48 protein-coding genes and 1 pseudogene are annotated in these 50,758 nt (G+C 64.9%); 17 read left to right on the top strand and 32 right to left on the bottom strand.

The window, feature by feature from the left end:
* The 7 genes and pseudogenes from ACFOYU_RS07965 to ACFOYU_RS07935 all read right to left on the bottom strand — a co-directional run.
* Window positions 1-257: pseudogene (locus ACFOYU_RS07965) on the bottom strand (hypothetical protein); the annotation flags it as partial.
* A gap of 26 nt (window positions 258-283) precedes the next feature.
* Window positions 284-1,024 carry an SDR family oxidoreductase gene (locus ACFOYU_RS07960; RefSeq protein WP_377033135.1) on the bottom strand — a complete coding sequence of 247 codons (741 nt, stop codon included), beginning with the start codon at window positions 1,022-1,024 and terminating at the stop codon, window positions 284-286.
* Window positions 1,024-2,358, bottom strand: a complete 1,335-nt coding sequence (locus ACFOYU_RS07955) for an FAD-binding oxidoreductase (protein ID WP_377033134.1) — start codon at window positions 2,356-2,358, stop codon at window positions 1,024-1,026. The genes ACFOYU_RS07960 and ACFOYU_RS07955 overlap by 1 nt, the downstream gene beginning before the upstream one ends.
* Window positions 2,355-2,750 carry a GtrA family protein gene (locus ACFOYU_RS07950; RefSeq protein WP_377033133.1) on the bottom strand — a complete coding sequence of 132 codons (396 nt, stop codon included), beginning with the start codon at window positions 2,748-2,750 and terminating at the stop codon, window positions 2,355-2,357. The genes ACFOYU_RS07955 and ACFOYU_RS07950 overlap by 4 nt, the downstream gene beginning before the upstream one ends.
* 82 nt (window positions 2,751-2,832) lie before the next feature.
* Window positions 2,833-4,383, bottom strand: coding sequence for a UbiA family prenyltransferase (locus tag ACFOYU_RS07945; protein WP_377033132.1), 1,551 nt, complete (start codon window positions 4,381-4,383; stop codon window positions 2,833-2,835).
* Between the two features lie 641 nt (window positions 4,384-5,024).
* Complete coding sequence (locus ACFOYU_RS07940) at window positions 5,025-5,843, bottom strand: alpha/beta hydrolase (RefSeq protein WP_377033131.1); 819 nt, start codon at window positions 5,841-5,843, stop codon at window positions 5,025-5,027.
* 409 nt (window positions 5,844-6,252) lie between these two features.
* The gene (locus ACFOYU_RS07935) at window positions 6,253-6,618 is read right to left on the bottom strand and encodes a response regulator (RefSeq protein ID WP_377033130.1); all 366 of its coding nucleotides are present in this window, start codon (window positions 6,616-6,618) and stop codon (window positions 6,253-6,255) included.
* A gap of 345 nt (window positions 6,619-6,963) precedes the next feature.
* Between ACFOYU_RS07935 and ACFOYU_RS07930 the strand changes: the two genes are divergently transcribed.
* The 3 genes from ACFOYU_RS07930 to ACFOYU_RS07920 all read left to right on the top strand — a co-directional run bounded on the left by ACFOYU_RS07930 (window position 6,964) and on the right by ACFOYU_RS07920 (window position 8,425).
* Window positions 6,964-7,545, top strand: coding sequence for an NAD(P)H-dependent oxidoreductase (locus ACFOYU_RS07930; protein ID WP_377033129.1), 582 nt, complete (start codon window positions 6,964-6,966; stop codon window positions 7,543-7,545).
* A gap of 155 nt (window positions 7,546-7,700) precedes the next feature.
* Window positions 7,701-8,102 carry a hypothetical protein gene (locus ACFOYU_RS07925; RefSeq protein WP_377033137.1) on the top strand — a complete coding sequence of 134 codons (402 nt, stop codon included), beginning with the start codon at window positions 7,701-7,703 and terminating at the stop codon, window positions 8,100-8,102.
* Complete coding sequence (locus tag ACFOYU_RS07920; RefSeq protein WP_377033128.1) at window positions 8,102-8,425, top strand: c-type cytochrome; 324 nt, start codon at window positions 8,102-8,104, stop codon at window positions 8,423-8,425. The genes ACFOYU_RS07925 and ACFOYU_RS07920 overlap by 1 nt, the downstream gene beginning before the upstream one ends.
* A gap of 16 nt (window positions 8,426-8,441) precedes the next feature.
* Here the strand turns inward: ACFOYU_RS07920 and ACFOYU_RS07915 are convergent, their stop codons facing one another.
* The 14 genes from ACFOYU_RS07915 to ACFOYU_RS07850 all read right to left on the bottom strand — a co-directional run bounded on the left by ACFOYU_RS07915 (window position 8,442) and on the right by ACFOYU_RS07850 (window position 21,195).
* The gene (locus tag ACFOYU_RS07915; protein WP_377033127.1) at window positions 8,442-9,203 is read right to left on the bottom strand and encodes a TIGR00730 family Rossman fold protein; all 762 of its coding nucleotides are present in this window, start codon (window positions 9,201-9,203) and stop codon (window positions 8,442-8,444) included.
* Between the two features lie 277 nt (window positions 9,204-9,480).
* Window positions 9,481-9,762 carry a hypothetical protein gene (locus ACFOYU_RS07910; RefSeq protein WP_226740417.1) on the bottom strand — a complete coding sequence of 94 codons (282 nt, stop codon included), beginning with the start codon at window positions 9,760-9,762 and terminating at the stop codon, window positions 9,481-9,483.
* A gap of 152 nt (window positions 9,763-9,914) precedes the next feature.
* A complete protein-coding gene (locus ACFOYU_RS07905) occupies window positions 9,915-10,760 on the bottom strand; it encodes a universal stress protein (protein ID WP_377033126.1) in 846 nt (281 codons plus the stop codon).
* 38 nt (window positions 10,761-10,798) lie between these two features.
* A complete protein-coding gene (locus ACFOYU_RS07900; RefSeq protein ID WP_226740420.1) occupies window positions 10,799-11,488 on the bottom strand; it encodes a helix-turn-helix domain-containing protein in 690 nt (229 codons plus the stop codon).
* 94 nt (window positions 11,489-11,582) lie between these two features.
* Window positions 11,583-11,996, bottom strand: coding sequence for a response regulator transcription factor (locus ACFOYU_RS07895; protein WP_226740421.1), 414 nt, complete (start codon window positions 11,994-11,996; stop codon window positions 11,583-11,585).
* A gap of 118 nt (window positions 11,997-12,114) precedes the next feature.
* Window positions 12,115-12,735 carry a response regulator FixJ gene (gene fixJ / locus ACFOYU_RS07890; protein ID WP_226740423.1) on the bottom strand — a complete coding sequence of 207 codons (621 nt, stop codon included), beginning with the start codon at window positions 12,733-12,735 and terminating at the stop codon, window positions 12,115-12,117.
* Window positions 12,725-14,266: a PAS domain S-box protein gene (locus tag ACFOYU_RS07885; protein ID WP_377033125.1), complete on the bottom strand. Its 1,542-nt coding sequence runs from the start codon at window positions 14,264-14,266 to the stop codon at window positions 12,725-12,727. Before ACFOYU_RS07885 ends, fixJ begins: the two co-directional genes overlap by 11 nt.
* A 203-nt stretch (window positions 14,267-14,469) precedes the next feature.
* Window positions 14,470-15,627, bottom strand: coding sequence for an adenylate/guanylate cyclase domain-containing protein (locus ACFOYU_RS07880; RefSeq protein WP_377033124.1), 1,158 nt, complete (start codon window positions 15,625-15,627; stop codon window positions 14,470-14,472).
* Between the two features lie 78 nt (window positions 15,628-15,705).
* Complete coding sequence (locus ACFOYU_RS07875; RefSeq protein ID WP_377033136.1) at window positions 15,706-16,650, bottom strand: sugar-binding protein; 945 nt, start codon at window positions 16,648-16,650, stop codon at window positions 15,706-15,708.
* Between the two features lie 111 nt (window positions 16,651-16,761).
* Complete coding sequence (locus ACFOYU_RS07870) at window positions 16,762-17,817, bottom strand: ABC transporter permease (RefSeq protein WP_226740429.1); 1,056 nt, start codon at window positions 17,815-17,817, stop codon at window positions 16,762-16,764.
* The gene (locus tag ACFOYU_RS07865; protein ID WP_226740432.1) at window positions 17,817-18,557 is read right to left on the bottom strand and encodes an ATP-binding cassette domain-containing protein; all 741 of its coding nucleotides are present in this window, start codon (window positions 18,555-18,557) and stop codon (window positions 17,817-17,819) included. The genes ACFOYU_RS07870 and ACFOYU_RS07865 overlap by 1 nt, the downstream gene beginning before the upstream one ends.
* A gap of 333 nt (window positions 18,558-18,890) precedes the next feature.
* Entirely contained in the window at window positions 18,891-19,322 is a 432-nt protein-coding gene (locus tag ACFOYU_RS07860) for an RbsD/FucU family protein (protein ID WP_226740434.1), read from the bottom strand.
* Window positions 19,323-19,335: 13 nt separating this feature from the next.
* Window positions 19,336-20,325 carry an aldo/keto reductase gene (locus ACFOYU_RS07855; protein ID WP_377033123.1) on the bottom strand — a complete coding sequence of 330 codons (990 nt, stop codon included), beginning with the start codon at window positions 20,323-20,325 and terminating at the stop codon, window positions 19,336-19,338.
* Window positions 20,326-20,364: 39 nt separating this feature from the next.
* Window positions 20,365-21,195 carry an amidohydrolase family protein gene (locus ACFOYU_RS07850; RefSeq protein ID WP_377033122.1) on the bottom strand — a complete coding sequence of 277 codons (831 nt, stop codon included), beginning with the start codon at window positions 21,193-21,195 and terminating at the stop codon, window positions 20,365-20,367.
* 328 nt (window positions 21,196-21,523) lie between these two features.
* On the opposite strand from ACFOYU_RS07850, the gene mgrA reads away from it, so the two are divergent.
* Window positions 21,524-22,597, top strand: a complete 1,074-nt coding sequence (gene mgrA, locus ACFOYU_RS07845; protein ID WP_377033121.1) for an L-glyceraldehyde 3-phosphate reductase — start codon at window positions 21,524-21,526, stop codon at window positions 22,595-22,597.
* A 16-nt stretch (window positions 22,598-22,613) separates the two neighbouring features.
* Here the strand turns inward: mgrA and ACFOYU_RS07840 are convergent, their stop codons facing one another.
* The 9 genes from ACFOYU_RS07840 to ACFOYU_RS07800 form a co-directional block, all read right to left on the bottom strand.
* The gene (locus ACFOYU_RS07840) at window positions 22,614-22,970 is read right to left on the bottom strand and encodes a DUF4186 domain-containing protein (RefSeq protein WP_377033120.1); all 357 of its coding nucleotides are present in this window, start codon (window positions 22,968-22,970) and stop codon (window positions 22,614-22,616) included.
* A gap of 21 nt (window positions 22,971-22,991) precedes the next feature.
* Window positions 22,992-23,852 carry an SDR family NAD(P)-dependent oxidoreductase gene (locus ACFOYU_RS07835; RefSeq protein ID WP_377033119.1) on the bottom strand — a complete coding sequence of 287 codons (861 nt, stop codon included), beginning with the start codon at window positions 23,850-23,852 and terminating at the stop codon, window positions 22,992-22,994.
* Between the two features lie 233 nt (window positions 23,853-24,085).
* Window positions 24,086-25,081: a phasin family protein gene (locus ACFOYU_RS07830; protein ID WP_226740445.1), complete on the bottom strand. Its 996-nt coding sequence runs from the start codon at window positions 25,079-25,081 to the stop codon at window positions 24,086-24,088.
* A 289-nt stretch (window positions 25,082-25,370) separates the two neighbouring features.
* Window positions 25,371-26,198 carry an alpha/beta hydrolase gene (locus tag ACFOYU_RS07825; RefSeq protein WP_377033118.1) on the bottom strand — a complete coding sequence of 276 codons (828 nt, stop codon included), beginning with the start codon at window positions 26,196-26,198 and terminating at the stop codon, window positions 25,371-25,373.
* A gap of 17 nt (window positions 26,199-26,215) precedes the next feature.
* On the bottom strand, window positions 26,216-26,911 hold the full coding sequence (locus ACFOYU_RS07820; RefSeq protein WP_226740449.1) for an ABC transporter ATP-binding protein: 696 nt from the start codon (window positions 26,909-26,911) through the stop codon (window positions 26,216-26,218).
* Window positions 26,911-27,666 carry an ABC transporter ATP-binding protein gene (locus tag ACFOYU_RS07815; protein WP_226740450.1) on the bottom strand — a complete coding sequence of 252 codons (756 nt, stop codon included), beginning with the start codon at window positions 27,664-27,666 and terminating at the stop codon, window positions 26,911-26,913. Before ACFOYU_RS07815 ends, ACFOYU_RS07820 begins: the two co-directional genes overlap by 1 nt.
* Complete coding sequence (locus tag ACFOYU_RS07810) at window positions 27,659-28,690, bottom strand: branched-chain amino acid ABC transporter permease (RefSeq protein WP_377033117.1); 1,032 nt, start codon at window positions 28,688-28,690, stop codon at window positions 27,659-27,661. Before ACFOYU_RS07810 ends, ACFOYU_RS07815 begins: the two co-directional genes overlap by 8 nt.
* A gap of 9 nt (window positions 28,691-28,699) precedes the next feature.
* Window positions 28,700-29,620, bottom strand: a complete 921-nt coding sequence (locus ACFOYU_RS07805; protein WP_226740454.1) for a branched-chain amino acid ABC transporter permease — start codon at window positions 29,618-29,620, stop codon at window positions 28,700-28,702.
* A gap of 144 nt (window positions 29,621-29,764) precedes the next feature.
* Complete coding sequence (locus tag ACFOYU_RS07800) at window positions 29,765-30,940, bottom strand: ABC transporter substrate-binding protein (RefSeq protein ID WP_226740457.1); 1,176 nt, start codon at window positions 30,938-30,940, stop codon at window positions 29,765-29,767.
* Window positions 30,941-31,314: 374 nt separating this feature from the next.
* On the opposite strand from ACFOYU_RS07800, the gene ACFOYU_RS07795 reads away from it, so the two are divergent.
* From ACFOYU_RS07795 to ACFOYU_RS07760, 8 genes are all read left to right on the top strand, one after another.
* Window positions 31,315-32,961, top strand: coding sequence for a benzoate-CoA ligase family protein (locus ACFOYU_RS07795; RefSeq protein ID WP_377033116.1), 1,647 nt, complete (start codon window positions 31,315-31,317; stop codon window positions 32,959-32,961).
* 87 nt (window positions 32,962-33,048) lie between these two features.
* Window positions 33,049-35,403, top strand: coding sequence for a bifunctional salicylyl-CoA 5-hydroxylase/oxidoreductase (locus tag ACFOYU_RS07790; RefSeq protein ID WP_377033115.1), 2,355 nt, complete (start codon window positions 33,049-33,051; stop codon window positions 35,401-35,403).
* Between the two features lie 4 nt (window positions 35,404-35,407).
* Window positions 35,408-36,172 carry an SDR family NAD(P)-dependent oxidoreductase gene (locus ACFOYU_RS07785; RefSeq protein ID WP_226740489.1) on the top strand — a complete coding sequence of 255 codons (765 nt, stop codon included), beginning with the start codon at window positions 35,408-35,410 and terminating at the stop codon, window positions 36,170-36,172.
* Between the two features lie 2 nt (window positions 36,173-36,174).
* Window positions 36,175-36,684, top strand: a complete 510-nt coding sequence (locus ACFOYU_RS07780) for a MarR family winged helix-turn-helix transcriptional regulator (protein ID WP_226740463.1) — start codon at window positions 36,175-36,177, stop codon at window positions 36,682-36,684.
* Window positions 36,681-37,517 (top strand): enoyl-CoA hydratase family protein, encoded by an 837-nt coding sequence (locus ACFOYU_RS07775; protein WP_377033114.1) that lies wholly within the window; start codon window positions 36,681-36,683, stop codon window positions 37,515-37,517. The genes ACFOYU_RS07780 and ACFOYU_RS07775 overlap by 4 nt, the downstream gene beginning before the upstream one ends.
* A gap of 1 nt (window position 37,518) precedes the next feature.
* Window positions 37,519-38,730, top strand: coding sequence for an acyl-CoA dehydrogenase family protein (locus ACFOYU_RS07770; protein WP_377033113.1), 1,212 nt, complete (start codon window positions 37,519-37,521; stop codon window positions 38,728-38,730).
* A gap of 11 nt (window positions 38,731-38,741) precedes the next feature.
* The gene (locus ACFOYU_RS07765) at window positions 38,742-39,209 is read left to right on the top strand and encodes an acyl-CoA thioesterase (protein WP_377033112.1); all 468 of its coding nucleotides are present in this window, start codon (window positions 38,742-38,744) and stop codon (window positions 39,207-39,209) included.
* Between the two features lie 20 nt (window positions 39,210-39,229).
* Complete coding sequence (locus ACFOYU_RS07760) at window positions 39,230-39,649, top strand: RidA family protein (RefSeq protein ID WP_226740491.1); 420 nt, start codon at window positions 39,230-39,232, stop codon at window positions 39,647-39,649.
* Between the two features lie 37 nt (window positions 39,650-39,686).
* Here the strand turns inward: ACFOYU_RS07760 and ACFOYU_RS07755 are convergent, their stop codons facing one another.
* Window positions 39,687-40,088, bottom strand: coding sequence for a hypothetical protein (locus tag ACFOYU_RS07755; protein WP_226740471.1), 402 nt, complete (start codon window positions 40,086-40,088; stop codon window positions 39,687-39,689).
* Between the two features lie 311 nt (window positions 40,089-40,399).
* Between ACFOYU_RS07755 and ACFOYU_RS07750 the strand changes: the two genes are divergently transcribed.
* Together ACFOYU_RS07750 and ACFOYU_RS07745 are read left to right on the top strand one after the other, a co-directional pair.
* Complete coding sequence (locus ACFOYU_RS07750; RefSeq protein WP_377033111.1) at window positions 40,400-43,291, top strand: penicillin-binding protein 1A; 2,892 nt, start codon at window positions 40,400-40,402, stop codon at window positions 43,289-43,291.
* A gap of 8 nt (window positions 43,292-43,299) precedes the next feature.
* On the top strand, window positions 43,300-44,331 hold the full coding sequence (locus ACFOYU_RS07745; protein WP_377033110.1) for a hypothetical protein: 1,032 nt from the start codon (window positions 43,300-43,302) through the stop codon (window positions 44,329-44,331).
* A 180-nt stretch (window positions 44,332-44,511) separates the two neighbouring features.
* Here ACFOYU_RS07745 and hpf read toward each other — a convergent pair whose 3' ends face one another.
* Window positions 44,512-44,889, bottom strand: a complete 378-nt coding sequence (gene hpf / locus ACFOYU_RS07740) for a ribosome hibernation-promoting factor, HPF/YfiA family (protein WP_377033109.1) — start codon at window positions 44,887-44,889, stop codon at window positions 44,512-44,514.
* Window positions 44,890-45,119: 230 nt separating this feature from the next.
* Here hpf and ACFOYU_RS07735 point away from each other — a divergent pair, with 230 nt between their 5' ends.
* The 3 genes from ACFOYU_RS07735 (at window position 45,120) to ACFOYU_RS07725 (ending at window position 50,614) form a co-directional block, all read left to right on the top strand.
* Window positions 45,120-45,629, top strand: a complete 510-nt coding sequence (locus ACFOYU_RS07735) for a MucR family transcriptional regulator (RefSeq protein WP_226740479.1) — start codon at window positions 45,120-45,122, stop codon at window positions 45,627-45,629.
* A 710-nt stretch (window positions 45,630-46,339) separates the two neighbouring features.
* The gene (locus ACFOYU_RS07730; protein ID WP_377033108.1) at window positions 46,340-47,800 is read left to right on the top strand and encodes a hypothetical protein; all 1,461 of its coding nucleotides are present in this window, start codon (window positions 46,340-46,342) and stop codon (window positions 47,798-47,800) included.
* Window positions 47,801-48,046: 246 nt separating this feature from the next.
* Window positions 48,047-50,614, top strand: coding sequence for a DNA translocase FtsK (locus ACFOYU_RS07725; RefSeq protein ID WP_377033107.1), 2,568 nt, complete (start codon window positions 48,047-48,049; stop codon window positions 50,612-50,614).
* Window positions 50,615-50,758: the final 144 nt, after the last annotated feature.

Genomic DNA, 50,758 nt, shown 5'->3' with positions numbered 1-50,758 from the left:
GCGGCGCCGAGGGAGCCGGAGAGCCAGTATCCTGCGGCGGGGATGTAGTGGGTGAGGGGGCCGAGGGCGGTGTGGAAGTCGCGGTTGGGCACCTGCCCCCATACGAGCCGGTGCGCGCTGTCGAGGATGACGAAGAGATCGCTCACGTATCGCGTGGTGACCGTCTGTCCCGGAAGCGCGAGCAGAAGGGCGCAGACGGCCGCCAGCCCGAGCAGAAGCGGCCCTACCCGTGCGATGCGCCTAGTCCAGACTGACATCGTTCCCATCCTCCTGGTCCCGGACGTCAAAGGCGCAGGCGCTTGAAGACCCGCTCGGGAATGCCGGTGATCATCATCATGATCGGACGCCAGACGCGGCGGACATAGATGACGTCACCGCCCTTTTCGACTGCGGCGAAAATGGCGCGTCCCACCTCGTCCGCCTCGGCAGTGACCACCGGAGGAAGCTTGATCCCGGCAGTCATTCGGGTGCGCACGAATCCCGGCTTTACCGTCACGACCCGCAGGCCCTTCGGCGCGAGCCGGTTGCGGAGGCCGGACAGGAAGGCCGTGAAACCGGCCTTCGCTGCGCCGTAAACGTAGTTCGAACCGCGCCCTCGGTCGCCTGCCACCGAACTGACGCCGATGATCGTGCCCGAGCCGCGTTCGAGAAAGCGCTCGGCCAGCAGCCCGAGGAGCAGGGCCGGCCCCTCGAAGTTCGTCCGCATGACCATGGCGGCGTGTGCGAGATCGCTCTGCGCCCGCGACTGGTCTCCCAGCTCGCCGACCACGCACACCACCACGTCCGGCAGCCGGGGCAGAGTGCCGACGAAGTCCGAAAAGCGGTCTGTTTCCAAAATGTCGAGCCGGTGCGTCGTGATCTCGGCGCCGGTGCGGGAGGCGATGTCGTCCGCATTACGGCGCGCCTCCTCCTCGTTGCGGGCGCTCAGCATCACCTGCCAGCCGGCCAGGGCAAAATGGAGAGCCGCCGCCCGCCCGATATCGGAGGTGCCGCCGAGGAGGAGAAGGGACTTAGAGGACGTCATCAAATACCAAGCCGCATGGACAAACGAGAAGAAACACGGCCGGAGGCCCCGATTGCCCGCCGTGTCTCGCGAAAGCGGGCAAGTCCGGGATATCCAGCCTCGAAGGTCGCCGGCGATTGCCGGGCGTCCTTGGCTAGATAGAGCCGCCCGCCGGCCGCGACCACTGCCCGGTCGAGCTCGTCGAGGAGCGCGAACACGTCGTCGCTGACCGGCAGGTCCAGGGTGAGCGTGAACCCATCGAGCGGGAAGGACAGGTCGCCATGGCCGGGGCCGAGGCGCTTCAGGACCGCGAGGAACGACGCCGCTCCCCGGCGGGAGACCTGATCGAGAATCCGCTCCAGCACGGGACCGGCCTTCTCCGTCGGGACGACGCATTGATACTGAAGAAAGCCCCGCTTTCCATAGATGCGGTTCCAGTCCCCGATGCCGTCGAGGGGGAAGAAGTACGGATCCCAATGAACCAGGAAGGGATAGCCCGACTTGACCGCACCCGACCGGAAATAGAGCTCGTTGAAGGCCGAGACCGACATCCGGTTCAGGGTAACGGCCGGAAGGTCGAAGGGCACGGACAGGCGCCCGAACTTGGAGGACGGGAAGGTCGGCGCGCCCGGCCGGAGCACGTCGATGTCCCGGGGCTTGGCATGCTCGGCCGCAAAGATCAGGGAGCGGCCGAGGGCGGCGCCGCGGGCCAGGCAATCGATCCAGGCGACGGTATAGGTGACGTCGTCGACGGATTGCAGCGCCGCAAGAGCGCTCTCCAGATTGGGGGCCACGAGGGTCTTCTGCTTCATCCAGCCCGTCTCGACGGGCCTGAGCCGGAAGGTCGCCTCCAGGATGGTCCCCGTGAGACCCATGCCGCCGATGGTGGCGGAAAGGAGATCCGCGTTCTCCTCCCGCGAGCAGGTGACGACGCTGCCGTCCGGCAGGGACAGCGTGAGCGCTTCGACATGGTCGCCGAAGCCTCCGTCCCGGTGGTGGTTCTTGCCGTGGACGTCGGAGGCGATCATGCCCCCGATCGTCACGAACTTGGTGCCCGGCACCACCGGCACGAAGAAGCCGAGCGGGACGACGATGTTCAGCAGGTCCGAGAGCAGAACGCCGGCCTCCACGCGAATGAGGCCGGTCGTGCGGTCGAAGGCGCGGATGCGGTCGAAGCCGCGGGTCGAGACGGTGATGCGCTCGCCGATGGCAGCGTCACCGTAGGCGCGGCCGTTCCCTCGTGCGACGAAACCGGTTTTGTCCGCTATCGTTTTCGGTAGGGTCGTCGGGGTCGCGGGGCTGAGAACCTCCGATTCATGCCGGGGATAGCGCCCCCAGCCGGCAAGCTCCGTCATGCCCCTCTCTCCTTAAAGACATAGGTCCGATCCAGCGCGAACTTGGCCGCATACCCGATGGCGAGGCCCAGCACCGCTCCGGTATATTTGGCGAAATCCGTGCGCCAGATCATCCAGAATGTGACCTCAAAGCCCCAGAAGACCAGCGTCGTGAGTACGCTGAAGGTGCCATAGAGGGTGATCTTCTGGAATTCCTGGCGGTGGCCGTGAAAGCCGTCGTCGAAGACCCATTTCTTGTCGAGGAGGTATTTCAGGACGAAGCCGATGGCCGTGCCCATGAAGATCGACAGGGCGAGCGGCGCGACCGGCGCAACGCGGATGACCGCCTCCTGGGTCACCAGGTTGGCCAAGGTCGCAATGACGGCGAAAAGGACATAGCGCACGAACATCATCGCCCCGAACCTTTCGGGGCGAGACCGGTTGGAGGGCCGGCTTGCTCCAGCCCCTCTTCTGTTTCCCGGTGCGGCATGGGGATCAGACGGCCGCGAAGAACAGGACGGCGGCCGTGCCGATCGTGGCGAGGCTGATCCGGTCCTTGAGGGCAAAGACCACCGGGTCATCGTCCATCTGCCGCCGATTTGCCAGCATCAACGCACGGGCGATCCAGTACATGAGGAGCGGCCCCACCAGCCAGAGGATTTCAGGCCTCGTGTAGAGCGTGTTGACCGACGTACTGGAGATATAGAGCGCGAAGATCGTGACTGCGTTGAAACCGGCCGCTGCCGCAAGCGCCGCGACCATCTCGAGGTCGCCGTTCTTGTAGTCTCGGCTCGTCGGATCGGGCAGATCCGCGTCGCGCCGGGCGGCGAGCTCGACGAAGCGCTTGATGAGCGCCAGCGACATGAAGATCATCATCGAGAAGGCGAGGAGCCATTTCGAGACAGCGATGTCGAGAGCCACCGCGCCGCCGAGCACCCTGACCGAATAGAGCCCTGCGAGAGTGATGACGTCGAGCAGCATCATGCGCTTGAGCGCGAAGGTGTAGGCGGTCGTCAGCGCGAAATACCCGAGCAGGACGCCGAGGAACGGCAGAGACACCGCCGAGGCGATGGCTATGGCGCCGAGAAACAGCACCGGTATGGCCATCACGCCGTGGAGCAGGGGCACCGCGCCGCTGGCGAGCGGCCGGTTGCACTTGGTCCGGTGCGAGCGGTCGTCCTGCAGGTCGACGAGGTCGTTGAGGATATAGATGCTCGACGCGCAAAGGGAGAAGGCAATGAAAGCCATGATGGCTTCGATGACCGCCCCGGCCGTGAAGAGATGCGCGGTGAGAAGAGGAGCGAAGACGAGGGCGTTCTTGGCATATTGATGCACCCGCAGCATCTTCGCCCAGGTCCGCCAGGTGGGGCGGGAGCAGGGCAGGCACTCGACCTCCGTGGTGCCCTTGGCGAGACGGCGCATCACCCCGGCCGGAGCCCTGATGGCGATTGCCTTCGCAGCCTTCTCCCATACCGGCAGGTCGGCCGCATCGTTACCGATATAGTCGAAGCCGCGCTCGCCGAAGATCTCGACGAGCTTCTGCGCCTTCATGACGCCCGCGAGATTGGTGGTTTCGTTGGAGGCGAACCAGCCGGTGAACAATCCGATATGGTCCGCCACGGCTTCGACCAGGCGGCGGTGGCTGGCGGATGCGAGATAGACCGGACGCCCGTCCTCCTTCGCCTGCCGGATGATGGCGAGAACCTCGGGATCGTAGGGAAGAGTGCTGGGGTCGAATTCGCAGGGCTCGGCCAGCCGGTGCTTCAGGGCTGCCTTTCCCTTGGACAGTGCGGTGCACATGTCGAGCAGCGACTGCGGACGCCGCCCCAGCTCGGAAAAGGCCGTCTCGATCAGAAGGTCGGAGGCGATCAGGGTGCCATCAAGATCCACGACGAGAGGGCGAAGCTTTTCGTCCGGGCTGTCGTCCCATTCGGGCGCATTCCAGGCGACATCGTAGCCGCCATAGGGGCGCTCGATGGGTTCGTCATAGGACGTTCCAATGCCTCGACGGTGCAGAAACAGCGGTTTGGGTTCGAATGGCGCCAAGAGCGTGAGCTCCCTGTGTGTTGAAACTAAGTCACTCTTGCAATGCCGTTCCAAAGGCAGACCGTCTGGCAGAGACGCAGGCGACGCTCCCAACCACTTTCCTCGGAACTCTTGTGTTGCAGTCTCAACCTGCCGGTTTTCGCGGGCTCCGGGCGACCGGAGGATCTCCCCGGGGTGCCATCCGATAAGCACGTAAGGACGCAACAGGGTATCTATTGGCCGTCGAGCAAATACATCATTGCTCGAAAAATCCGGGGATTAATCGACTGCAGGCAAACTGCTCAGGATGCTTAAAGTTTCATGAGGCATCCGTTAGCTCCAAAATATTTGGGGTTATCTTCCGTCCCGCATTACGGACGTCGCAGACGGCCAAGCTGGAACAAGCTTGTGAGATAGTGGCCCAAACCGGAATTCAAGTTGCCGGAGCAGAAAATTTGCCTTTGTATGGCACGTTGCTAATGAACGTCCTCTGAATAACGCAGGCTTTCTGGGCGTAATTGCAGAAATCAAAGATACAGCCTCGTTAGCCAAGTAGTCGTCTCAAAATAACATATGCTGTTCTCTGCCGCAGGATGCGGCGCTCGCGTCCTGATGAGATGCCGGAGAAATGCCGTTGCCGCGTCGGCTGCATGTCGGTCCGCTCACGGCGCCGAGGCTGCTTCCATCCGTGCCAGCGCCTCGCGCATCGCTTCGACGAATTCGGGGTTGCCGTAGAGGTCGTTGTGCCCGGCTTCAGCGATGGTTCGGTCGAGAACCAGATTCGGAATGGCCTCTCGCAACGGTTCGCTGCGTCGTGCCGGCACGATGGTGTCGCGACCGGCTACGATCATCGCCGTCGGTGTGGAGACGCCCCGCAGGTCCTCGACCGGCGACATGCGGTGGCGTAGGAAGAGGTTTACGGGAGCCCAAGGGAAATGGGCCTTCGCGAGGGCCTGGAGGGAGTCGAAGGGCGTGACCAGGACGAGGCCTTCGAGCGGCCGGTGGCGCGCCAGATGGGCTGCCACTCCGGTCCCGATGCTGAAGCCGACCGCGATGACCGGCCGTTTCCGGTTCTGCTGCAGATGATCGAAAATGGCGGTGGAGTCCGCGAGCAGGGCCTGCGCGCTCGGCTGGCCGCTACTCGGCGGGTAGCCGCGATAGTGGAACGCGACGACCTCGGAGCGGGGGAACAGTCCGCTCAGATACAGGGCCATCGCCTCGGCGTTCCAGGCATTGCCTCCAAAGCCGAGAAGGAGGGGCTCGGTTCCGGATGCGGAGTCCGGCGGGCTCAGGCGCACACCGATGAGGCGCTCTCCGTCCGATGTGGCAAGTTCCAGACGCTCGGCCGCGTTCGGCAGGGCCGGGCGGTTGGCTGCCGCCATCCGAGCCGGAAACAGCAGGTTGGTCTGGTTGACGGCTAGCAGGGCGATAAGGCCGACGTAGACGATGATGACCGTGGCGACGAGGTAGAGAATCCACATCCGCGATTTCCGATTTCCGAAGGATCGATCCATCCTGCCGTCCGGCTCCCTCGTCTCCAGCTTCCGGCACGCCACTCGACCCGAAAAAAGGGCAGGGTGCCACGGTGTGACCCCTGCCAGTGCTTAACCTAGGGAGTGATATGCATGGTCTCAAGCTGAAACTAGGAAATCGCTATGCGCCCTATAGAGAACCTCCAACTGGTTTCCATGAATTAAGAACGGTGCGGAGGAGGGGTTGTTCCGGAATACTTTGGTTTTTTCGGTATAACATAAGTTAAATGAATATATGCACTATATTCCGCAATATAGAGAGAGATCATGGCTGTGCTGACGCCATGATCCGGAGGGCGGCGTCGCCGCCATGATCGTCGGATGGCAGGCCGTCATGCGCCGGCGTCTCCGGTCTTCGTCAGCTGCTCGCGTTGACGAGATTCTCCAGGGTCTGTGCGACAACCTCCCGCTTTGCAGGCTTCTCCAGCCACGGGACATCGAGGAGCTCCGGCGGATGATCTCCGGTCGCAGGCAGCGCGGAATAGACAGCGAACGGCACGGAACGCCGCTTCAGCTCCCGGGCGAGGAGCAGGCATGGGCCATCGCCCAGCATGACATCGAGGAGCGCCAGGTCTGGCGTGTCTTGCTCCAGCCAGCGCAGGGCCTTCGCGTTGGTGGGAAACAGGCCCGAGACTTTGAAGCCGGCTTCTTCCAGATAGGCTTCCAAGGCGAGGCCGATGAGGGCCTGGTCTTCGGCGATCATGCAGTGGGGCTGGTTCGACATCGTCACGGTCTTTGGTTGGGTTCCATGAGGAGGAGGGGGCTCTGCCGGCGAGGAGGAAGTCCCGGCAGAGCCCCGTCGAGACGAGCGAGGGAACGACCCGCCTCGACCCTCCTTCTAGCGCCGCCCGGCATTATCCTCATTCAACCATGTGTAACTTGGCCGTTATTCCCGGGCGACGATGGCGACCGTGAACCGCCGTGTCCATCCAGGCCGGAGGTCGCCGCTGCCGGTTGATCCACATCATGGCGCCTCCGCCAACGATGGGTCATGCCACCCGCTTCGGGCAGCACCCAAGACCGGTCGCTGCCTCGGACGGGCCTGCAACCTTTGCCACGGAACGCCGCCATGTCGCACATCGTGATCATCCAGGGACATCCGACTGCCGGAGGCGGGCACTTCTGCCATGCTCTGGCGGAGGCCTACGCCAGAGGGGCGGCAGAGGGCGGTCACGACGTCCGTCAGATCCTCGTGGCCGAGCTCGACTTTCCCCTCCTGCGATCGAAGCGCGACTGGGAGAAGTCTCCGCCGCCCGCCATTGCCGGCGTCCAGGACACGATTGCCCGGGCCGATCACCTGGTCATCATCTATCCCCTGTGGCTCGGAGACATGCCTGCGCTTCTCAAGGGCTTCCTTGAGCAGGCCCTGCGTCCGGCCTTCATGTCGGGAACATCGGATCCGGGGGGCAACTGGAAAACCGTGCTGAAAGGCAAGTCCTCCCGCATCGTGGTGACCATGGGAATGCCGGCCTTCGTGTACCGTTGGTATTTTGGAGCCCACAGCCTCAGGAGCCTGAAGCGCAGCATCCTCGCCCTGGTGGGTATCGGCCCGAACCGCCACACCTTGATCGGCGCTGTCGAGGGTATGAGCGAGGCCAAGCGGAAGGTGTGGCTCGAGAGAATGCGCCGCTTGGGAGCCGGGGCGCGCTAGGCAATTCGCCGTCATGGACATGACGGCCCTGACCTGATCTGCGCCGATCTCCGTCACGATTGATGGAGATCAAGGAGATGGAACCTGCCGCACTTAAGCTCCGAATTCGCGACGAGGCGGCGAGACAGGTCCGCCTTCGTCCGGAGGAGGAAGAATTGCTTCAGCACATCACGCTTCATCTGGCCCGCAGCAAGGAATTCCCGGAGGGCAGCCGACACCATGGCTACGAGATCGTCGCTCCTCTCGATGCCGACGGGTTGATCGACCCGGCCGAGTGGCGGGAGAAGCGGGCCCAGTGCCGCGTCAGACGCTTCTGGGCCGGCGAGGCGGACCAGCACGGTGTCCTGGTGCATCGTCCGGGCGGTGCCGACGGAGCCACATGGGTGATCGACTACGATCTTGACCGAGCGACGGATGACGAGGCAGGCTATCGCTTGGCGAAGCACCGGTTCGTGCCGGGCGAGTACGTGACCATCCGGGACGAGGATGAAAAGCTCCACACGTTCCAGGTGGTTGCGGTGAGAGGCGCTCAGCAACCTGAAAAGGAGCACGCCTGATGATCCCGTGGCGCTCCGTTCTTCTCGCCTGCTCCCTGGGCCTGAGCCTGCAATCGGCTCTTGCTCAGGAGGGCCGCGTCCAGCGGGGGCTGACCTTCGCGCAGGTCCACTGCGCCCAGTGCCATGCCATCGGCCGTTTCGGCGAGAGCCCGCTGGCGGAGGCGCCACCGTTTCGGACCCTCGGGGACCGGTATCCCGTCGAAAGCCTGGCGGAGGCCTTCGCCGAAGGCATCACGACGGGACATCCGTCCATGCCCGAGTTTCAGCTCGACGTGGCGCAGATCAACGATCTGCTCGCCTATCTCCAGTCGGTCCAGGAATAGGCGAGAGCCCGTCGCATCAGGTGTGATGGGTGATAAGGCCGTTGTCGATCAGGGTGGACCAGACATTTTCGGCGGTGTCGGCGAAGTGCACCAGCTTGCGGTCGCTCTCGCTCACCATCCCGTGTTCGAGAAGCACGTCGAACTTGATGATGGAGCGCCAGTACTTCTTGTCGAAAAGCACGATCGGAAGCGGCGGGGCCTTGCCGGTCTGACGAAGGGTGAGAAGCTCGAAGAGTTCGTCGAGCGTCCCGAAACCGCCGGGGAACACCACGAGGGCGTTCGCCCTCATGGCCAGATGCATCTTGCGCATGGCGAAGTAGTGGAACCGGAACGTCAGATCCGGCGTGGAGTAGCGGTTGGGCTCCTGCTCGTGCGGCAGGGTGATGTTGAAGCCGATGGACGGGGCGCCGACATCGTGCGCCCCCCTGTTGGCGGCTTCCATGAGGCCCGGACCTCCGCCCGTGGCAATGACGTTGTCGCGGATGCCGTTGACCGGCTTCAGGGCGCCGCCGCGCTCCGACGCGATGGCCCCGAACTTCCGGGCTTCGTTGTACCAGAAGGGGTGCTGCCCCGGGCCGTTCTCCCGCACGCGGGCGCTTCCGAAGGCCACGATGGTCGACCGGATGCCCCAGGTCCGCAGGTGCTCCTCGGGCTTGGCGTATTCCAGCTGGAACCGGACGCCGCGCATGGAATCCCCCAGCAGGAAGTCCTGATCGAGAGCGGCAAGCCGGTAGGATGGAGAATTCAGATGGGCTTCGGCGGTATCGACATCATGCATCTTCTTGAAGCTCCTTTCGCGAAACCCTTCAATGGACGGAGGACCTTGATCGTCTCCTGGGCGCGGACCCCCGAGAAGATCAAGCTCCCGGTGCCCGATCAACCGCAGCCGTCCGGCCAAAGCCATCCCTAGCGAAATTTCCGCGTGGATGGTCCGGTTCCGTCCTTCAGGAATGGGAGTCCGCAGAAGGAGCGCTACGCACCGGAAAACCGAAGGACGGAGCGCCGGCTTGGGCTCTCGCCCTTCGGGCAGGGCAGGGCAGGGCATCGATCCGGGGCTAGGCGAAGATCGCCTCGATCCTGCTCTTCAGCTCCGCAAGTTCGCGCACGTAAGGAGCGCGGCGCTCCTGGTGGCGTCTCCTGAGCACCGCGATCAGCTCGCGCTTCTGGGCTTCGTCGGCCAAGCTGTGCCGGATCGATTCGATGCTCTTCTCATGGGCGAAGTCGATATCTGCCAGGCTGGCCAGTATCGATTGCAGCCGCGGCTGGATGTCTTCGGGATAGAAAGGATCGTCGCTCAGTCTCGCTCGGTACCGGAAATGTTCAAGATGGACAGCCATGCGCTTCCTCCGCGGATTTGTTGTTCTTGAACGGCTAGGGCCTTCTCATGTGATAGGATGCTGCGACACTTTGATGATTGTTTGGCGTTCGCCGCTTGCGCGAATGCGCAAACCCCTCCTGGAGGGAGGGGTTCGGATTTGGCGGAGACAGCTCAGTAGGAGAGGAAGAGCGGGACCGGCGCTTCCTTGAGGAGCGACTGCGTCACGCCGCCGAGCACCATCTGGCGCAGGCGCGAATGGACGAAGGCGCCCATCACGATCATGTCGGCCCGGGTCAGCTTCGCATGGTTGCGCAGGGTTTCTGCGGCGTCACCGTTCTGGGCCGTGAGTTCCGTGACCGTGACCTGCACGCCGTGGCGGATCAGATGCGGAGCGATCTCCGCCCCCGGAACGGCCCTCGACAGGTCCTTCTCACCGGACACGCAGACGATCTCGACGGTTTGGGCGTGCTTGAGGAAGGGCAGGGCGTCGTTGAGGGCGCGGGCGGCCTTCGCGCTGCCGTCCCAGGCGACGATGATCCGCTCCGCCTTGAAGGTGTCCGTACCGCGCGGCACCACGATCACCGGGCGCCCGCTGGAGAACAGGGCCTGCTCGATGAGCGAACGGTCCACCGTGAGCATGTCGGCATCGGCATCGGCCACGGCGAGGTCATGCACCCTGCAGAGCGAGGAGAACGTCTCCACAAGCTCGGCGTAGCGCAGCTGAACCGCTTCGACCGAGCAGGGGATTCCCTCGATCATTGCTTTCTGACGTGCGCTTTCGGCTGCGGCTTCGGCGAGTTCGCGCACCCGCTGGTTCTCGGCGGCCACGAGCCCCGACGCCATATCGCTGACGACCGAATGGGTCAGCGCGAGCTTGACGGAGGCCGAGAGGGCCGTGACATGCGCGCCCGACTCGCGGGCCAGCGAGAGGCCGTAGCTCAGCGCTGCGGACGGGGCCTCTTCGTCCTCGGTGAATCCGATGAGAACGTTCTTCATGTTGTTCAGTGGCTTGGTCATGGGTTCCCTCCTGGTGATAGGCTGCCTGCTCGATGGGATCAGGCGTTGAGGCGGCGCAGGGCGGCCTTGTTGTTGAGGACGATGCGGCGGGTTGCCGGAAGCTTGATCACGGCCTCCCGCTCGAGCTGCGTCAGGGAGCGCGACACGGTCTCGATCGTCAGGCCGAGGTGATCGGCGATGTCGGCCCGGGACATGGGGAGATCGATGGCGCCTTCGCTATCGGAGGCGCGGTCCGCCATGTCGAGAAGGAAGGAGGCGATCTTTTCCAGGGCTGTCTTGCGGCCGAGCAGGAGCATGTGGTCCTGGGCCCGCTCGAGGGAGCGCATCATGCCCTTCACGAATTGCTGGGCGAACTGGCTGTCGCTGGCGGCCAGGGTTTCCAGGCTGCACCGGCGATAGGCCATCACCACCGCATCCCCGACGGCTTCGGCGCTGAAGCGGTATTCGTCGCCCGTCTCGATGCCGAAGATGTCGCCGGCCAGATGGAACGCGTCGATCTGGCGGCGTCCGTCGCTCAGGAGCTTGGAGGTGCGGACGACGCCGGAGACGACCTTGTAGAAATAGGCGGCGCGGTCGCCCTCGGAGAAGATCTCGTCGTCCTTGGTGTAGGACCGGATCGAGCTGATGGCCTGCGTGGAGGTGTCTGCCGTGGAGCGGGCCGGCTGGGGAGCCCGGGCGATGATCGCAGCGGCCGGATTGGGGGTATTGATCGTGACCGTGGTGTGCATCGTGCCCTCGTCGTCTCAAGTCGTTGACCTTGAGCTATGGGTACCGCCGCACGGACCGGTCAGAAATTCAGATATGCTCCCTAAGGGATTCCCCTTAGCCCGCGGACGGTGCCAGATCGGCCGCGATTTCCCCGCCGAAGCCGGCCAGGGCGGAGCGGATGCTGTTCACGAGGGTCTCGTCCAGGAGGGGCTTTTCCAGCACTTCGTGGATGCCCGCCACGGCCGCGCGCTCCCTCACGTCCTCGCTGACATGGCCGGAGATCAGGATGGTCGGGTAGCTTCGGTGGCGGTCCCGGAGGATGTCGACGAGCTGAATGCCGTTGATGGACGGCATCTGGTAGTCCACCACGAGACAGCCGTGCTCCGGCAGGTCCGCGTCCGCCAGAAGCTCCACGCCGCTGCCGTAGAGGCGTACGTCGATTCCCTCGATCCCGAGGGCGAACTTGAGCGAGTTGCGGACCGCGGCATCGTCGTCGACGATGAGGACGGATCCCGTTCGGGAGGACATGGCGGACCTTGCAATAGGGCTTGTGAGCAACGGTCCCGGTGTACCCGATCCTCCGGCCGGGGGAATTGATCCCCCTCAAAATCTGGAATTCCCGTTATCGGGAGAAATCCCTAAGGGATCATACGTCCTTGAGGTTCCCGGCCAGCAGCGCCATCCGGACGAGTTCGGAGAGGCTGGACGCCTGCATCTTGCCCATGACGTTGGCCCGATAGATCTCGACCGTCCGGGGGCTGATGCCGAGATCGTAGGCGATGACCTTGTTCGCCTTGCCGGCGACGAGGCCGTCGAGAACCTGTCGCTCCCGCTCGGAGAGGGAATCGATGCGTCCCTGGACCTCGGCGGTCTGGCTGGTCCGTTCGGCGTTCTGCTCCTGCAGGTCCAGCGCGGAGCGCACGGCCGCCAGGAAGAGGTCGTCGTCGAAGGGTTTCTCGATGAAATCCACGGCACCCTGCTTCATGGCCTCGACGGCGAGAGGCACGTCCGCGTGCCCGGTCATGACGATGACCGGCACCGAGAACCCGCGGGATTTCAGGCGGCGCAGGAATTCGATCCCATCGACTTCCGGCATGCGGACATCGGTGACGATGCAGCCGGCCACAGGCTCCGTCACGCTGTCCAGGAACGACACCGCGGATTCGTGGAGCCGGACCGGCAGGCCCACCGTCGCGAGCAGGAAGGACAGAGACTGGCGGACGGCCACGTCGTCGTCCACCACGTGTACGATCCCATCATTCCGCATTCGCCAACTCCTCCTCCTTCACCATCCGCAGGGTGAACCTGAACGTGGTTCCCTCGCCGGTCCGCGATTCGACCCAGATCCTGCCGCCATGAGCCTCGACGATGGTCCGGCAGATCGACAAGCCGACTCCCATGCCGTTCTTCTTGGTCGTCACGAAGGGCTGGAACAGCTGCTCGGTAATCTCGGGCGCGATGCCCGGCCCCGTATCGGCCACGCTGATTTCGACCATTCCGTCGTTCTCCGGGAGGGCCGTGGCGACGACGAGTTCGCGGCGGGTGGAGTCCTGCATCGCCTCGATGGCGTTCCGGATCAGGTTGAGCAGGACCTGCTGGATCTGGATACGATCCGCCAGGACGAGCTCGGCATCCTGGTCGAAGCGGTAGGAGACCCGCACGCCCTTCTCCTTGGCGCCCACCAGGGCGAGGGCGCTCGCCTCCTGGATGAGCTTCGGCAGGCTTTCGATATGGCGCCCGCTCTCCCCTCGGGAGACGAACTCGCGCAGATGCCGGATGACCCGGCCCGCCCGCAGCGCCTGATCGGCCGCCTGGCTGACGGCGTCGCGCAGCATGGGGGCATGCTCGTCCTTGCTCTGTTCCAGCAGGCGCCGGCACCCTTTCAGGTAGTTGGCGATGGCCGTCAGGGGCTGGTTGATCTCGTGCGCCAGGGTCGAGGCCATTTCGCCGAGCGCCGTGAAACGGGACATGTGCACCAGCTCGGATTGAAGCTCCTGCAGGCGCGCCTCCGTCCGCTGGCTCTCGGTCAGGTCGCGGATGAACCCGGTGAAATAACGCTGCCCCCCTGAGCGCATCTCGCCGACGGCGAGCTCGATGGGGAAGGTCGATCCGTCCTTGCGCTGGCCCACGACCACGCGCCCGATGCCGATGATGCGGCGCTCGCCCGTGGAGAGATACCGCTGCATGTAGCCGTCATGCTGATCCCGGTAGGGCTCGGGCATCAGAATCTTGATGTTCTCGCCGATCACCTCTTCCGCGGTGCAGCCGAACAGGCGCTCGGCGGCGACGCTGAAGGACTGGATCCTGGCCTGCTCGTCGATGACGATCATCGCGTCGGGCACGGTTTCGAGGATCGAACGCAGGTGCGCCTCCCGGGCCTTCAGGGCCTCCTCGGCCGCGACCCGCTCGGTGATGTCGCGCGTCACCTTGGCGTAGCCGTGCAGCTTGCCCGATGCGTCGCGCAGGGGGGTGAGGGTGACGTGGGCCATGAAGACGGAGCCGTCCTTGCGGATCCGCGGAGCCTGCTCCTCGTAGCGGCCGGTCTGCTCCACCGTCCTCAGGGCCTGCTCCGGCCTGCCGGCCGCCGCATCCTCGGGCGGGTAGAACACGGAGAAGTGGCGGCCCAGGATCTCGTCCTCGCGCCAGCCCTTGATGCGCTCCGCCCCCGCATTCCAGCTGGTGACCCGGCCCTCGGTATCGAGCATGTAGATCGCGAAATCCGTCACGGCGTCGATCAGGAGCTCGAAACTGACATCCCTGCCGAGAGGGGACGTGGAGGTTGAGGCCGATTCAGTCAAAAAAGCTCTCCTGAGCGGATGGACCCGTCCGCAAATCTCCGGCTGCCGAGCAGAGCGCCAATATTCCCATTCCACCGGAACGTAGCAAAGGCTCGATTATCGCAGGCGTCCTGCCCCCGCAATAGGGGCGGGGCGCGGTCTATGGTCCCCTCGCGGGGATGGCCATTGCCAAGGTTGTCCGGGTTGCGGAGCCCGGTCGCGCCTCAGGGAAGGGTGAACACGCGCTGCGGATGCGCCACGTCCCGCAGATCATGCCGGCCCAGATCGACGAGCGGAACGTCGATCTCCCGCGCGCAGGCCCTGGAGACGAGAACCCGGTATCCGAGCTTCTTCGCCAGATCCTGCAGGCGGCTTGCCCGGTTCACGGCGGGGCCGATGACCGTGAAGTCCAAGCGCCTCGGTGCGCCGACATTGCCATAGGCCACTTCGCCGTAATGAAGGGCCAGACCGAAGTTGAGTTCCGTTTTGCCGCTTCCCGCCCGTACCATGTTCTCCGCGTCCACCCTGTCGCAGAATGCCCGTGCGGCGGCCATGGCATCGCGGCAGGCGGCTTTTCGGCTCCGCTCGGAAGTAGTGGGAAAGATCGCGAGCACCGCATCGCCGATGAATTTCAGAACCTCGCCTCCATGGGCCTCGACCACGTCGCCGACGATGCCGAACCAGGCATTCAGGGTGCCGAGAACATCGTCGATCGGAACCTCCTCCGACAGGCGGGTGAAGCCCCTCAGGTCGGTGAACCACAGGGCGGCCTCGATCAGCTCCACGGCCCCGCGGTCGACGCCGCCTTCGATGATCCGGCGGCCGGTGCGCGGACCGACATAGGTGTCGAGCAGGTCGACCGCGATGCGGCGCAGCACGTGGCGTTCGATGGAGGGGCTGAGGAGAATCGCGGCGAATTCCAGAGCCTCGATTTCGGCAGGCGTGAACCCGCCTTGCCGCTGGGTCGCAAAAGCGATGACGGCCGTCCGTGTCCGCTCCAGGAACGGCAGCGGAAACATCACGTAATCCGTTCCTCCGAGGAGGCGTAGCTCCTCGAGGAGCGGCATGTCGGGGCAGGGGGTGTCGAGCAGGCGGCGGAACGGACGTTCCGTCTCGTCGACCACCCGGGTGGGGCTGTTCAGATAGGAGGGCGAAACGGCGGCGGTCGCCCGTACCGATTCCCGGATCGACACGGTCTCGCTCGTCCAGACATGCAGCCAGCCGCTGACTTCCGGGTGCAGGACCTCAAGGCCCATGGAGGCACGCCAGACCGGCAGGTCATGGCGAACGATCTCCTCGCAGAAGGTGCTGAACAGGTCCTCGACGGACCGGCAGGCCGCATTCGCCGCCAGCCATCGGGCTATTCCATCGATCCGGTCCATGGCCGCGTTCCGACGGGCCTTCAGACCCGGATGCCGGGGAGGCCGTAGCCTCCCCGATCGGTTTCGTGCGTCCGCCGCTCACTTCTTCTTCAGCATTTCGTCCACGTTCTCCTTCGTCACCCGGTCGATGCCGGCATAGACGATATCGTCGACCTTCTCGCCCTTCTTGAGCTTGAGCAGGATGTCCATGGCCTTTTCGCCCATCTCGTAGGGCCGCTGACCGACCAGGGCATTGGCATATCCGTCGCGGAGCAGCTGGAGCTGCACGTCCAGGGTATCGGCCACGACGAGGGCGAACTTGCCCTGATCCATTTCGGACTTGTACTTGTTCACGAAGCTCTTGTAGGCCTCGGGAACGAACATGGGCCAGCCGCCGACGGGGATGATGGCGGCGAGATCCGGATTGGCGGTCTTGAGGTCCTGCATCTGCTGGACCGAAAGGGCCAGGTCGTCGTTGGAGTAGGTCGGCGAACCGGAGATTTCGGTCCACTTCGAGCCTTTGAGAGCATCGCGCACGCCTTCGACGCGCTCCTTGAGATTTGCGGCGGCGGGGCCGCCCGAGATCATCGCGTATTTCCCGCCTTCCGGCCGGATCTTCAGCAGCTCCTCGCCAAGGGCTCGGCCCATGGCGCGGTTGTCCGTGCCCACATGGGCCTGCCGGGCGGAGTTCGGCGCATCGGCATCGAAGGTGATGACCGGAATCCCGGCATCGCGGGCGGACTTGATCACGCGCACGGCTGCCGCGGCGTCCGCGACCGAGATGGCGATCCCGTCCACGTTCTGGCTGATGAGATCCTGAATGATCTGGGCCTGGCTCGCGGGCTCGTGCTCGACAGGGCCCTTGTAGATGCATTCGATGTTGCCGAGTTCCTTGGCCCGCTTCATGCAGCCGTCCCGCGACAGATCGAAATAGGGGTTGTTCATCGCCTTGGGAACGATGGCGAAGCGATAGTTCTGCTGAGCTGCCGCAGGCATGGCGAGCGTAAGGGCTGCTGCTGCCGCGGCGAGGATCAGTCGTTTCATCATGCTTTCCTCCTGGTTGATCGATGCCCCGTTCGCCGGGGTCTGATGGTCGGCCCTCATGGCCGGTTTCTGTCTGGCCTCGGGCGGACGGCTCCGAGGGAAGATTGTGACTCAAGGCGTCATTCTCATGGTCCGCAGGCGGTCGACGAGGACTGCGAGGATAATGATCGCGCCCACGAGGACGATCTGCCAATAGGCGTTAATCCCCGCGAGAACGAGACCATTGCGGATGACTTCGATGAGGAGCGCGCCTATGACCGCTCCCGCAGGTCCGCCCATGCCGCCCGTCAGGTTGGCACCGCCGATGACCGCCGCGGCGATGATGGTCAGCTCGTATCCGGTGGCCAGGTTGGCCGGGGCGGAGCCCAGCCACCCCACCATGAGAATGCCGGCGAAGCCCGCAGAGAGAGACGAGAGGACGTAGACCCCCACCTTCACGCGCTCGACCGAGATGCCCGTGAGGGCCGCCGCCTTCTCGTTCCCGCCAAGGGCGAAGACATGCCGGCCGAAAGCGGTGTGATGCAGGACGAGGCTCAGGATGCCCGCGAGAACGAGGAGGTAGATCACCGCCACCGGAACGCCGGCGATGTTGCCGTCCGTGATCTCGTAGAACGTGTTCACGTCGGGGCCCGTCGGCGCCTGCCCCCGTCCTTCGGTCACCGCATAGGCGAGCCCTCGCACGATGGAGAGCATTCCGAGCGTGGTGACGAAGGGCGACAAGCCGACCCTGGCGATGAGAAGCCCGTTGGCGAGCCCGATCAGCACCGCGGCGCCGAGACCCGCGGCCAGGGACACGATCATCCCGGCGAGCGGGATGGCATCCAATCCGGTGCCGCTCACCTTCTGCATGACGATGGCGCAGGTGATCGCCGCCAGCGCCATGGTCGAGCCGACGGAAAGATCGATTCCGCCCGTGATGATCACGAGGGTGACGCCGAGGGTGACGATGCCGACGAAGGAGAAGTTCTTGGCGACGTTGGCGAGGTTGCCGGAACTCAGAAAGGCCGGGCTGAGAAACGACATGACGACCATGATCGCGATGAGCGCGACCGCCACATAGGCGGTCTGGCTCGCAAAGAAGCCGCGGCGCCACCATTCGGTCCGGCCCACATTGGCGAAGTCGCCTGTTTCGGCCGTCGAGCGGGCGGCGGGAGAGACATCGTTCATCAGGCAGCCTCCTTGGCACCCGTGATCAGCGCGGTGACTTCCTCCGGGCTGGACTGGCTGACCGGCTTGTCGGCCACCTTGCTGCCGCGCCGCATGACGACGACCCGTTCGCAGACCGAGAAGACGTCCGGCATACGATGCGAGATCAGGATCACGGCGATGCCGGCATCGCGCAGCCGGCGGATAAGGTCGAGGACCTCGGCGACCTGCCGCACGGAGATCGCCGCCGTCGGCTCGTCCATGAGGATCAGCTTGGCCTGCGCGAGCCTCGTCCGGGCGATGGCAACGGCCTGACGCTGACCGCCCGACATGGCCCGGACGACGTCGTCCGGCCGGGTTTCCGACTTCAGTTCCTGGAAGAGCGCCGCCGTGCGCTGGTTCATGGCCGCATGATCGAGGAAGGAGAACGGCCCGACCTTCCGCTTGAGTTCGCGTCCGAGGAAGACGTTCGCCGATGCCGTCAGATTGTCGGCGAGAGCCAGATCCTGATAAACGACCTCGATCCCCACCTGGCGGGCGTCCACGGGTCTTGAGAAGTGAACCTCCCGGTCCTGGAACAGCATCCGGCCGTGGGACGGACGGAAATTGCCCGCGATGATCTTCACGAGCGTCGATTTCCCGGCGCCGTTGTCGCCCATCAGGCCGACGACCTCGCCCGGTTCGATTCTGAGATTGACATTCGACAAGGCCCGGATGGCGCCGAACTCCTTGCCGATATCCTCCAATACCAGAAGTGACACCCTGAACTCCTCCCTTGAGCCGACTCTTCAGAGCCTGTTGAGAGTTAGTACGCTTGCACTGGTATTGAGGTCATATAAGCACAGCCTTCAGTAGTATGTCACCTGTTGCTTCCGGAAAGCATGGGGACACGAAAGTATTGAGATGCGAGAACAGGAGATGAACGGCTGCTGGATGCGCTTGTTGTCTGCCGGCTGTGCCCAAAGATTTTGGAATTCCTAGCGTAATGACGCAAAGGAATGCTGTTCCGCCGAGACGGCATCGGTTGTCGGGCGCTGGATTCTCGCGCACCGTTCTCTCTTCCACCTAGTTCCGCCGACGATGGCGGCAAGGGTTTATTCGAGCGGAAGAACACCGGTCTTGAGAATGAGATTGCCGTACAGCCTCCTTTCTCCCGTCGCGACGATGAAGCAGGCCTGGCGGGCCCGCTCATAGAAGGCGAAGCGTTCGAGCGCCACGATGTCGAACGGGCCCGCGAGGTTGCGCACGAGTTCGGCGAAGCTCTGGCAGATCGGAGGCACCGCCTCCGGGTCGCCCACCACGGCCATGCGGAAGGCTGCGGCCTCGGCAAAGGTGTCGAGCGGCAGATGGGTGAGAATGGCGTCTGCCGCCGCAACCGCATCGATCCCGTCCAGCCGGACCACGCGTGGGCCCAGGGAATGCGAGGGGAAATTCGCATCGGCGATGACCACCTCGTCCCCATGGCCCAGGCAGCGGAGGGCGTGGAGGAGGTCGGGACCGAGCAGGGGGTGTATGCCGCGAAGCATGCAGGAACTCCATCTACCTGTTCATTGCAATGGCGTCGAAGGCGGGCCAGGCCTCCTCCGGCACCGGTAACGCCAGATTAGCAAGATTGCGCTCCAGGCTGGAAGGTTTGGCGGTCCCGATCAGGACGGTCGCCACTCGCGGATCGCGCAGCGGATATTGCAGCGCCGCCGCAGCAAGGGGAATCCCGTGCCGTCCGGCGATCTTCTCCATCCGCGCGACGCGGTCGAGAATGTCCTCGCTTGCAGGACCGTAGTCGAAATGGGCGCCGGGGACAGGGCCGGTGGCGAGAATTCCCGAATTGAACACGCCGCCCACGATCAGGGAGGTTTTCGCCTCTTCGCATAGCGGAAGAAGCTCGCCGACCGCGGCGCGGTCCAGAAGCGTGTAGCGGCCGGCCAGCAGGATGCAGTCTATCGAGGCCCGGGACATCACGTCGAGGCAGATCTCGACCTCGTTGACCCCGAGGCCGAAGGCAGAAATGGCGCCGCCGCTCTTGAGGTTCTCCAGCGCCCGGAGGCCTCCCTCCATCAGATCGCGGAAATGCTTCTGATTGGCGTCGGCGCCATGGGTATAGGCGCCGATGTCGTGGACCAGGAGAACATCGATCCGGTTGAGCCCCAGGCGCGCCAGACTGAAATCGACCGAGCGCATGATCCCGTCATAGGTGTAGTCGTAGTCCACCCTGAAGGGCAGGGGCTCCACGTAGCCGTGGTCGGGCACCCGATCCTCCTGGACCGGCGTCAGAATCCGGCCGACCTTGGTGGAGAGCACGTAGGAATCCCGCGGCTTCTCGCGCAGGAAATCCCCCATCCTGCGCTCGGACAGGCCGAAGCCGTAGAACGGTGCCGTATCGAAGTACCGGATGCCCGCATCCCAGGCGGCCGCGATCGTATCCTCGGATTGTTGGCGGGAGACTGCCCGGTAGAGCCCTCCTATGGCGGCTCCCCCGAAGCCGATCTCCGTCACTTCGGCGGACGTCTCGCCGATCCTGCGCCGCTTCATGTAGTGGGCTCCTCAACGATGCTCATGGCCTGTCCCCCGTCAGAAGCGATAGAAGCGGCGAGCGGTCTCGCCCAAGATAGAACTCTGCTCGCCGTCGGAAAGCGGCGCGACGAATCTCTGCACGGTTGCGAACCATTGCGCATAGGGTGCAGCAAGGTCGAGAACGGGCCAGTCCGAACCCCACATCAGCCGCTCCGGTCCGAACGTCTCGATCAGATGCTCCGCGAACGGCCGCAGGTCGTCGTCCGCCGTCCGGTCTCCAGCCTCGGTCAGCAGACCGGAAAGCTTGCAGAAGACCTGCGGACGCCGGGCGAGAGCTGCAATCTGCGGCGCCCAGTCTCGAAATCCATCCGCTCCCCTGGCGATTTCGGGCTTTGCGCCATGGTCCACGACGATGGGCAGGTTGGGGTAGCGGTCAGCGAAGGCGGCGAGGGCCTCGAGATGCGGAGGCTTCACAAGGGCGTCGAAGGTGAGGCCGAGCTCCTCGGCGGCGGTCAGGCAGGGCTCCAGATCGGGGCGAAGCATCCACTCCGTATCGGGGATCGCCTGGAGCATCGGGCGGATGCCGCGGAACTTCGGGTGCTCCGCGAGACGGTTCAACTCGTCGACTTGATCGCTTCGTTCGAGGTCGACCCACCCGACCACGGCACCGACGAAGGGTGTGCGCTGCGCGATGTCGAGCAGGTAATGCGTTTCCGCCAGATGCGGCGCGGCCTGCACGAGGACGGTGCCGGACACGCCGGCGGCCTCGATCTCCGGCGCAAGGTCTGCGGGGGCGTAGTCCCTGTAGATTGCGGCGAGGTCCGGCGTCGGCCAGTCGAACCAGGGTGCGTCCAGCGACCAGAAATGCTGGTGGGAGTCGACAATCACAGGGCGCGATTTCCCCTCGATGCCGGATCGTCGTGGGCGATCCGGAACAGCCCGTTCGTCAGGCAGTTTGATGTTCTCTCCCTGGATCTGTCCAGTCGGCGGATCCGAAAAACGGCCATGGTGACGGCGAGCAATCCGCAAGATGCCGCGGGAGCCGTGGAAGTGAAACTGTGTGGCGTGGCTTCTGGAGCGGCGTTTCCTGCGGAGCTTCGGGCCTTGCAAACCCCTCCGCGATGCTTAGCATTTCGGAAACGACAGAGCGCGTGATGCCTCCGCATCCGGTCCCGGCCGGGCGGCGGCTGCTGCGCGCATAAGGAACAGGTGGACGATGTCCTATATCGCCGATGACGATCGCTACAATCGAATGGCCTATCGCCGCTGCGGGCGCAGCGGCCTCGATCTTCCGGCCATTTCCCTCGGGCTCTGGCAGAATTTCGGCAGCGTCGATGTGTTCGAGACCGGTCGCGCCATCCTGCGGCGCGCCTTCGACCGTGGCATCACCCATTTCGATCTGGCGAACAATTACGGTCCCATTCCCGGCTCGGCGGAGGAGAATTTCGGGCGCATCCTCACCACCGACTTCAAGCCGTACCGGGACGAGATGATCATCTCCACCAAGGCGGGATACCGCATGTGGCCGGGTCCCTACGGGGAGTGGGGCTCGCGCAAGTATCTGATCTCGAGCCTCGATCAGAGCCTGCGGCGGATGGGGCTCGATTACGTGGACATCTTCTATTCCCACCGAGTCGACCCGACGACACCCCTCGAAGAGACCATGGGCGCACTCGACACGGTCGTGCGCCAGGGCAAGGCGCTCTATGTCGGGATCTCCTCCTACTCCGCCGAGATGACCGCCCGCGCGGTGCGCATCCTGCGCGAACTCGGAACGCCCTGCCTCATCCACCAGCCGTCCTATTCGCTCCTGAACCGCTGGATCGAAGGCGAGCTCCTCGACACTATCGACGGTCTCGGAGTCGGCTGCATCGCCTTCTCGCCGCTGGCGCAGGGCATGTTGACGACGAAATACCTGAACGGCGTGCCGGAGGGCTCGCGCGCCACCCGTGGCGGCTCCTTGTCGGAGAGGCTGCTGACGCCGGAGAATATCGAGCGGGTGAGAGGCTTGAACGAGATCGCCCAGCGGCGAGGGCAGACGCTCGCCCAGATGGCGATTGCCTGGGTGCTGCGGGATCCGCGGGTGACTTCGGCGCTCATCGGGGCGCGCAACGTGGAGCAACTCGACGATTCCCTTACGGCTCTCGAACGGCTCGACTTCACCGCCGAGGAGCTGGCCGAGATCGACCGCTACGCCGCCGAGGGCGAGATCAATCTCTGGAAGGCCTCCGCCGAAGCCGTGACGCCGGATGTGGAGCGGGCGGAGAAGAAGGGCTTCGGTTTCGTGTGATACGTCGCGCGGGACGTCAGGACGATTGACGTTCGAGCCATCGGCCGATGGCCTCGACTACGTGACGCTGTTCGTCCTCCGTCAGGGGCCGGCCGGCGGGGATGCCATGCCACTTGGACAGGCAGCCACGGCAGCATGTCGCGGTGGCATGCTGGGCGATGAAGACCGGATGTCCCTTGAACGGGGTCTGCTTGCCGTCGTTCGCCGGTTCCGCAGGGGCGAGCCGGCGGAGAACGAAATCGCCCGCATGGGCGAGCACCGTCTCCATTCCCCGCGTCTCCAGATAGGCGCGCTCGCGTCCCGACAATCTGAAACGCCGTCGGAAGGCGGAGGTCTCCAGTCGCGAAAAAATGTCGTCGAGGGATTTCGCCATGGTCGTCCGCTTCGCTGCGTCTCAGTCCTCCGGACTGTCCATGAAGCGGGCGAAAGCGTCCTTGTAATCCGGATGCCAACGGGAGAGGGCGGGGCGGTTCCGGATGAGGTCCTCGGCCGCCCAGCGAATGCGCTTGCGGTCCATCTCGGGCGTGGTCTCGTTGTCCGGGCAGAGGATATAGAAGTCGCCCTGCGCCATCCCGCTCAGGAGAGCATCGATCACCTGCTCGGGCGCCCAGGCACCGGGAGGCTTCTCGGTCACCCCTCTGGCCCTGGTGAAGCCCGTATAGACGAAGCCGGGGATCAGGAGGTGCGCAGTCACCCGGCAGCCGGGCCTCGTGCGCAACTCGTGCGACAGCGCCTCGGTGACGACCTTCACCCCGGCCTTCGAGACGTTGTAGGCCGTGTCGCCGGGCGGAGTCGTGATGCCCTGTTTCGAGCCGGTGTTGACGATGGCGCAGGGTGTGCCCTGTTCCATCATGATGGGCGCGAAGGCCTGGATTCCGTTGATGACGCCCCAGAGATTTGTGTCGAGAATGGCGCGCCAGCGCTGAGGGTCGCCGAAGAGCTGGCCGCCGCCCTCCGTGCCGGCATTGTTCATCAGGAACGCAACCTCGCCGAAGGCGCCGACGACCTCGTCCCTCAGGCGTTCGAAGTCCTCCGCCCGACCGACATCGGTTTCTACCGCGAGAACCTTTCCGGCCCCGCCCACGGCTTCGGCGACCTCATCGGCAGATTGCCTCAGGACGGCTCCGTCACGATCCGCGAGGCAGACCCGCATTCCGAGACCGGCCAGGCGCTTCGCGGCCGCAAGACCGATGCCGCTCGCGGCGCCGGTGATGACGGCGACTCGGCCGGGGGCGATTGCGGGATGAGCATCCATGTCGGGAACTCCTCAGGAAGGGGAACGCGTCCGGCCGGGCCGGTCTCTAGGCTTAAATGGGTAAGGAAACTCTTCGGGATAGGGTTTCCTACGTAGGAAGTTTCCGAAGAGACAAGGCACAACGGCTGGTGTAGCACGGTGACAGAATACCTCCGGCCTTTTTCTGCCCCATGAAGGACGGAGTCTTGGGCGCCCGAACGAGGGCGCCCTTTTTTTTGTCCTGGAGCGCCGGGTCAGGCGGCCCGGCCGGATCCCTTCGAGCGGCTCTCCGCCTCGACCGTCATGATGCGCGATGCCTCGTTGGCGATGCGGGAGGAGAGCTCCACGATGCGCCGGCTGTTATCGAGCATCTGGGTCATGTTATTCCGCATCAATGCGCTCTGCGCCTCGAAGAGTTCACTTAAGGTCCGGCAGCGGGAAAGGCTGCTCAGCCCGTCGATGTTCTTCTGCAGGCGCTCCTGTGCCAGTCCGACCCACTCCTGGGAGACGTCCTGAAGCCCGCGTGCGAGTACCGAGCCCGACTCCACGGCCGCCCAGACATTCTGCGAGGTCCGTCCCGTCAGATCCTGCCCGCCGCGCATGGGCAGGCTGTAGAGCTGCATCAGCTCGGAGGCTGCGCCGAAGCCGCTCCGGAAGATGTCCTGAGCGCCCTGCGCGGCGGCCTGGGTCCGCTCCATTCCGGCCTGTGCGGCACCAACGAGGTCTTCCGTGGTCCGCTCGACGGCTTCGAGCTGCTCGCGGCTACGTTTCGCAACGGTCTGGCGCTGATCGGCCTCGGCGCGTCTGATCTCCTCGGCCGCAGCGAGGTCATCCTCCACCTTTTCGACGACGGCCTCGACCTCTTCGTCGCTCAAGACCTTCAGGACGGCCGGGATGAGCTCCTTCTTGTCGTCGCGGATGTGCTGCTGGAACACCTTTCTCAGGTCGGCAAGCTTCTTGATGAATTCGCCGTTGCCCTTCGGCATGCGGTCGAGCTCCTCCAGAAGCGCGCTCGTCTCCTCGTTGTCGTTCATGGCGCTGCGCACGAGATCTTCCATGTCCTTGTGCTTCCTCAGGACCGGGAAGAGGTGCTGCTCCTGGAGGCTGGCGAGGAGTTCGAGTTCCTCCTTGAGATCGGCGAACAGTCTTTCACGTGTCTTGACGGCATTGTCCGACGTGTCGAGCAGCTTGGCGAAAAGCTCGTTCACCTTGTCGGGACTGGTCTGGCTGAACTTCCTGTTGGTCGTCATTTTCCCCTCGCGAAATCCAAAAAAGAAAGGGCTCCGCCGCTGCCGGCATGGAAGCCTGAGCAAGCATTCTCATCGCAGGAACCCGCAACTGGCACTCGGTTGAAAGAAGAAGGCCGATACGGCGACGCCGGCCATGGACCCGCCTGTCTTGGACAGACGCAGCCCAGTCTGGATGCGACCGGTCGGCGGTGTCTACAGGACGAGCGGACGCATGTTGCATTGCAACACGAAATGAAAACCCCTTATCCCGCTGGAGGTTCCCACATCAGCGGAGCTGGGATTGCCGCACCTAGGAGGCGTTCGAAGAAAGCTCGACCAGAAGATTGACGAGGATGTCGTTCGGCTCGGCAAGTCCGGCGATCACGTCGAAATGGTGGGCTCCCGGAATTTCATGGAGGCGGGTGGTGACGCCGGCCTTGCCCCACTCGTCTACGATGGTCCGGCTTTGCCGCAGGAATTCGCTGCTCTCCGCCCCGCCGACCACGGCCACGAGACGGCCCCCGGCCGGAGCTGGCCATTCCAGAGGGCTCAACCGTCGGGCCTCCTGCTCCGTCAGCTTGAGCGCGGCGTTGATGGATGTCGGCACGAGCGGGACGAGGTCGAAGAGGCCCGAAATCGGCATCGCCGCACGGATCCGACGTTCCGGCGCGGTGTCCGGACGCGCCATGAGGCAGGCCGACAGATGGCCTCCTGCCGAATGCCCGGAGGCGACGAGGGGGCGGCCCGTTCGCTGCTGGACGAACTCGGCCGCCGCCTCGATTTCCGAGACGATGGCGGGGAGGCTCACGGCGGGGGCAAGGCTGTAGCTCGGCATCGCCACGGTGAGCCCGCGCTTGTTGGCGCCACGGGCGAGGTGGCTTGCCGTCGACTTGTCGAGGGCCTGCCAATATCCGCCATGGATGAACAGGACGATGGGGCCGCCCGCATCGCCGCCTTCCGGGTAGAAGAGGTCGAGGCGGTTGCGCTCGCCGGGACCATAGGCGAGGTCGAGTTCGCAGCGGGCCGTGTCCCGGTAGGCGGCGGCGTCCCTCTGCCATCCGGCTATATGGACCCCGTGGTCCGGTACGCGAGCCCGGTTGTTGTACTCGGCCTCGAGGTCGATCTCGGCATGGGCCATGTTGTCGGCTGCTCCGCTCAGACGTGGAGATAACGGTCCTTGAGGGTAGGATCCGCGGCGAGTTCGGCACTCGTGCCCGTCCAGACCGAATGGCCCTTCTCGATGATCACGTGGCGGTCGGCGAAGCCCGCCAAGGCATCCACGTTCTTGTCGATCACGAGGATCGACTGATGCTCGCTTCTGAGGCGCTTGAGGCAGGCCCAGATTTCCGCCCGGATCAGCGGGGCCAGCCCTTCTGTGGCCTCGTCGAGGATCATGAGCTTGGGATTGGTCATCAGGGCCCGGCCGATGGCAAGCATCTGCTGCTCGCCGCCCGATAACTGGGAGCCCAGATTGCTCCGCCGCTCCTTCAGGCGGGGAAACAGGTCGTAGACCGCATCGAGCGTCCAGCGGCGTCCGGTGCGGGAGGCCGCGGTGGCGACGAGGTTTTCCTCCACCGTCAGGGTCGGGAAGATCTGGCGCCCTTCCGGAACGAGGCCGATGCCGGTCTGGGCGATCCGGTAGGGCGCCTGCCCGGTGACGACCGCCCCATCGAAGCGGACCTCGCCAGCTTTCGGGCGCAGCAGCCCCATGATGGAGCGGATGGTGGTGGTCTTGCCCATCCCGTTGCGTCCGAGCAGGGTCACGACCTCTCCCGGACCGACATCGAGGGAGATGTCGAACAGCACCTGGGCGGCGCCGTAGGACGCCTGAAGGTTCCGAACCGAGAGCATCAGACAACCTCCTCCTCGCCAAGATAGGCGGCGCGCACCTCCGCATTGGACCGGATCCGCTCCGGCGTATCCGTGGCGATGACCCTGCCATAGACGAGGACGCTGACGCGGTCCGCCAGGGTGAAGACCGCATCCATGTCGTGCTCGATCAGCACGATCGTCGTCTGCCCCTTCAGGCGTCGCAGGGTTTCGACGACACGCTGTGAGTCGTCGTGCCCGGTGCCGGCGAGGGGTTCGTCGAGCAGAAGCAGCTTGGGTTTCGTGGCGAGCGCGATGGCGAGCTCCAGCTGCCGTTTCTCGCCATGGGAGAGAAGACCTGCCGGCACCTGGGCCCGTGGGCCGAGGCCCACAATATTCAGGCACTCCATGGCGGGCTCGTTCAGGTCCCGCTCATGGGCGGCGTTGCCGAAGAAGCGGAAGCTGGAGCCGGAGCGGGCCTGGACCGCGAGCGCCACGTTTTCCAGTGCGGAGAAGCCCGGCAGGATCGAGGTGATCTGGAACGAGCGCGCGAGCCCCTGCCGGACGCGCTCATGCATGGGCCAATGGGTGATGTCCTCGCCGTTGAAGAGGATCTGGCCCGAGTTGGAGCCCAACATCCCGGAAACCTGGTGGATCAGCGTGGTCTTGCCGGCGCCGTTGGGGCCGATGATGGCGTGCAGCTCGCCCCTCTCGACGGCGAGGCTCACGTCGTCCGTCACGGCAAGCGCGCCGTAGTTCTTCCGCAGGTGGCGGATGTCGAGCAGCGTCTCAGCCATGGTGCCCCCGCCGCAGAAGTCCCATGATCCCGCCCCGGACGAACAGCACGATCAGGATCAGGAGAGGGCCGAAGACCATCTGCCAGTTCTCCGTGAGCCGCCAGCGGATGTCGTCGTTGAGGAAGAAGCTGCCGGCATGGAGGATCTCCGGGAGGAACTCCTCCAGCAGCAGGAAGGCGGCGGCGCCGATGATCGCCCCGTGCAGCGAGCCGAGCCCTCCGAGAACGACCATGAAGATCAGCTCGCCGGAGCGCTGCCAGGTCATGAAGGCGGGGCTTATGAATTCGGCCTGGTTCGCCAGCAGGCATCCGGCCAGTCCCGCCATCATCCCGCTGATCACATAGGCGGCGAGCTGGTACCGGAAGGGCTGAAACCCGATGGCTTCCATGCGGGTGGCGTTCTCGCGCGTTCCGCGCAGAACGCGCCCGAACCGCGATGCCACGATGGCGCGAGACAGTGCATAGGCTGCGAGCAGGCAGACCAGGGTCGCCCAATAGAACGCGAAGTCGTTCTCCAGGATGCCGGAGCCGCCGAGGAGGCTGCGGGTCGCAAGCGTCATGCCGTCGTCGCCGCCGTAGGGCGCCAGCGACGTGGCGAGGAAGAACAGCATCTGCCCGAAGGCGAGGGTGATCATGATGAAATAGACGCCCTTCGTCCGCAGCGAGATGGCCCCTGTCACCAAGGCGAAGAGGGCGGAAGCGGCGAGTGCGACGGGAATCTGTATGAGCGCATCCTCGATCCCGTGGCTCGCCAGGATGCCGACGCCGTAGGCGCCGATGCCGAAGAAGGCTGCATGGCCGAAGCTCACGAGGGCCCCGTAGCCGAGGATCAGATCGAGCGACATGGCCGCCAGACCGAAGATCATCACGCGGGTGAGGAGGGAGAGGACATAGCCTTCCGCTCCCGAGGCCGATGCGAAGGCCGGCGCCGCGGCGAACGCCGCGAAGATGAGGATGGGGACGAGCTCGAACCGCAGGAACGGCAGGGCGGCGGGAGCGGACTGCTTTTCGGCAAGTTCGGTCATGGCGACGCCCTAGCGCTTCACGGGAAAGAGGCCCGAGGGCCGGAAGAACAGCACCGCAGCCATGAAGATGTAGATCAGCATCGGCGCGAGCGCCCGTCCGGTCTGGCTGGCGGCGGAGGGATCGAGAAAGACCCTGAGCAGGTTCGGCGCGAAGGAACGGCCCACCGTGTCCACCAGTCCGATCAGGAGGGCGGCGAGGAACGCCCCGCGGATCGAGCCGATGCCGCCGATCACGATCACCACGAAGGCCAGGATGAGGATGTTGTCGCCCATGCCCGGCTGCACCGATAGGATCGGCGCGACCATGGCCCCGGCGAAGCCGGCCAGCATCGCGCCGAAGCCGAACACGATCATGAACAGTCGCCGGATGTTGACCCCAAGCGCCGAGACCATCTCGGCATTCGTCGCGCCTGCCCGCACCAGCATGCCGATCCGGGTGTGGCTGACGAGCACGTAGAGTAGCCCGGCCACGAAGAGGCCTGCCGCGATGATGGCGAGGCGATAGACGGGATAGAGCAGACCATCGGCGATCTGCACCGAGCCGGAAAGAATCTCGGGCACCGGGACGGACAGGGGGGCCGCGCCCCAGACGAACTTCACGCCCTGGTTCAGGAACAGGATCACCCCGAAGGTGGCGAGCACCTGATCGAGATGGTCCCGGTCGTAAAGATGCCGGAAGATTAGCGCCTCAAGAAGGAGCCCGAAGGCGAGGGCGGTGGGCAGCGCCAGGAGAAGGGCCCAGCCGAAGCTTCCCGTCCATGCGCTGAAGGCCGCAACCAGATAGGCGCCGACCATGTACTGGACGCCATGGGCCAGGTTGATGAAGTCCATCACGCCGAACACCAGCGTCAGGCCGGCGGCGATGAGGAACAGGATGAGCCCGAACTGAAGGCCGTTCAAAGCCTGGATGAGAAAGAGGGTTGCAGTCATCAGCGCTTTACTGGCGGCGAGCGCGCATCGGTGGGGCGTCAAGCCCGTTGCCCGACGGAACGGGCCGATGGCGTTCGCAAGGATCAAAGGATTTCCCCGTCCCGGGCCTTGCGCGGGACGGGGTTGAGCAGCCTGAAGGGGCGATCAGTTCGTCGCCGCGCATTCCTTGGCGTAGGCGTCGGTGTAGTCGTCGAACACCTTCTCGACGATCTCCGTCTGGTACTTGCCGTCAGGACGCTTGGCCGCCTTGACCAGATAGAAGTCCTGGACCGGGAAGCCGTTCACGCCGAACTTGAAGTCACCGCGCAGGGACTGGAAATCGGCCTTCTTGAGGGCATCGCGCAGGGCATTCTTGTCGTCCGTCTTGCCGCCGGTGGCCTTCAGCGCGCTGTCGATCAGCAGGGCCGCGTCGTAGGCATGCATGGAATAGGAGCCGGGCACGGAGTTGTAGGCCGCCAGATAGGAATCGACGAACTTCTTGTTCTGCGGCGTGTCTAGGTTCGGAGCCCAGTTGGAGCCGCCGAACATGCCGAGGGCCGCGTCCTGCTGCGCCGGCAGCGTCGACTCGTCCACCGTGAAGGCGGAGAGGAACGGAATGCGGTCCGCGAGGCCCGCCGCGCGATACTGCTTGACGAGGTTCACGCCCATGCCGCCCGGCATGAAGGTGAAGATGGCATCCGGGTTCATGGAGGCGATCTTCGCCAGCTCCGACTGGAAGTCGAGGGTGTTCAGCGGAACGTAGGATTCCTCGACGATCTCACCCTTGTAGTGGCGCTTGAATCCGGCGAGCGCGTCCTTACCGGCCTGATAGTTCGGGGCAAGGAGATAAACGCGCTTGTAGCCGCGGTCCTGGGCGACCTTGCCGAGAACCTCGTGGTTCTGGTCGTTCTGGTAGGAGGTGGCGAAGAAATAGGGGTTGCAGTTCTTGCCGGCGAGGTTCGACGGGCCGGCATTGGTGCTGATGTAGAAGGTCTCGGCATCGACGATGGGCTTGTGCACGGCCACGGCGACGTTCGAGAAGATCGGGCCGACGACGAAATCCACCTTGTCGCGCTCGAGCAGGCCCTTGACCTTCGTTACCGCCACGTCGGGCTTGAGCTCGTCATCGACGACGATGACCTCCACGTCGCGTCCGCCCAGCTTGTTGCCGAGATCCTTCATGGCGAGCTGAAAGCCGTCGCGGGCCTGCTGGCCGAGCACGGCGGAGGGACCCGACAGGGTCAGAAGCAGGCCGACCTTGAGCTTCTCCTGCGACAGGGCCGGCGAGGCAGCTAGGCCGAATGCCGCTGCAATGCCGAGGGTCTTGATCGTGCGATTCATCATGTACTCCCGAGTGGCTGTTCCCCGCGCACGGTGTGCCGTGCTGCGATTATCTCAGGCGGGACGCAAGGCGCCTCGCCGACGGTCGGCGATACTGTGCCGCAATTTTAGCCTGCCGAACACTCCTTTTCGGTGGAGCCGGATGCCGGCATCCCCATGTTTGGGATTGCCAAGCAATATTTGAAGCTTTAAATAATTTTAGGAATTCTTCAAGCGGATTGTTCCGCAAGACGACAGTGATGACGGGCATGTGAATTCCAAGGATGGGCCTGAAATCCCGATGACCGTGCGCCCCGCCAAGCCATCTGGCGCGGCCGTCATCGAGCCCTCCGGAAGCCTGCATTCCGTCGCCAGAAACCTGAGAGGAGCGGACCATGGCGTACACGGCTCACGTCGACACATTCGCGAGGGACAACCTCCCGCCTCAGGATCAATGGCCCGCCTTCATCTTCAACCGGCCGGAGCTGCAGTATCCGGACCGGATCAACTGCGTGCGGGAGTTCCTCGACCGCTGGATCGACGAGGGCAGGGGAGACGAGCCCTGCCTCATCAGTCCCGCTGAAACGCTCACCTATCGCGGGCTGCACGAGCGGGTGAACCGCATCTGCAACGTGCTCGTCGACAGGCTCGGCTTCGTGCCGGGCAACCGGGTCCTGCTTCGGTCCTTCAACAACCCGATGATGGTCGCGATCTATCTGGCGGTGCTGAAGGCCGGCGGCGTCGTCGTCGCGACCATGCCGCTCCTGCGCGCCAAGGAGATCGCCTATCCCCTGAACAAGGCGAAGATCACGCTGGCCTTCTGCGACCATCGCCTTTCCGAGGAGATGGAGCGGGCGCGCTCCCTCGCGTCGGACCTGAAGCATGTCGTCTATTGGGGTTCCAGCGCGGCGGACGGGCTCGAGGCGCTGATCGCGGATGCCTCGCCAGCGTTCGAGGCGGTCGATACGGCGGCGGACGATGTCTGCCTCATCGGCTTCACCTCCGGCACCACGGGCGAGCCGAAGGGGACGATGCACTTTCATCGAGACATGCTCGCGATCTGCGATGCGTATGCCGGCAACGTCCTGCGGGCCCAGCCGAGCGATCGGTTCATCGGCTCGCCGCCGCTTGCCTTCACGTTCGGTCTCGGCGGCATCGTTCTGTTCCCGATGCGGATCGGCGCATCGACGATTCTGCTGGAGAAGGCGGGGCCGGACGAGCTGCTGGGATCCATCGCCCAGCACAAGGCGACCGTCTGCTTCACCGCTCCCACGGCCTATCGCGCCATGCTGGCGAAGCTCGAGAGCTTCGACATCTCGTCGCTTCGCAAATGCGTATCCGCCGGGGAGCCGCTGCCGAAGGCGACCTTCGAAGCGTGGTTCGACGCCACGGGCATCAAGCTGATGGACGGGATCGGTGCGACGGAGATGCTGCACATCTTCATCGCTGCGACCGAGGACGAGATCCGTCCCGGCTCCACCGGCAAGCCTGTGCCGGGCTACGAGGCCCAGGTCATCGACCAGGATGGCCGCCCGGTCCCTCCCGGCGCCATCGGGCGCCTCGCGGTGCGCGGACCGACCGGATGCCGCTACCTCGCGGACGAGCGCCAACGCAACTACGTGAGAGACGGCTGGAACATCACCGGCGACACCTACGTCATGGATGAGGACGGGTACTTCTGGTACCAGGCCCGCTCGGACGACATGATCGTCTCCGCCGGCTACAACATCGCCGGACCGGAGGTGGAGGCCGCGCTCCTGACCCACCCTGCGGTGGCGGAATGCGGCGTGGTCGGCGCGCCCGACGACGGCAGGGGCGTGATCGTCAAGGCCTATGTGGTCGTGGCATCCGGATATGCGCCTGGAGCGGAGCTTACCAAGACGCTTCAGGATCATGTGAAGGCGGAAATCGCCCCCTACAAATATCCGCGCGCCATCGAATACGTGGAGGCTCTCCCCCGCACCCAGACCGGCAAGCTCCAGCGGTTCGAGCTGCGCCGCATCGCGGAGCAGGAGGGGCATGCCCAGGAGGTTCCGGCCTGATTCCGGTGTTGAGGACAGGCGCTATGGCTTGAACGGAAATTACTTTAAGCTTAAAATAATTCGAACCTTTGCCCGGGTAGGAAACTCATGAAGACGGCGATCATCGGCGGCGGCCCTGCGGGCCTTTACCTTGCGATCCTGCTCAAGAAGCAGTGGCCGGACACGGACGTCACGGTCTACGAGCGCAACCGTGCGGACGACACGTTCGGCTTCGGCGTCGTCTTTTCCGATGCCACGCTCGACAATTTCGAGAAATACGACCTGCCGAGCTATCAGCGGATCACGCGGGAATTTGCCTATTGGGACGATATCGCGATCCACTTCAAAGGCTCGGAGCATCGGATCGGCGGCAACGGGTTCTGCGGCTGCTCGCGGCGCACCCTCCTTCTGATCCTGCGGGACCGGGCGGAGGAGTTGGGCGTGACCCTTCGCTACGAAGTCGACGTGGACGACGAGGGCCTGTTCGCGGATGCCGATCTCGTGGTCGTGGCGGACGGGATCAACAGCCGCTTCCGGGAGCGCTACGCGGATCACTTCCAGCCGGAGGTGGATCTGCGTCCCAACAAGTTCGCTTGGATGGGCTCGACCCGGCCGCTCGACGCCTTCACCTTCATTTTCCAGGAAACGGAGTGGGGCCCCTTCATCGCCCATGCCTATCAATACGAGGCGAACCGCTCCACCTGGGTCTTCGAGACGGATCCCGAGACCTTCGAGCGCGCAGGGCTGGCGCAGAAGTCCGAAGCCGAGTCCGCAGCCCTCATGGAGGAGATCTTCGGCTGGTTCCTTCAGGGCCACAAGGTTCTCACCAACCGCTCGATCTGGCGCAACTTCCCGATGATCCGCAACAAGCGCTGGGTCATGGGCAACAAGGTGCTGCTGGGAGACGCGAAGGCGAGCGCCCATTTCTCCATCGGTTCGGGCACCAAGCTGGCGATGGAGGATGCCATCGCCCTCTATGAGGCCCTCCGTAAGGATCGCACCGTCGAAGGCGCCCTGTCGATCTACGAGACCGGCCGGCGCGAGGAGGTGGAGAAGACCCAGCACGCCGCCGACGTGTCCCTGGTCTGGTTCGAGCACGTGGCCCGATTCTGGGATTTCGACCCGGTGCAGTTCGCCTTCGGGGTCATGACCCGCGCCAAGGCTATCACCTATGACAACCTGCGCCTGCGCGCGCCCGACTTCGTCGCCGATGTCGACCGCACCTTCGCCCGCAAGGTGCGCGACAGCGGTTTCGATGTTCCGGTCGACCGTCCGACGGTGCCCATGTTCCAGCCCTTCCGACTGCGGGAGATGAGGGTCGAGAACCGGGTGGTGGTGTCGCCCATGGACATGTATTCGGCCAAGGACGGCGTTCCGGGCGACTGGCACCTCGTCCATTACGGCGCCCGCGCCACGGGCGGGGCGGGGCTGGTCTTCACCGAGATGACCTGCGTTTCGCCCGAAGGCCGCATCACCCTGGGCTGCACGGGCCTGTGGAACGATGAGCAGGAAGCCGCCTGGAAGCGGATCGTCGATTTCGTCCATGCCAATTCGGCGACCAAGATCTGCCTGCAGCTCGGACATTCCGGCCGCAAGGGTGCGACCAAGCTCATGTGGGAGGGGATCGACAGGCCGCTGGAGGAGGGCGCCTGGGACATCTGCTCCGCGTCGCCGATCCCCTACTTTCCGGACAGCCAGGTGCCGCGCGAGGCGAGCCGGGCCGACATGGACCTCATCAAGGCGCAGTTCGTCGAGGCGGCGGAGCGCGGCGAGCGTGCCGGTTTCGACATGCTGGAACTCCATTGCGCCCACGGCTACCTATTGGCGAGCTTCCTGTCCCCGCTCACCAACCGCCGGACCGACGAATATGGCGGCTCGCTCGAGAACCGCCTGCGCTACCCGCTGGAGGTGTTCGACGCCATGCGCGAGGTCTGGCCGGCCCACAAGCCGATGTCCGTTCGCATCTCCGCGACGGACTGGGCGGAGGGCGGCCTGACAGGGGACGAGTCCGTCGAGATCGCCCGGGCCTTCGCCGAGCATGGCGTCGATCTCGTGGATGTATCCACCGGCCAGACCGTGCGGGAGGCGCGGCCGATCTACGGACGCATGTTCCAGACCCCGTTCTCCGACCAGATCCGCAACGAGGCCCACGTGGCGACCATGTGCGTGGGCAACATCACCACGGCCGATCAGGTCAACACCATTCTCGCCGCCGGCCGGGCCGACCTCGTGGCGCTCGGCCGGCCGCACCTGGTCGATCCGTTCTTCACCATGAAAGCGGCGGCTTGGTACGGCGCCGCGAGCATCCATTGCCCGCCGCAATATCTTGCGGGTAAAGACCAGATTTTCCGTAACTCCGTTCGCGACCGTCAGGACCTCGAGGATCTCAAGATCCGGGGCAAGCCGAAGACCCGGGCCGAGCTGAAATTGGAGGCGGGCGAGAAGTCTCTCGCCGCAGAATAAGATGATGGGGAACGTCCTTCAGGGCCGGCACGCGGTGGTGACCGGCGGCGGCCGCGGCATCGGCCGCGCCATTGCCGGCGCCCTCGCGGGCGCGGGCGCCACGGTGACCATCGTCGGGCGCGACCGGACGCGGCTGGACCGGGCGGTGGCCGAGGGCGGCGCCCATGGCGCGGCCGTCGCCGACGTCACGGATCCCGCGGCCGTCCGGGCGGCGGTCGCCGAGGCCGTGTCCCGGCATGGCCCCGTCGATCTGATGATCGCCAATGCGGGCTCCGCCGCATCGGTCCCGTTCATGAAGTCGGACCCTGCCGTCTTCCGCCAGATGCTGGATGTGAACCTGCTCGGCGTCACCAACGTGGCCCAGGCCGTGCTGGGCTCCATGACCGAGCGCGGCTTCGGACGCATCGTCGCCGTCGCCTCCACGGCGGGCCTCAAGGGTTATCCTTACGTCAGTGCCTACTGCGCGGCAAAGCACGCGGTAATCGGATTCGTCCGGGCGCTCGCTCTTGAGACGGCGAAGACGGGGGTGACGGTCAATGCCGTGTGCCCGGGCTTCACCGATACGGATCTTGTGGCGGAAAGCCTGGACCGCATCATGGCCAAGACCGGCAGGACGCGGGAGGAGGCGCTCCGCGAATTCGTAAAGCACAACCCGCAACAGCGCCTGATCGAGCCGAACGAGGTCGCGGATGCGGTGTTGTGGCTGTGCGGCGAGGGCGCGCGCTCGGTGACGGGCCAGGCCATCGTGGTGGCCGGGGGGGAGATCTGATCATGGACGAACAGCCGATTCCCCTCGATGCCGAGACGAAGGCGGTCGAGATGCCGGAGCATCACCGGGACGAACTGCGCCTCTGGCTGCGGCTTCTCACCTGTTCGACGCTGATCGAGGGCGAGGTCCGCCGGCGCCTGCGGGACCGGTTCGACGTGACACTGCCCCGTTTCGACCTGATGGCCCAGCTCGACAAAGCCCCGGACGGCATGACCCTGTCCGACCTCTCGAAGCGGATGATGGTGTCCAACGGCAATCTCACCGGTCTCGTCGACAGGCTCGTGACCTCCGGCCATCTGGAGCGCCGCGTCTCCGCCACCGACCGGAGAGCGCAGATGGTGAGCCTCACCCCGGCCGGGCAGGCGGAGTTCCGCGCCATGGCGGCCGAGCACGAGGGCTGGATCGCAGAGCTTTTCGGCGGCCTGAACCAGAAGGACCAGAAGGACCTCATGCGCCTTCTCGCCAAGACCAAGATCTCCGCCCGGCGGGCGATGATGGGAGACATCGAGTGACGCATTTCGCCAACCCGACCGCATTGCCGCTCGCAGACTATCGGCCCCGTCACTTCCTCCTGTCCGTCGAAGGCCCTGTCGCCACGGTGACCCTCAACCGGCCGGAGAAGAAGAACCCGCTGACCTTCGAAAGCTATCGCGAGCTGACCGACTTCTTCCATGCCTGCGCCAAGGATGAGCAGGTCAAGACAGTCGTCGTCACCGGCGCCGGCGGCAATTTCTCGTCGGGCGGCGACGTGTTCGAGATCATCGGGCCTTTGGTGGAGATGGACACGAAGGGGCTCACCGCCTTCACCCGCATGACGGGCGAGCTGGTGAAGGCCATGCGGGCGGCGCCGCAACCGATCATCGCCGCGGTGGAGGGGATCTGCGCGGGGGCGGGGGCGATTGTCGCCATGGCCTCGGATATCCGCCTTGCGGCGCCGGGCGCCAAGGTCGCCTTCCTGTTCAACAAGGTCGGGCTTGCGGGCTGCGATATGGGCGCCTGCGCCATCCTGCCCCGCATCATCGGCCAGGGGCGCGCCTCGGAGCTGCTCTATACCGGCCGCTTTATGAGCGCCGAGGAGGGCGAGCGCTGGGGCTTCTTCAGCCGTCTCGTCGACGCGAAGGACCTGCTCGCCGAGGCGCAGGCCCTCGGGCAGGCGATCGGGACCGGACCGACTTTCGCCAACACCATGACCAAGCGGATGCTCGCCATGGAATGGGCCATGTCGGTGGAGGAGGCCATCGAGGCCGAGGCGGTGGCGCAGGCCCTTTGCATGACGACCGAGGACTTCGCCCGCGCCTACCGCGCGTTCGCCGCGAAGGAAAAGCCCGTCTTCCAGGGAGATTGATGTGATCGACGCCACCTTTCTCTCCTGGCCCTTCTTCGAGGAGCGCCACCGCAGTTTCGCCGGGGAGCTGTCGGCCTGGGCCGCCCATGAAATTGATCCCCTCGTGGACCACGACGACGTCGATGCCTCCTGCCGCCGCCTTGTGAAAGGTCTCGGCGAGGCCGGCTGGCTGAGGGCAACCGTGCCGCAGACCTATGGCGGGCTGCATCCCACCTTCGACGTGCGCACCCTGTGCCTTGCCCGCGAGACCCTGGCCTATCGGGATGGCCTGGCGGATTTCGCCTTCGCCATGCAGGGGCTCGGCACGGGGCCGATCACGCTGTTCGGCTCCGAGGATCTGAAGCGTCGCTATCTGCCGCCAGTGGCGCGGGGCGAGGCTATTGCCGCCTTTGCGCTGTCGGAGCCCGAGGCCGGGTCGGACGTTGCCGCCATGAGCACCACCGCCCGTCCGGACGGCCCCGACCATGTGCGGATCGACGGGGTGAAGACCTGGATTTCGAATGGCGGGATCGCGGATCACTACGTGGTCTTCGCCCGCTCCGGCGAGGCGCCGGGCGCCAGGGGCCTGTCGGCCTTTCTGGTGGAGGCCGATACGCCTGGCTTCTCCATCGACGAGCGGATCGACGTGATTGCGCCGCATCCTCTCGCGACGTTGCGCTTCGACGGCTGCCGGGTTCCGCTGGCGAACCGGATCGGCGGACCGGGGGAGGGGTTCAAGGTGGCGATGGCCACCCTCGACGTGTTCCGCTCCACCGTGGGAGCCGCCTCCCTCGGTTTCGCGCGCCGCGCCCTGGACGAGGCGCTGAGCCACGCATCCACCCGCCACCTCTTCGGCGCTCCGTTGAGCGACCTGCAGATGACCCAGGCGTCCCTCGCCGACATGGCGACGCAGGTCGATTCCGCGGCGCTTCTGGTCTATCGCGCGGCCTGGACGAAGGATCAGGGGGCGGCGCGGGTCACGCGGGAAGCCGCCATGGCGAAGATGTATGCGACGGAGGCCGCGCAGAACGTCATCGACCGGGCGGTGCAGATCTTCGGAGGGCTCGGCGTCACGAAAGGCGTGAAGGTCGAGGAACTCTATCGCGAAATCAGGGCCCTGCGCATCTACGAGGGGGCCACCGAGGTGCAGAAGATCGTCATCGCCCGCGAACTCCTGAAGACGGTCGAGGCGCAAGGGGCCGGGGCCAAGGCCAGCCAGGGCTCACGGGCGTGACAGGTGCTGCCATGAACGATGGACCGGGACAGCCCCAAGGAACCCTGGCGATGCCGAGCGACCGCGCCTGGCGTGGAACGGTCGCCATCCGATTTTCCCATTGCGATCCGGCAGGCATCGTCTATTTCGCACGCTATTTCGACCTGCTGAACGGCGTCGTCGAAGACTGGTTCGGCGAGGCGCTGGGCATCGATTACCATGAGATGATCGGACCGCGCCGGATCGGGCTGGGCTATGCCAATGCCGGCGCCGACTTCCACAGGCCGGGCTTCATGGGCGACCGGCTCGATTGCGCCGTGACGGTCGAGCGGATCGGGCAGAAATCGTTCACCCTCCGCATCCATGCCTTTCGGATGTCCGAGCCCGTGCTCGTGGCGCGTTTCGTCATCGTGACGACTTCCCTCGAATCCCATACCTCCATCGCGCTCCCGGACGATCTCCGAGCGGCCTTGGAACGCTATCAGGAGAATTGCCAGTGACAGCTCCTCTCAGTCCAGCCATGCAGACCGTCCGAAATGACGGGCTCGAAATCCTTCATCCGAAGAACTGGCCCACGCCCAAGGGCTATGCCAACGGCATCATGGCGGAGGGCCGGGTCCTGGTGACCGGCGGGATCGTCGGCTGGGACGAGACCGGCGCATTTGCCGAGGGGTTCGTGGGGCAGGCCCGGCAGATCTTCGAGAATATCAGCGCCATCCTCGCCGAGGGCGGGGCGGGGCCTCAGCATCTCGTGCGCCTGACCTGGTACGTGGTCGACATGGACGAGTATCTCGCCAACCTGCGCGAGCTCGGACGCGCCTACAGGGCGGTCTTCGGCACCCATTATCCGGCCATGGCTCTCGTTCAGGTCGTGCGTCTGGTCGAGAAGGAAGCGCGCCTGGAAATCGAGGCGACCGCAGTCGTGCCCAAGCCCGAATAAGCGCGATTACTGCCTCCCTGGCGCATCCCGGGGAGGCCTACCATTTCACGAGGTAGTATTTCGGCTTCAGCCGATGGCTGGATCGCCCCTTGCTCGGCCATGCGATGGGAGTGATCGGAAGCTCCTCCGACTGCCCGCCGAAGGGCCAGCTCTCCTCGCCTTTCGGCGGGTCGATCAGTTCCCAGTTGTCATAGAGATCGAGGGTGCCTTGCCCGGGCAGCCCTTCCGCGAGGAAGGGTCTGATTTCGACCCAGGGGCGGCCATGGGGGCGAGGAACGACATTGGTGACGCGCCCGTAGAAGTTCGTCAGCGGGCAACGGACATAGTCGCCGATCTTCGGCTGTCGCATCTTCTCGTGCCACAGGGCGGCTTCGGCGTGCCTAAGCTCCTCGCGCAGTTCGGCAATCTTCGCTTCCAGCTCTTCGATGCGCTTCGTCATGAGTTACCCAAGCGAATAGTGACGCTCAGGCATCGAAAATGGGCACCTGCGGCCTAGGTCACAAGGCGACCTATCCTTTTGGGCCGTTCCCATATTCGTGATCGTGTCGCGAAACCGTGAAGGTTGTGGCGCGGGTCGTGGTGTGGATTCGAGCCTGGTCGGAGCCGTCCGCCCCTAAAGAGCCTTTTTGTCCAGCTCCCATTCAGCATGAACGATTTACGCATTAATGGATCGACGGGCCTCCCCGCAACTGTCCCCAGCGAGGTTGGAATGTTGCCGATGCAAGGCACCTGCCGGATCCGGATGGCGTCATGAGCACGATCCTCGTCAAGATCTTCGCGACGGCGCTCACCTTGAGCCAGGTCGTGGCCGATCCGGAGAACGTGAAGACCTCCTTCGACCCTGTGCAGGATCGCGAGGAGGTGACGCGCATCCTGAAGGACGGGTGCTCGCATATGCGGCGCGCCTTCGACATCGAGGACATCGATCTCGACGAGCTGATCGCGACCGCCATGGACGACCCGCAGGGGGTTACCGGCGATCTCAAGGTGCTCCAGGGGCTCAGCTTCAACGATCTCCATGCGAGCTATCGCCAGTTCTGCAAGGACGAGAAGGTCGAGCCGCCGGCGGTCGATCTCGGCGAGGTGATCGGATACTACAACAGTGCCGTGGCCGATCTGCCGGATGCGGCCAAGCTCAAGGGGCTCAGGCTTCCCGGCGTCAGCGTGATCCTCGACGGGGAGGGCAAGCGGTTCGCGGAGGTCTACGAGCCGGATCATCGGCGCATGTGGGTGCCGTTGTCCGACATTCCCGTGCCGGTTCAGCAAGCCTTCATCGCGGCCGAAGACAAGCGCTTCCACCAGCACAAGGGCGTGGACGAGCGAGGCGTGATCCGCGCGTTCATGACCAACATGGCGAAGCCGGGGCGTCCCGCGGGCGGATCGACCATCACCCAGCAGGTCGCCAAGAACCTGCTTGTCGGCGACGACGTCACCTATGAACGCAAGATGCGGGAGATGATCGTCGCCTCCCGAATCGAGCAGACGCTCAGCAAGGGCGAGATCCTCGAAATCTACCTCAACTCCATTTATCTCGGCCGCACCTCCTGGGGCGTCGAGATGGCGGCGCGAAGCTATTTCGGCAAATCCGCCAAGGCCCTGACGGTTGCGGAGGGGGCGCTCCTCGCCGGTCTGACCAAGGGGCCGAACTACTACAGTCCTGACCGGCACCCGGAGCGGGCGCAGGAGCGAATGGCCTATGTGCTCAGCCGGATGCAGGAGGACGGGGCGCTTTCGCCGGATCAGGTGAAGCAGGCTCTCGGGCCCCTGCCTCGGATGGTGGCGTTCCAGCGCCCGACGCGCAACACCGGCTTCCACTTCGTCGACCACCTCGGACGGGATGCGCGGACGCTTGCAAGGATCGAAAGCCTGACGGCCTCCTCCTACACCGTGCGCTCCACCCTCAATGCGGCGCTGCAGAAGGCGACCGAGGCCGCTCTTCAGGAGGGGCTCGCCCGGTACGAGATGAGCATCGGGCGTCAGCGGTTCGAGGGTGCCGAACTCAACCTCGCCGCCGCGGTGAAGAACCTGCAGGCCGATGCGCAGGGAGCCGACGCTGCGCCGGCGTGGCGCCGCGCCCTGGAGGCCGCGCGTCTGCCGCTCTACGACGTGCATTGGCCCGCCGCCGTGGTGGTGGAGCAGGGACGCAACCGGAAGACCGGCGCCCACGTTCTGCGGGTGGGGCTCGCGGACGGGCGGATCGTGCCCCTGACCGCGTGGGAGGCCGCGAGGCGCAACCTCAAGCTCTATGATGTGGTGCGGGTCAGGATCGCCGAGCCGAAGAGCAAGGCCGGCGCGCGCGCCGAGTTGCGGGCTCCTGCCACGGTGCAGGGAGCGGCCGTCGTCCTGGAGAACAAGACGGGACGCATCCTGGCGATGAGTGGAGGATTCTCGTATCCGTTGAGCCAGCTCAACCGTGCGACGCAGGCGCACCGTCAGCCCGGTTCCGCCATCAAGCCGCTGACCTATCTGGCGGGCTTGGCCAAGGGATTGCAGCCCAACACGCTCATTTGGGACACCCCCGTCACGCTGCCGCCCGTCGGCGGTGAGGCGAATGCCCGTGCGGGAGATTATTGGCGGCCGAAGAACTACGACGGCGGCCGCTCCGGTATTCTCACCCTTCGGCGCGCCCTCGAAAATTCGAAGAACCTCGTCACCGCTCGCCTGCTCGACGGCGGCATCGATGCCGATCCGGAGGAGAGCCTGCGCCGCGTCTGCGAACTCGCCCTCGAAGCGCAGCTCTATGTGGAATGCGTGCCGCATTATCCGTTCGTGCTCGGGGCGCAGCCGGTGCGGATCCTGGATCTTGCCGCCTTCTACGCTGCCGTCGCGAACGAGGGGGCCATGCCGTCCCCGCACGCCTTCGAGGCGGTGGAGGAGGGTGGGCGTACCGTCTACCGGCGAAAGGCGCAGTCACTCGTGCCGATCGGTTCGGCGGACCGGGCCGCCTTCTACCAGCTCAAGACGATGCTCCAGGGTGTGGTGGAGCGCGGCACCGCTCGCTCCATGCGGGCTCTGGCGCCTTACGTTGCGGGCAAGACCGGCACGTCGGACAACGAGAACGATGCCTGGTTCGTCGGCTTCACCAACGACGTCACAGTCGCGGTGTGGGTCGGCTACGACAATGCGGACGGCAAGCGCCGTTTCCTCGGACGGGGGCAGACCGGCGCCAAGGTGGCGCTGCCGATCTTCCGGACCATCATCGAGGCAGCCTGGGAACATCATGCGCCGAAGACGGTGCTCAGCCCGCCTTCACCGGAGGCCGCACGGCAGCTGATCGCATTGCCCATCGATCTGGACACGGGTGATCGTATCACCAGCGGAGGCAAGGCCTTCACGGAGCATTTCCGGCTGAACCGCTTCGGGCAGCTCAAGGAGACCCAGTTCGCCCTCGTGCCTCAGGCGGAAGCCTACGCGTTCCGTCATCCGGATCCCTGGAGCGATGGCGAGGAACTGGGAGCCTACGGCGATCCCTACTACAGCGGACCTTATGCGCAGGAGCCAGGGTGGTTCGAAAGGCCGCCGGCTCAGGTGCCCGTCCCCCGTCACCCCGATGTCGGGCCTGGATGGTGGGAGGGTGAGCGGCCGAGGCGTCCTCGGCGGGTCGATCCGGATTACTTTTGGGGTTATGGGCGGGTTTATTGATGAAGTTCATGTTGTCGTTGCACGGTACGCTTGCCGTTCTGGGGTTTTGCGTCGCCCCGTTGGGTGCGGCTCACGCGAAGGAGTTCCGTGTCGAAGAGGTGCCTTCCGTCACCGCCACTAAGCCCTCGCAGCTGAAGTCGGGCACGATCGTCTTCAGCGATCACGGCGGCGAACAGTCGGACGAGGCGGATGCGGGGCTCGTCCCGTTCGAGCAATGGGCCCGCACGAAGCCGCTGCAGAAGCAGTTCCTGAGCCCGTTCCCCGATTACAAGGAGCCGAGGATCGAGGTTTCGGTCCATGGCCTGACCCGGCCTTACACCGAGAAGCTCCACGTCTATGTGGTGGAAGCGCGCTTCGAAATCGCGAAGGCACCGAATACGCTCGATCTCGCGCGCTATGCGAGCCTCGACATGCTGGAGAAGCTCGATCCCGCGATCAAGCACCGCCGCATCACGGCGGCCGAGGCGCGTCCCAACGTCGATCCCGCCAGCGCGCATAGCCGTCACCCGAGCCGCCGCTGGTGCGAGGCGCCCCAGAGCCTGTGCATCGAGTCGCGCTATCCCCTCGAAGGGAAGCTGCCCATGGGCATTCGGCTGGCCAACAAGCTCGAGGAGGGCGAGAAGAAGATCTCGGAATTCATGGAGTTCCAGAGCGAGCTTCGGGTGCTGCAGCCGCAGGAGGTGGATTCGGCAGCGCTCGCTCAGCTCACGGGGCTCGACACTCCCGTTGCGGGGGTGATGGAACAGACCCTGTTCCACGTAAACCAGGTGATGCAGTTCGGAAAGCTGCTGGCGGTGCTGCAGGAACATCCGGCCGATCCGGCGAAGACCGTCACGACCGTGTTCATGGCCCTCGGCATCGAGACGGACGTGCTCGAGCGGAAGCGCGAGTTCGGAAGCGTTCCCGTACTGAGAAACCTCATCCCGGTGCAGGTGCTGATGGGCAAGAGCTCGTTCAACACCGGCAATTCCATCAGCGCCGGATTGCCGGACTACACGCGCAACCGCATTCGCGCCATCGCGCAGCTGCTGGATCAATGAGGCCGTATCGGAAAGGGTGGACTAAATAAGCCAACGGCCACGATGGCGGAACGATGCGCGTACATCCGGCGTCATCATCCCGGCCCGTGGCCGTCTCCGGTCAAGCGTGAGATCGCGACCGGCTTAAAGCTTAGATGGTATCGATATCTGTCTTTTCAATACCGCGAAGGCAGATTTGTTTCACGCGGACGGCTCTGGGCTCAATCCGTCGCGAAGGGCCTGATCCTTGTCGACGCGGGTGGGCTTGTCTTCCCGCAGTTCGCGCTTCGCCCGCCGCAGCTGCTTTTCGACCTTCTCCAGCGCAGCCTTGAAGGCGACATAACAATCCTTGTCCTGTGACTCGGCGCTCATCGTCTTGAGCGCGCCCATCTGGATGTTCACGGTGCAGCGGAAGTGACTTCCCTCACGGCTCACATGCACCGAGGCCGTATTGAGATGTCCGAAATACTTGCCCGCGACACGTGCAATTCCCTGCTGGGCCTGATCGCGGAACGCGTCGCTCAGTTCGACGCTCGAGCTTTTGACGGTGATTGTCTTTTCTGCGCTTGCCAAGTCCATCCCATGCTCCTTTTGGACGTACCAGCAGGAAGAACGATGTTATCCTTGGTAAGTTTCCGCGGCAGAAAGGCATCGTTTTTCTGCCGTGATAACGTGCGCTCCGCCCGTATTTTCGCGGGTTTCCAGCATGGTTTGCTGCTAAAAGTGAGATCAGCCGTCCGAGACGGTTGACGCACCATCCTTCTTGGAAGATCTAAAGAGTTTCCAGCATTTCAAGTCTTGGAGAGACAATGGACCAGGCAGAAGAGAAGAAAGTTGATTTTGTCGAGCTGACCGCAGACATTGTCTCGTCCTATGTTACCCATAACTCGGTCCAGACCTCCGATCTCGCGGGACTGATCGCGGCTGTTCATGCCGCTCTTCAGGGCTTGGGTGCCCCCAAGCAGGCCGAAACCGAGAGGCCGCAGCCGGCGGTTCCCATCCGCAAGTCGGTGACCCCGGATTATCTCGTGAGCCTCGAGGACGGAAAGCCTTACAAGACGCTCAAGCGACACTTGGCGAAGCTGGGGCTGACGCCCGAGGAGTACCGGGAAAAGTGGGGCCTGCCGCGGGATTACCCGATGGTGGCCGCGAACTATGCCCAGCGTCGTTCCGAGCTCGCGAAGGGGCTCGGGCTGGGCCAGAGCCGCAAGCAGGCCGCAGCGGCCACCGCCTCGGTGCAGGAGAGCGTCAGCGCTCCCGCCGAACCGGCCAAGCCTAAGCGCCGGGCGTCAGCCAAGAAGGCCAAGGCGAGCAAATAATTCCGCGGGCACCCCGTCTGCCGGTGGATTCCTCGACATTGCTTCCGCGCACCTTGCCCTGAGACAGGGCAGGGGCGTTCACCCTTGTCCACAGCCCCGGTTCCACGAAGGTCGGAAAATTAAGGGGGGCTTCTTTAGGAAGCAAATGGCACCCTAAAAAGGGGTATATTTTTCGATAATCCCTATGGGTTAAGACAGAGCTCTCCCAATTGAGTAGTTCAAGATATTCCTGAACTGGGTATTTCGTCCGACGTTGCTCCAACCGAGACTGTAACGAGCACTGGAGTTGGCGATGAAATACTTTTACCTGCTTGCAGGGGTCAGCCTTTTGGCTTCGACAAACGTGATGGCTGCTGATCTCAGCGCGAGGAGTTCGGTAAAGGGTCCTCATTGCCGACCTGAGTTGGTCAGTGGTCCCCGCGGCACCCAGAAAGTGTGGAACTGCGCACCGGCCCGGAGGGGCTACGTGGGCCGCACTGGTTCCGTCGGAACCCGCACAGCGGCTCCGGCTAGGGAGCGCGTCCGCTCGGGGGCCAATCCCTATGCAGCCGCACCGGCTCCCGTTGCAGCGCCCGTCTATACGGAGAACGTGGCTCCAGCCTATCAGCGCAACTGCAGACAGGTCATGATCCGGGGTCTCTTCGGCTACCGTCAGGTTTGGGAGTGCCCCTCACTCGGCATTGCGACCCAGTATACTCGGAATGCCGACGATGATCGCACCCCCATGGACAGAACCGGCTCCATCGGAGGCAATCCGGGCGCCGGTAATCCGCCCGGTCAGGGCGGAGGCTCGCCACCCGCGGGAGGTGGAGGCTCGGGCGGCGGCACGGGTTCCGGCGGTTCGGGCGGCGGCTCGGGCGGTAGCGGCTCGGGCGGAGGTGGTTCGGGTGGTGGCAATTCCGGCGGCGGCAGCGCTCCCGGGGGAGGTGCCAATCCCGGTGGCGGCGATACCCCTGGTGGAGGCTCGAACCCCGGTGGCGGGTCGAATCCGGGCGGCGGATCGACCCCCGGGGGAGGGAGCAATCCCGGCGGAGGAAGCAACCCCGGTGGAGGCGGTTCCAACCCGGGCGGCGGATCCAATCCTGGTGGCGGCTCGAACCCTGGCGGAGGCGGATCGAATCCAGGTGGAGGCGGTTCGAACCCCGGCGACGGCGGCAATCCCGGTGGCGGTAATAACGGTGGCGGAAATCCTGGCGGCGGCCACAACGGCGGCGGTCACGGTGGTGGAAAGCCGGGAGGTGGTCACGGCGGCGGACACCATGGAGGTGGCGGACACCATGGCGGCGGTGGCCATCATGGCGGCGGCAAGCCCGGTGGCGGTCACGGTGGCGGGCACCATGGCGGTGGACACCATGGAGGTGGCGGCCACCACGGAGGCGGCCATCACGGTGGTGGGAAGCCCGGTAACGACGATGGCGGCCGGCCGGGCGGTGGTTACGGTGGCGGACATCATGGTGGCGGGCACCATGGTGGAGGTCACCATGGTGGCGGTCGACCCGGAGGTGACGATGACGGCGGCAAGCCCGGTGGCGGGCACGGCGGCGGTCATCACGGCGGAGATCGTGGCGGCAAGTCCGGTGGCGACGACCGCGGCGGAGATCGTGGCGGCAAATCGGGCGGTGACGACCGGGGTGGCAGCCGCGGCGGAGGCCGTGACGATGGAGGTCGTGGCGACGGCGGTCGCGGCGGTGACGGAGGCCGCGGCGGTGATGGAGGACGCGGCGGCCGAGGCGGCGGAAATCACCGCTAAACTCAGAATGACAAAGGAAAGGGGCGCAGATTGCGCCCCTTTTTTCGTGCCGCTCCAGGGAGCGAGGGGTGCTCTACCCGGGCGCTCAGCGCCTCCGGCTCGAGCGGCCTTTCCGACCGGAACTCCGTCCGCCCGTGGCGAAGAGGGCATAGGCCGCCACGCCGGCCGCGATACCTGCCCCGAGAAGCAGGAACGGGTGGGCCTTCGCTGTACGGAAGGCACCCCGAGCGCCTCGCTCGAGCGCAAAGGCGGGGGCCGAGGTTTCGATGAGGTGCTGCACCCGGTGCAGGTTGTCCTGTCGGGTGTGGACCAGCAGATCGTAACCGTCGTCGTCCGGATGGCCCTGGAGTTCGATGCTGTTCCGGGCGAAGCCGCTGGTCACCAGGCGCTGAACCGCCTGATCGGCCGCCTTGCGCGATGAGAATGAGCCCGTGGCAACAGTTGTGTTTGGCATTGATAGACCCTCTTTTCAGCTGCTCACGGCAATCCGTAAGAAGGGCAAAGGTTCCTGACGGCACAGGGGCTTATGCGGCCGGCGGCCTGGGGAAAGGGTCCGGTCGCGGGTCCCGCAGCACCCGACCCTAACCCTCTTTTTACCTGTCGGATCCACATTGCTGATCCACGTCAGCCGCGGAGCGAAACGCCCCGCTCCAACCCTTCAGAACCCATGCAATCAACAAGAAAGCCTTTGTCCGCTCCTTTCCCAAGTCCTGATTCGCATCAGTCCGATTCCCGTGCCGACGCGCATCCTCCGCGCGGGGGCCACGATCACGCCCAGAAGACAGCCTCAGCCGCAGGGCCGGACCAGACCGGTCCAGAGCCCGGCAACCGGGGCGTCGAGCCTGCCTGGTGGCAGGCCTTCGTGGTCTCGGCGGGCGTCACCTCCACCCGAACCCCGGAAAAGTTCCTGCGGGAGCGCAGCGGTCGGAGCAGCAGCGCGCCCGCGCCGGCCCCACAAAGGCCGGTGGCGCCGGTTCGGACCCCGTCGGCACCGCCTCAGCGGCATGAGGAGCCTCCGGTCAGGAACCAGATTGCAGCCCTGCGCTCGGCCTATGCCTCGCAGGCACCCGATGATCGTGCGGCTCCTTCCAACAAGGTCCCCGAGCGGGAACATCCGGGGCCGAGAGCGCCGCTGGAGGCCCGTCGCGGCGTACAGGTCGAGCCGGTCAGGGAAGCGGATGAAGTCTCAGCCTCCGAGATGATGCCTTCGGCCGAAGTTGCCCGGCCGGTTCCCTTGACGGCTCCTTATGCGGTCTCCTTCTCCTGGCACATGGGCGATTACCAGGTCGACAGCGTCGCCAAACCGATCACCCGCGAACCGGCCCCTCAGGTCGAGAGCGAGGCCGCACCCTCACGCGAAGAGGCGCCGATCCGGTCGGAAGCGGGAGCGACGGTGGCGAGCGTCGAGGCGGATGACGTGGATACCGCTTATCTGTCGCTCTACGAGGGCGAGTGGCCCGCCGCGCGCAGCGTCAGCCAGGCAGTTCCGGCAGGGGAGGGGCCTTCGCACACTGCTCCGCAAGCGGCGTTGCCGGTGACGATGGCTGTCCAGGCCGCTCCCATTGCCGTGGCGGATAACGACGACGAGGCTGATATCGGGGCAGGCCCGGATGCTCCTGTCATGCCGGTAGAACCCGTCGCGAGTCGGGCTCTGCCGGCTCCTGTCATGGAGCGCCGCGCGGAGCCGGAGCCTGTCCGGTTCGGGCATTCGGCTTATGAACTGCCCCATATCGAATACCTTGCCGAACCGCCGTTGCGGGAAGGACCGGCACTCACGGAGGACATCCTCGAAGAGACGGCCGGCCGCGTCGAGAAGGTCATTCGCGACTTCGGCGTGAAGGGCGAGGTGATCCATGTTCACCCCGGCCCGGTGGTGACGCTCTACGAGCTGGAGCCGGCCCCCGGCACCAAGTCCTCGCGCGTCATGGCTCTGTCGGACGACATCGCCCGCTCCATGAGCGCGGTCTCGGCCCGCGTCGCGGTCATTCCCGGCCGCAATGCCATCGGCATCGAGCTCCCGAACAAGGAGCGCGAGACGGTATTCCTGCGCGAGCTCCTCGACTCCCAGGACTTCGAGACCTCGAAGCAGAAGCTGCCGCTCTGCCTCGGCAAGACCATCGGCGGCGAAGCCGTGATCGCGGACCTGGCGCGCATGCCGCACCTGCTGGTGGCCGGCACCACCGGCTCCGGCAAGTCGGTCGCCATCAACACCATGATCCTGTCGCTGCTCTACCGGTTCAAGCCGGAGGAGTGCCGCCTTATCATGGTCGATCCGAAGATGCTGGAGCTGTCGGTCTATGACGGCATTCCTCACCTCCTCACCCCCGTCGTCACCGACCCGAAGAAGGCGATCATCGCCTTGCGCTGGGCGGTCCGGGAGATGGAGGACCGGTACAAGAAGATGTCGAAGCTGGGGGTGCGCAACATCGACGGCTTCAACGCCCGCGTGTCGGAGGCCAAGGCGCGAGGCGAGACGATCACCCGCACGGTGCAGACCGCCTTCGACAAGGAGACCGGCGAGGCGGTGTACGAGGACGAGATCATGGATCTCGAGCCCCTGCCCTATATCGTGGTGATCGTCGACGAGATGGCCGACCTGATGATGGTGGCCGGCAAGGACATCGAAGGCGCGATCCAGCGTCTGGCCCAGATGGCGCGTGCGGCGGGCATTCACGTGATCCTGGCGACGCAGCGGCCGTCCGTCGACGTGATCACCGGCACGATCAAGGCGAACTTCCCGACCCGCATTTCCTTCCAGGTGACGTCGAAGATCGACTCGCGCACGATCCTGGGCGAGATGGGGGCCGAGCAGCTTCTGGGGCAGGGCGACATGCTGTACATGGCCGGCGGCGGGCGCATCACGCGCGTGCACGGGCCGTTCTGCTCCGACGAGGAGGTCGAGAAGGTCGTCGCCCATCTCAAACGCCAGGGCAAGCCTGTCTACCTCGAGGCCGTGACGGCCGAGGATGAGGAGGAGATCGAGGCCGAGGAGACCCCGGTCTTCGACGAAGGCGACATGGGACTGGGCTCCGCCGATCTCTACGATCAGGCCGTCGCCATCGTCCTTCGCCACAAGAAGGCTTCGACCTCCTACATCCAGCGCCGCCTGCAGATCGGCTACAACCGAGCTGCTTCCATCATGGAGCGCATGGAGAAGGAAGGTGTCGTCGGTCCTGCCAATCACGCAGGCAAGCGCGACATCCTGATCGGTCCCGACGGGTTCGACGAAGACTGAGAGCGACAGGCGCAAATGAAAGGCCCTGCCGGTTTTGGACCGGCAGGGCCTTTTTGTTTTCCGGTTTTGTTTTTCAGACGAGGAGGCTGGCGGCGAACCGGGCGCAGACCAGCAGGAGAAACAGCCCGAAGGCCACCTCCAGCC

Origin of the sequence: Microvirga sp. GCM10011540, assembly GCF_042650665.1 — a bacterium.
Lineage (GTDB): Bacteria > Pseudomonadota > Alphaproteobacteria > Rhizobiales > Beijerinckiaceae > Microvirga > Microvirga lenta.
Note: the sequence above shows the minus strand (reverse complement) of the source record. Positions and strands in the feature narration are given on the sequence as shown.

Excerpts from the sequence above, each read along its gene's own strand:
- ACFOYU_RS07920 (WP_377033128.1), top strand. The coding sequence starts at position 8,102 with ATGATCCCGTGGCGCTCCGTTCTTCTCGCCTGCTCCCTGGGCCTGAGC.
- ACFOYU_RS07905 (WP_377033126.1), bottom strand. The coding sequence starts at position 10,760 with ATGACCAAGCCACTGAACAACATGAAGAACGTTCTCATCGGATTCACC.
- ACFOYU_RS07730 (WP_377033108.1), top strand. The coding sequence starts at position 46,340 with ATGATCGCACCCCCATGGACAGAACCGGCTCCATCGGAGGCAATCCGG.
- ACFOYU_RS07725 (WP_377033107.1), top strand. The coding sequence starts at position 48,047 with ATGCAATCAACAAGAAAGCCTTTGTCCGCTCCTTTCCCAAGTCCTGAT.
- ACFOYU_RS07825 (WP_377033118.1), bottom strand. The coding sequence starts at position 26,198 with ATGGCCCATGCCGAGATCGACCTCGAGGCCGAGTACAACAACCGGGCT.
- ACFOYU_RS07785 (WP_226740489.1), top strand. The coding sequence starts at position 35,408 with ATGGGGAACGTCCTTCAGGGCCGGCACGCGGTGGTGACCGGCGGCGGC.
- ACFOYU_RS07870 (WP_226740429.1), bottom strand. The coding sequence starts at position 17,817 with ATGAACGATGTCTCTCCCGCCGCCCGCTCGACGGCCGAAACAGGCGAC.
- ACFOYU_RS07735 (WP_226740479.1), top strand. The coding sequence starts at position 45,120 with ATGGACCAGGCAGAAGAGAAGAAAGTTGATTTTGTCGAGCTGACCGCA.
- ACFOYU_RS07755 (WP_226740471.1), bottom strand. The coding sequence starts at position 40,088 with ATGACGAAGCGCATCGAAGAGCTGGAAGCGAAGATTGCCGAACTGCGC.
- ACFOYU_RS07820 (WP_226740449.1), bottom strand. The coding sequence starts at position 26,911 with ATGCTCTCGGTTCGGAACCTTCAGGCGTCCTACGGCGCCGCCCAGGTG.
- ACFOYU_RS07915 (WP_377033127.1), bottom strand. The coding sequence starts at position 9,203 with ATGCATGATGTCGATACCGCCGAAGCCCATCTGAATTCTCCATCCTAC.
- ACFOYU_RS07955 (WP_377033134.1), bottom strand. The coding sequence starts at position 2,358 with ATGACGGAGCTTGCCGGCTGGGGGCGCTATCCCCGGCATGAATCGGAG.
- ACFOYU_RS07840 (WP_377033120.1), bottom strand. The coding sequence starts at position 22,970 with ATGGCGAAATCCCTCGACGACATTTTTTCGCGACTGGAGACCTCCGCC.
- ACFOYU_RS07930 (WP_377033129.1), top strand. The coding sequence starts at position 6,964 with ATGTCGCACATCGTGATCATCCAGGGACATCCGACTGCCGGAGGCGGG.
- ACFOYU_RS07875 (WP_377033136.1), bottom strand. The coding sequence starts at position 16,650 with ATGAAACGACTGATCCTCGCCGCGGCAGCAGCAGCCCTTACGCTCGCC.
- ACFOYU_RS07745 (WP_377033110.1), top strand. The coding sequence starts at position 43,300 with ATGTTGTCGTTGCACGGTACGCTTGCCGTTCTGGGGTTTTGCGTCGCC.
- ACFOYU_RS07880 (WP_377033124.1), bottom strand. The coding sequence starts at position 15,627 with ATGGACCGGATCGATGGAATAGCCCGATGGCTGGCGGCGAATGCGGCC.
- ACFOYU_RS07790 (WP_377033115.1), top strand. The coding sequence starts at position 33,049 with ATGAAGACGGCGATCATCGGCGGCGGCCCTGCGGGCCTTTACCTTGCG.
- ACFOYU_RS07760 (WP_226740491.1), top strand. The coding sequence starts at position 39,230 with ATGCAGACCGTCCGAAATGACGGGCTCGAAATCCTTCATCCGAAGAAC.
- ACFOYU_RS07860 (WP_226740434.1), bottom strand. The coding sequence starts at position 19,322 with ATGCTTCGCGGCATACACCCCCTGCTCGGTCCCGACCTCCTCCACGCC.
- ACFOYU_RS07960 (WP_377033135.1), bottom strand. The coding sequence starts at position 1,024 with ATGACGTCCTCTAAGTCCCTTCTCCTCCTCGGCGGCACCTCCGATATC.
- ACFOYU_RS07810 (WP_377033117.1), bottom strand. The coding sequence starts at position 28,690 with ATGACCGAACTTGCCGAAAAGCAGTCCGCTCCCGCCGCCCTGCCGTTC.
- ACFOYU_RS07780 (WP_226740463.1), top strand. The coding sequence starts at position 36,175 with ATGGACGAACAGCCGATTCCCCTCGATGCCGAGACGAAGGCGGTCGAG.
- ACFOYU_RS07765 (WP_377033112.1), top strand. The coding sequence starts at position 38,742 with ATGAACGATGGACCGGGACAGCCCCAAGGAACCCTGGCGATGCCGAGC.
- ACFOYU_RS07940 (WP_377033131.1), bottom strand. The coding sequence starts at position 5,843 with ATGTGGATTCTCTACCTCGTCGCCACGGTCATCATCGTCTACGTCGGC.
- ACFOYU_RS07795 (WP_377033116.1), top strand. The coding sequence starts at position 31,315 with ATGGCGTACACGGCTCACGTCGACACATTCGCGAGGGACAACCTCCCG.
- ACFOYU_RS07950 (WP_377033133.1), bottom strand. The coding sequence starts at position 2,750 with ATGATGTTCGTGCGCTATGTCCTTTTCGCCGTCATTGCGACCTTGGCC.
- ACFOYU_RS07900 (WP_226740420.1), bottom strand. The coding sequence starts at position 11,488 with ATGCACACCACGGTCACGATCAATACCCCCAATCCGGCCGCTGCGATC.
- hpf (WP_377033109.1), bottom strand. The coding sequence starts at position 44,889 with ATGGACTTGGCAAGCGCAGAAAAGACAATCACCGTCAAAAGCTCGAGC.
- mgrA (WP_377033121.1), top strand. The coding sequence starts at position 21,524 with ATGTCCTATATCGCCGATGACGATCGCTACAATCGAATGGCCTATCGC.
- ACFOYU_RS07830 (WP_226740445.1), bottom strand. The coding sequence starts at position 25,081 with ATGACGACCAACAGGAAGTTCAGCCAGACCAGTCCCGACAAGGTGAAC.
- ACFOYU_RS07855 (WP_377033123.1), bottom strand. The coding sequence starts at position 20,325 with ATGAAGCGGCGCAGGATCGGCGAGACGTCCGCCGAAGTGACGGAGATC.
- ACFOYU_RS07895 (WP_226740421.1), bottom strand. The coding sequence starts at position 11,996 with ATGTCCTCCCGAACGGGATCCGTCCTCATCGTCGACGACGATGCCGCG.
- ACFOYU_RS07935 (WP_377033130.1), bottom strand. The coding sequence starts at position 6,618 with ATGTCGAACCAGCCCCACTGCATGATCGCCGAAGACCAGGCCCTCATC.
- ACFOYU_RS07910 (WP_226740417.1), bottom strand. The coding sequence starts at position 9,762 with ATGGCTGTCCATCTTGAACATTTCCGGTACCGAGCGAGACTGAGCGAC.
- ACFOYU_RS07750 (WP_377033111.1), top strand. The coding sequence starts at position 40,400 with ATGAGCACGATCCTCGTCAAGATCTTCGCGACGGCGCTCACCTTGAGC.
- ACFOYU_RS07815 (WP_226740450.1), bottom strand. The coding sequence starts at position 27,666 with ATGGCTGAGACGCTGCTCGACATCCGCCACCTGCGGAAGAACTACGGC.
- fixJ (WP_226740423.1), bottom strand. The coding sequence starts at position 12,735 with ATGCGGAATGATGGGATCGTACACGTGGTGGACGACGACGTGGCCGTC.
- ACFOYU_RS07800 (WP_226740457.1), bottom strand. The coding sequence starts at position 30,940 with ATGAATCGCACGATCAAGACCCTCGGCATTGCAGCGGCATTCGGCCTA.
- ACFOYU_RS07835 (WP_377033119.1), bottom strand. The coding sequence starts at position 23,852 with ATGGATGCTCATCCCGCAATCGCCCCCGGCCGAGTCGCCGTCATCACC.
- ACFOYU_RS07805 (WP_226740454.1), bottom strand. The coding sequence starts at position 29,620 with ATGACTGCAACCCTCTTTCTCATCCAGGCTTTGAACGGCCTTCAGTTC.